This window comes from Psychromonas marina (assembly GCF_030161115.1).
GTDB lineage: Bacteria > Pseudomonadota > Gammaproteobacteria > Enterobacterales > Psychromonadaceae > Psychromonas > Psychromonas marina.
Window position 1 is genome coordinate 115,343 of sequence record NZ_BSPQ01000001.1, and the last position, 57,671, is coordinate 173,013.

Annotated in this window: 50 protein-coding genes, 4 tRNA genes and 1 pseudogene (2 of these 55 running past the window's edge); 27 read left to right on the plus strand and 28 right to left on the minus strand. The window is 38.9% G+C overall.

What is annotated here, in order from left to right:
• A protein-coding gene (locus tag QQK09_RS00590) for an efflux RND transporter permease subunit (protein ID WP_284202168.1) crosses the window boundary here: on the plus strand, window positions 1-2,320 show its 3' portion. Its footprint begins 818 nt before the window's first position; only the last 2,320 of its 3,138 coding nucleotides appear in the window; the start codon falls outside the window, past its left edge; its stop codon occupies window positions 2,318-2,320.
• An 802-nt stretch (window positions 2,321-3,122) separates the two neighbouring features.
• Here the strand turns inward: QQK09_RS00590 and QQK09_RS00595 are convergent.
• The 3 genes from QQK09_RS00595 to apbC all read right to left on the minus strand — a co-directional run bounded on the left by QQK09_RS00595 (window position 3,123) and on the right by apbC (window position 5,781).
• Window positions 3,123-4,253, minus strand: a complete 1,131-nt coding sequence (locus QQK09_RS00595) for a hypothetical protein (protein ID WP_284202169.1) — start codon at window positions 4,251-4,253, stop codon at window positions 3,123-3,125.
• 87 nt (window positions 4,254-4,340) lie between these two features.
• On the minus strand, window positions 4,341-4,592 hold the full coding sequence (locus tag QQK09_RS00600) for a DUF2164 domain-containing protein (protein WP_284202170.1): 252 nt from the start codon (window positions 4,590-4,592) through the stop codon (window positions 4,341-4,343).
• Window positions 4,593-4,695: 103 nt separating this feature from the next.
• The gene (gene apbC, locus QQK09_RS00605) at window positions 4,696-5,781 is read right to left on the minus strand and encodes an iron-sulfur cluster carrier protein ApbC (RefSeq protein ID WP_284202171.1); all 1,086 of its coding nucleotides are present in this window, start codon (window positions 5,779-5,781) and stop codon (window positions 4,696-4,698) included.
• A gap of 712 nt (window positions 5,782-6,493) precedes the next feature.
• Between apbC and metG the strand changes: the two genes are divergently transcribed.
• Window positions 6,494-8,554 carry a methionine--tRNA ligase gene (metG, locus tag QQK09_RS00610; protein ID WP_284202172.1) on the plus strand — a complete coding sequence of 687 codons (2,061 nt, stop codon included), beginning with the start codon at window positions 6,494-6,496 and terminating at the stop codon, window positions 8,552-8,554.
• A 204-nt stretch (window positions 8,555-8,758) separates the two neighbouring features.
• On the opposite strand, the gene galU is transcribed toward metG, so the two are convergent.
• The 14 genes from galU to QQK09_RS00680 form a co-directional block, all read right to left on the minus strand.
• On the minus strand, window positions 8,759-9,586 hold the full coding sequence (gene galU / locus QQK09_RS00615; protein ID WP_284202173.1) for a UTP--glucose-1-phosphate uridylyltransferase GalU: 828 nt from the start codon (window positions 9,584-9,586) through the stop codon (window positions 8,759-8,761).
• A gap of 108 nt (window positions 9,587-9,694) precedes the next feature.
• Window positions 9,695-10,528, minus strand: a complete 834-nt coding sequence (locus QQK09_RS00620; RefSeq protein ID WP_284202174.1) for a CvfB family protein — start codon at window positions 10,526-10,528, stop codon at window positions 9,695-9,697.
• A 17-nt stretch (window positions 10,529-10,545) separates the two neighbouring features.
• Entirely contained in the window at window positions 10,546-10,971 is a 426-nt protein-coding gene (locus QQK09_RS00625) for a hotdog fold thioesterase (RefSeq protein WP_284202175.1), read from the minus strand.
• A 24-nt stretch (window positions 10,972-10,995) separates the two neighbouring features.
• Entirely contained in the window at window positions 10,996-14,040 is a 3,045-nt protein-coding gene (gene ydiJ, locus QQK09_RS00630) for a D-2-hydroxyglutarate dehydrogenase YdiJ (RefSeq protein ID WP_284202176.1), read from the minus strand.
• Between the two features lie 677 nt (window positions 14,041-14,717).
• The gene (locus tag QQK09_RS00635; RefSeq protein ID WP_431312570.1) at window positions 14,718-16,043 is read right to left on the minus strand and encodes a uracil-xanthine permease family protein; all 1,326 of its coding nucleotides are present in this window, start codon (window positions 16,041-16,043) and stop codon (window positions 14,718-14,720) included.
• Window positions 16,043-16,669 carry a uracil phosphoribosyltransferase gene (upp, locus tag QQK09_RS00640; RefSeq protein ID WP_284202177.1) on the minus strand — a complete coding sequence of 209 codons (627 nt, stop codon included), beginning with the start codon at window positions 16,667-16,669 and terminating at the stop codon, window positions 16,043-16,045. Before upp ends, QQK09_RS00635 begins: the two co-directional genes overlap by 1 nt.
• Window positions 16,670-16,864: 195 nt before the next feature.
• A complete protein-coding gene (locus tag QQK09_RS00645) occupies window positions 16,865-18,082 on the minus strand; it encodes an ammonium transporter (RefSeq protein WP_284202178.1) in 1,218 nt (405 codons plus the stop codon).
• A 757-nt stretch (window positions 18,083-18,839) separates the two neighbouring features.
• Window positions 18,840-18,915: transfer RNA gene (locus QQK09_RS00650), tRNA-Asn, on the minus strand.
• 88 nt (window positions 18,916-19,003) lie between these two features.
• Window positions 19,004-19,079: transfer RNA gene (locus tag QQK09_RS00655), tRNA-Asn, on the minus strand.
• Window positions 19,080-19,137: 58 nt separating this feature from the next.
• Window positions 19,138-19,213: transfer RNA gene (locus tag QQK09_RS00660), tRNA-Asn, on the minus strand.
• 88 nt (window positions 19,214-19,301) lie between these two features.
• Window positions 19,302-19,377, minus strand: a tRNA-Asn gene (locus tag QQK09_RS00665).
• 257 nt (window positions 19,378-19,634) lie between these two features.
• A complete protein-coding gene (locus tag QQK09_RS00670) occupies window positions 19,635-20,348 on the minus strand; it encodes a DUF3379 family protein (protein ID WP_284202179.1) in 714 nt (237 codons plus the stop codon).
• Window positions 20,341-20,865: a sigma-70 family RNA polymerase sigma factor gene (locus QQK09_RS00675; RefSeq protein WP_431312573.1), complete on the minus strand. Its 525-nt coding sequence runs from the start codon at window positions 20,863-20,865 to the stop codon at window positions 20,341-20,343. The genes QQK09_RS00670 and QQK09_RS00675 overlap by 8 nt, the downstream gene beginning before the upstream one ends.
• 92 nt (window positions 20,866-20,957) lie before the next feature.
• Window positions 20,958-21,713 carry an HAD-IIB family hydrolase gene (locus QQK09_RS00680; RefSeq protein WP_284202181.1) on the minus strand — a complete coding sequence of 252 codons (756 nt, stop codon included), beginning with the start codon at window positions 21,711-21,713 and terminating at the stop codon, window positions 20,958-20,960.
• A gap of 175 nt (window positions 21,714-21,888) precedes the next feature.
• Here QQK09_RS00680 and QQK09_RS00685 point away from each other — a divergent pair, with 175 nt between their 5' ends.
• The 4 genes from QQK09_RS00685 to QQK09_RS00700 are packed head-to-tail and all read left to right on the plus strand — an operon-like array spanning window position 21,889 to window position 24,265.
• Window positions 21,889-22,149 (plus strand): BufA1 family periplasmic bufferin-type metallophore, encoded by a 261-nt coding sequence (locus tag QQK09_RS00685; RefSeq protein WP_284202182.1) that lies wholly within the window; start codon window positions 21,889-21,891, stop codon window positions 22,147-22,149.
• A 54-nt stretch (window positions 22,150-22,203) separates the two neighbouring features.
• Window positions 22,204-23,070, plus strand: a complete 867-nt coding sequence (bufB, locus tag QQK09_RS00690; protein ID WP_284202183.1) for an MNIO family bufferin maturase — start codon at window positions 22,204-22,206, stop codon at window positions 23,068-23,070.
• Window positions 23,067-23,819 (plus strand): HvfC/BufC N-terminal domain-containing protein, encoded by a 753-nt coding sequence (locus tag QQK09_RS00695; protein WP_284202184.1) that lies wholly within the window; start codon window positions 23,067-23,069, stop codon window positions 23,817-23,819. Before bufB ends, QQK09_RS00695 begins: the two co-directional genes overlap by 4 nt.
• Window positions 23,816-24,265 carry a DoxX family protein gene (locus QQK09_RS00700; protein ID WP_284202185.1) on the plus strand — a complete coding sequence of 150 codons (450 nt, stop codon included), beginning with the start codon at window positions 23,816-23,818 and terminating at the stop codon, window positions 24,263-24,265. The genes QQK09_RS00695 and QQK09_RS00700 overlap by 4 nt, the downstream gene beginning before the upstream one ends.
• Window positions 24,266-24,311: 46 nt before the next feature.
• Here QQK09_RS00700 and QQK09_RS00705 read toward each other — a convergent pair whose 3' ends face one another.
• The gene (locus QQK09_RS00705) at window positions 24,312-24,797 is read right to left on the minus strand and encodes a hypothetical protein (protein ID WP_284202186.1); all 486 of its coding nucleotides are present in this window, start codon (window positions 24,795-24,797) and stop codon (window positions 24,312-24,314) included.
• Window positions 24,798-25,017: 220 nt separating this feature from the next.
• Between QQK09_RS00705 and ccoN the strand changes: the two genes are divergently transcribed.
• The 16 genes and pseudogenes from ccoN (at window position 25,018) to bcp (QQK09_RS00785) (ending at window position 41,572) form a co-directional block, all read left to right on the plus strand.
• A complete protein-coding gene (gene ccoN / locus QQK09_RS00710) occupies window positions 25,018-26,451 on the plus strand; it encodes a cytochrome-c oxidase, cbb3-type subunit I (protein WP_284202187.1) in 1,434 nt (477 codons plus the stop codon).
• 3 nt (window positions 26,452-26,454) lie between these two features.
• On the plus strand, window positions 26,455-27,057 hold the full coding sequence (ccoO, locus tag QQK09_RS00715) for a cytochrome-c oxidase, cbb3-type subunit II (protein WP_284202188.1): 603 nt from the start codon (window positions 26,455-26,457) through the stop codon (window positions 27,055-27,057).
• Window positions 27,058-27,108: 51 nt separating this feature from the next.
• The gene (locus QQK09_RS00720; RefSeq protein WP_284202189.1) at window positions 27,109-27,300 is read left to right on the plus strand and encodes a cbb3-type cytochrome oxidase subunit 3; all 192 of its coding nucleotides are present in this window, start codon (window positions 27,109-27,111) and stop codon (window positions 27,298-27,300) included.
• Entirely contained in the window at window positions 27,300-28,262 is a 963-nt protein-coding gene (gene ccoP, locus QQK09_RS00725; protein ID WP_284202190.1) for a cytochrome-c oxidase, cbb3-type subunit III, read from the plus strand. Before QQK09_RS00720 ends, ccoP begins: the two co-directional genes overlap by 1 nt.
• Window positions 28,263-28,372: 110 nt before the next feature.
• Window positions 28,373-28,846 carry a FixH family protein gene (locus QQK09_RS00730; protein ID WP_284202191.1) on the plus strand — a complete coding sequence of 158 codons (474 nt, stop codon included), beginning with the start codon at window positions 28,373-28,375 and terminating at the stop codon, window positions 28,844-28,846.
• Window positions 28,846-31,251 (plus strand): heavy metal translocating P-type ATPase, encoded by a 2,406-nt coding sequence (locus QQK09_RS00735; protein ID WP_284202192.1) that lies wholly within the window; start codon window positions 28,846-28,848, stop codon window positions 31,249-31,251. Before QQK09_RS00730 ends, QQK09_RS00735 begins: the two co-directional genes overlap by 1 nt.
• A gap of 10 nt (window positions 31,252-31,261) precedes the next feature.
• Entirely contained in the window at window positions 31,262-31,450 is a 189-nt protein-coding gene (ccoS, locus tag QQK09_RS00740; RefSeq protein ID WP_284202193.1) for a cbb3-type cytochrome oxidase assembly protein CcoS, read from the plus strand.
• On the plus strand, window positions 31,440-32,120 hold the full coding sequence (locus tag QQK09_RS00745; protein ID WP_284202194.1) for a sulfite exporter TauE/SafE family protein: 681 nt from the start codon (window positions 31,440-31,442) through the stop codon (window positions 32,118-32,120). Before ccoS ends, QQK09_RS00745 begins: the two co-directional genes overlap by 11 nt.
• Before the next feature lie 139 nt (window positions 32,121-32,259).
• A complete protein-coding gene (locus QQK09_RS00750) occupies window positions 32,260-33,003 on the plus strand; it encodes an FNR family transcription factor (RefSeq protein WP_284202195.1) in 744 nt (247 codons plus the stop codon).
• A gap of 100 nt (window positions 33,004-33,103) precedes the next feature.
• A complete protein-coding gene (gene uspE, locus QQK09_RS00755) occupies window positions 33,104-34,039 on the plus strand; it encodes a universal stress protein UspE (protein ID WP_284202196.1) in 936 nt (311 codons plus the stop codon).
• A 60-nt stretch (window positions 34,040-34,099) separates the two neighbouring features.
• A pseudogene (gene bcp, locus QQK09_RS00760) lies at window positions 34,100-34,432 on the plus strand (thioredoxin-dependent thiol peroxidase); the annotation flags it as partial.
• An 89-nt stretch (window positions 34,433-34,521) separates the two neighbouring features.
• Complete coding sequence (locus QQK09_RS00765; RefSeq protein ID WP_284202197.1) at window positions 34,522-35,916, plus strand: tyrosine-type recombinase/integrase; 1,395 nt, start codon at window positions 34,522-34,524, stop codon at window positions 35,914-35,916.
• Between the two features lies 1 nt (window position 35,917).
• Entirely contained in the window at window positions 35,918-38,239 is a 2,322-nt protein-coding gene (locus tag QQK09_RS00770) for a hypothetical protein (RefSeq protein ID WP_284202198.1), read from the plus strand.
• Between the two features lie 21 nt (window positions 38,240-38,260).
• Window positions 38,261-40,471 (plus strand): site-specific integrase, encoded by a 2,211-nt coding sequence (locus tag QQK09_RS00775; RefSeq protein WP_284202199.1) that lies wholly within the window; start codon window positions 38,261-38,263, stop codon window positions 40,469-40,471.
• Window positions 40,468-40,953 (plus strand): hypothetical protein, encoded by a 486-nt coding sequence (locus tag QQK09_RS00780; RefSeq protein WP_284202200.1) that lies wholly within the window; start codon window positions 40,468-40,470, stop codon window positions 40,951-40,953. Before QQK09_RS00775 ends, QQK09_RS00780 begins: the two co-directional genes overlap by 4 nt.
• Before the next feature lie 151 nt (window positions 40,954-41,104).
• Entirely contained in the window at window positions 41,105-41,572 is a 468-nt protein-coding gene (bcp, locus tag QQK09_RS00785) for a thioredoxin-dependent thiol peroxidase (protein WP_431312571.1), read from the plus strand.
• Window positions 41,573-42,021: 449 nt separating this feature from the next.
• Here bcp (QQK09_RS00785) and QQK09_RS00790 read toward each other — a convergent pair whose 3' ends face one another.
• Both QQK09_RS00790 and QQK09_RS00795 read right to left on the minus strand, forming a co-directional pair.
• A complete protein-coding gene (locus QQK09_RS00790; RefSeq protein ID WP_284202201.1) occupies window positions 42,022-43,419 on the minus strand; it encodes a DEAD/DEAH box helicase in 1,398 nt (465 codons plus the stop codon).
• On the minus strand, window positions 43,413-43,982 hold the full coding sequence (locus QQK09_RS00795) for a hypothetical protein (protein WP_284202202.1): 570 nt from the start codon (window positions 43,980-43,982) through the stop codon (window positions 43,413-43,415). Before QQK09_RS00795 ends, QQK09_RS00790 begins: the two co-directional genes overlap by 7 nt.
• Before the next feature lie 156 nt (window positions 43,983-44,138).
• On the opposite strand from QQK09_RS00795, the gene QQK09_RS00800 reads away from it, so the two are divergent.
• The gene (locus QQK09_RS00800) at window positions 44,139-44,399 is read left to right on the plus strand and encodes a helix-turn-helix domain-containing protein (RefSeq protein ID WP_431312572.1); all 261 of its coding nucleotides are present in this window, start codon (window positions 44,139-44,141) and stop codon (window positions 44,397-44,399) included.
• Window positions 44,400-44,846: 447 nt separating this feature from the next.
• Here the strand turns inward: QQK09_RS00800 and QQK09_RS00805 are convergent, their stop codons facing one another.
• A complete protein-coding gene (locus tag QQK09_RS00805; RefSeq protein ID WP_284202204.1) occupies window positions 44,847-45,149 on the minus strand; it encodes a hypothetical protein in 303 nt (100 codons plus the stop codon).
• Between the two features lie 712 nt (window positions 45,150-45,861).
• Here QQK09_RS00805 and QQK09_RS00810 point away from each other — a divergent pair.
• On the plus strand, window positions 45,862-46,140 hold the full coding sequence (locus QQK09_RS00810) for an addiction module antidote protein (protein ID WP_284202205.1): 279 nt from the start codon (window positions 45,862-45,864) through the stop codon (window positions 46,138-46,140).
• Window positions 46,141-46,490: 350 nt separating this feature from the next.
• Window positions 46,491-47,243, plus strand: a complete 753-nt coding sequence (locus QQK09_RS00815; protein WP_284202206.1) for a DNA/RNA non-specific endonuclease — start codon at window positions 46,491-46,493, stop codon at window positions 47,241-47,243.
• Between the two features lie 142 nt (window positions 47,244-47,385).
• Here QQK09_RS00815 and QQK09_RS00820 read toward each other — a convergent pair whose 3' ends face one another.
• From QQK09_RS00820 to QQK09_RS00830, 3 genes are all read right to left on the minus strand, one after another.
• Entirely contained in the window at window positions 47,386-48,357 is a 972-nt protein-coding gene (locus QQK09_RS00820; protein ID WP_284202207.1) for a hypothetical protein, read from the minus strand.
• A gap of 325 nt (window positions 48,358-48,682) precedes the next feature.
• Entirely contained in the window at window positions 48,683-49,621 is a 939-nt protein-coding gene (locus QQK09_RS00825; RefSeq protein WP_284202208.1) for a hypothetical protein, read from the minus strand.
• Window positions 49,622-49,885: 264 nt separating this feature from the next.
• A complete protein-coding gene (locus tag QQK09_RS00830) occupies window positions 49,886-50,236 on the minus strand; it encodes a helix-turn-helix domain-containing protein (RefSeq protein WP_284202209.1) in 351 nt (116 codons plus the stop codon).
• Between the two features lie 509 nt (window positions 50,237-50,745).
• Here QQK09_RS00830 and QQK09_RS00835 point away from each other — a divergent pair.
• Both QQK09_RS00835 and QQK09_RS00840 read left to right on the plus strand, forming a co-directional pair.
• Window positions 50,746-51,621, plus strand: a complete 876-nt coding sequence (locus QQK09_RS00835; protein ID WP_284202210.1) for a hypothetical protein — start codon at window positions 50,746-50,748, stop codon at window positions 51,619-51,621.
• A 405-nt stretch (window positions 51,622-52,026) separates the two neighbouring features.
• The gene (locus tag QQK09_RS00840; RefSeq protein ID WP_284202211.1) at window positions 52,027-52,230 is read left to right on the plus strand and encodes an antitoxin Xre/MbcA/ParS toxin-binding domain-containing protein; all 204 of its coding nucleotides are present in this window, start codon (window positions 52,027-52,029) and stop codon (window positions 52,228-52,230) included.
• Window positions 52,231-52,314: 84 nt separating this feature from the next.
• On the opposite strand, the gene QQK09_RS00845 is transcribed toward QQK09_RS00840, so the two are convergent.
• From QQK09_RS00845 to QQK09_RS00860, 4 genes are all read right to left on the minus strand, one after another.
• Entirely contained in the window at window positions 52,315-52,716 is a 402-nt protein-coding gene (locus tag QQK09_RS00845; RefSeq protein WP_284202212.1) for a hypothetical protein, read from the minus strand.
• Between the two features lie 91 nt (window positions 52,717-52,807).
• On the minus strand, window positions 52,808-53,710 hold the full coding sequence (locus QQK09_RS00850) for a hypothetical protein (protein ID WP_284202213.1): 903 nt from the start codon (window positions 53,708-53,710) through the stop codon (window positions 52,808-52,810).
• A 105-nt stretch (window positions 53,711-53,815) separates the two neighbouring features.
• Window positions 53,816-54,694, minus strand: coding sequence for a GIY-YIG nuclease family protein (locus QQK09_RS00855; RefSeq protein WP_284202214.1), 879 nt, complete (start codon window positions 54,692-54,694; stop codon window positions 53,816-53,818).
• A 65-nt stretch (window positions 54,695-54,759) separates the two neighbouring features.
• A protein-coding gene (locus tag QQK09_RS00860; protein WP_284202215.1) for a DEAD/DEAH box helicase family protein crosses the window boundary here: on the minus strand, window positions 54,760-57,671 show its 3' portion. The gene runs 625 nt beyond the window's last position; 2,912 of the gene's 3,537 nt are visible here — the last part of the coding sequence; its start codon lies off the right edge, out of view; its stop codon occupies window positions 54,760-54,762.

The window sequence follows — 57,671 nt, forward strand, 5'->3', positions numbered from 1 at the left end:
CTCAAGCAGTTATGATGCTGAGGGTAAATTTAATCAGAAACCTTCCGCTATTATTGCCATTTATCAATCACCTGGTGCAAATGCACTGGATGTTGCTCAGCATATTAGGGATGACCTAGAGCGATTGTCTAGTAGCTTCCCGACGGGTATTGAATCGGTCGTTGCATACGATACAACGGAATCAGTGAGTGCTTCTATATCAGAAGTAATTACAACGTTACTGATCGCAATCACACTGGTGATACTTATCGTCTACCTGTTTTTGCAAGATGTACGCTCAACGCTTATTCCTGCTATTGCGATCCCCGTTTCTTTGATTGGTACTTTTGCATTCATGCTCGCCATTGGGATGAGTATCAATACTATTTCACTGTTTGCTTTGGTGCTCGCCATTGGTATCGTGGTAGATGATGCGATTGTTGTCATCGAGAATGTGACACGCTTGATGGAAGATGAAGGGCTATCACCCGTTGAAGCCACTGAAAAAGCAATGAAAGAGGTAACAGGGCCTATTATTGCAACTACGTTAGTTTTATTGGCTGTTTTTGCTCCTACGGCCGTAATGCCTGGTATTACCGGACAAATGTATGCTCAGTTCTCTATTACAATCTGTATTTCAGTACTTATTTCGTCGGTCAATGCGTTAACATTAAGCCCTGCACTCGCAGCGACAATTTTACGCAAACCCAAAGTACATACGAAAGGTTTCCACTTCCAATTTAATAAGTTTTTCAATAAATTAACCGTGCGTTATACGGCATTAGTCAGTTTCTTAGTACGCCGTTTATTACTTGTTGGTGTCGGATTTGCAGTGATGCTGGGTGTATTATTCGTGCTTGCCAGTAATACCCCTTCTGGCTTTATCCCTCTTGAAGATAAAAAATCATTCTTAGTGGATGTGCAACTTCCCGATGGCGCTTCATTAAATCGTACAGAAATTGTGATGGATGAATTGGTTACCATGGCGCGCAATGAGCCGGGGGTAGCAGATGTTGTTCACGCAAGTGGCTTTAGTGTGATATCCGGCTCTGTTGCTTCAAATGGCGGTTTATTGATTATTACACTTGATAATTGGGATGAACGTACCGATGCCAACATGCATCAAAAGGAGATCATTGCCCGTTTACAAGCTAAGTTTAATACCTTACCTACCGCTAAAGTAATGGCCTTTGCTCTGCCCTCAGTACCTGGGTTAGGTGCGACAAGTGGTCTTTCATTTGTATTACAGGATACGCAAGGGCGGACACCAGAAGAGTTATCACAGGTTATGGGTTCGTTTATTTTAAACCTGAACAACTTACCTGAAGTTGCCTTTTCATTCAGTAATTTCCGCTCTAATGTACCGCAGATGTTTGTTGATATTAATCGTGAAAAAGCGAAAGATTTAGGTATTGAATTGTCTGTCATTTTCAATACATTACAAACCCATCTTGCAGGTTATTACGTTAATGACTTTAACCGTTTTGGTAAAGTATTTAGTGTGATGGTTCAAGCGGATGATGAGTTCAGAAATAGTGAAAAAGATATTAATAGTTACTATGTGCGTACTAAAAATAACGAGATGGTACCACTTGGCACGTTAGTTGAAATAACACCAATATTGGGTCCTGAATCGGTTAAGCAATACAACTTGTACAATTCAAGCGATATTAATATTTTTCCCGCACCGGGTTACAGTACGGGTGAGGCTATTGCGGCGGTTGAACGTGCAGTGAATACCTTACCTTCTGGTTATACCTATGAGTGGACAGGGCAAACCTATCAAGAGCTTAAAGCGGGTAATTTAGCGCCCTTTATTTTTGCGCTTGCCTTTATTTTTACCTATCTATTTTTAGTGGCACAATATGAGAGTTGGACAATTCCATTAGCGGTTATGTTATCAGTCCCTATTGCTATATTGGGAGCCTTTGTCTACCTCAATATTATGGGATATGAGCTCAACCTATATGCTCAAATTGGTTTAGTACTACTAATTGGACTCGCCTGTAAAAGTGCTATTTTAATCGTTGAATTTGCTAAAGAGTTACGCGAAGGTGGGAAATCGACTATTGAGGCCGCAATTGAGGCGGGTCGATTACGTTTCCGCGCTGTATTAATGACAGGTTTGTCCTTTGTACTGGGTGTTATTCCGCTAGTACTTGCAACAGGCGCCGGCGCAGAAAGTCGTAAATCCTTAGGTTATACGGTGTTAGGTGGCATGCTTGCTTCGGTAATTATTGCAACCATACTCGTACCACTCTTTTATGCAATGATGCAGAAGATGCGCGAATCGGCTAAATCATCGAATGATAAACCTAAGTTACTTAAGGATGATGATTAAGGGCAGTTAGTAGCTTTTAGCTGTCAGCGATCAGTCAGGTCAAAATCAAAACAACGCCGTTGGCGTGTCGGGATAAATCGCCGACCTACAGAATGTTTTGTAGGTCGCGGCTTTAGCCCGACAGGTTTTGTAAAGCAGCTGTTAGTTTTCAGTAAGGTCAAAGGCTAAAAGCAGTTATTAGTTGTTAGTCATTAGTCATTAGTAATTAGAAAAACCAAAAACAACGCCGGTGCCGTGTCGGGATAAATCGCCGACCTACAATATGTCACCTGTAGGTCGCGGCTTTAGCCCGACAGGTTTTGTAAAAGCAGCTGCTAGTTTTCAGTAAGCTCAAAGGAAATAGCAGTTGTTAGTTGTTAGGCATTAGTAATTAGTAAAACCAAAACACAAAACAGCGCCGGTGGCGTGTCGGGATAAATCGCCGACCTACAATATGTTTTTTAGGTCCCGGCTTTAGCCCGACAGGTTTTGTAAAAGCAGCTGTTAGTTTTCAATAAGCTCAAAGGAAATAGCAGTTGTTAGTTGTTAGGCATTAGTAATTAGTAAAACCAAAACACAAAACAGCGCCGGTGGCGTGTCGGGATAAATCGCCGACCTACAATATGTTTTTTAGGTCGTGGCTTTAGCCCGACAGGTTTTGTAAAAGCAGCTGTTAGTTTTCAGTAAGGTCAAAGGCAAAAGCAGTTATTAGTTATATGCTGTTGCGCTATGGGTTTTACAGAGCAATTATAAGCAATAAAAAAGCCCCAATAATTAAATTATAGGGGCTTTTTTATAACCATCAATGTTAATACTAACTCTGTTAAAATTCAGGATAACTTTTTTGATTAAAGTAAGCTTCTACTGAGATTAACTCATCACTCAAGACTTCATCATATTTAATATCGATACTATTATTGCCCATTAACAATGTCAGACCACTCATATTGTTAGTTAATTTACCCTCATTCAACTCTACTAAGGTCAGATAAAGTTTCACACCCTCCTGTACATCTCGCATTTTTACAATTTGAATGTCAATTAAACGGCACTCAGTATAGGGCAATTCAATATCCACAAGCTGCAACATATTATCCCCCAAAAGCTCCACCTCAACATTATCGGTACGAATTAAACCGTCTTGGTTGATCCATGAAGTTAAAGTACTTTGTAACGTACAGTCATACAATGCAACGTATGAAGTGTTACAAATTTTTAGTGTACCTTGGTAGTAAGAAAGGTACTCAATACTGCGATTTTCAGGGGCATTTAAGCGTTTTACGTAATGGTAAAATTTTTGTAGCGCTTGATAATTGGTGACGTTTACTTTTGAGATACAAAGAGCTGGATTATCATTTTTAAGCTGTTCAATCGCTAATTTAATTTGAGCATACAAATGTTCTGAGTTTTCACAAAAAGCAAAATCCAGTAGCTCACGTGGACCATTATCGGTTAACCGATAATACCCCTTCTCCTGTTGGTAATTAATTTCCATCAGCGTTTGCCCATCAATCGGACTTCCCTGTTGCTCAACACTGATATTTAAATCGTAAAGGTAATCAAAAAGATGCTTCGTCGTTTTCAGCTCGGTGAGTCTTAATATACAAGCAACGCCTGATTTCTCTTCATTAAACAACACCATCGGATCAAGTCCATCTTCATCGATATGGATAGCAACCCGTTCTTCGATATTGCTCTTTTTACGACGTACTGTTGGCGTTACTGGTCCAGATGCTTGGTAGAAATCAAAGGTGCTACTATTTTTAGTCTTAAAGTGCTGTGCAATTGCATAAATCAAGGTACACGCAGCTAGCCAGACACCATAAGTAAGCGAAGAGGATAGTAATATAAAATTTATCTTCAAAAAAAATAGGCCGATAAGACCTGCACTGGTAGTGACAATAAAAATAGCAGTTAGGTTATCAGTAAGGGTTTCTACGTTTATCGTTTTCATTATAAAATTCAGCCTATTAGAATATTAATAGACTATGCTACTAGGGAATCGTATATTTCCAATCACTTATCTAAATATTTAGTCTATTTAATCAAACTCGGTCACCTTTTCGAGCTCGTAAAAAGATTCTGTAATGGTATCAAGCTTTTCATCTAACAAACGCCTTGCATCATTAAGCCCTTGGTTATAATAAACGCCTCCCACTTTTTCACTGAAAAAATCGAGTAAAAACTCTGCGTCAAAATCCCCAATCTCTTGATCTAACTCTTTATCAAAGTAACGCTGTATCTCAGCCACCAGCCTTACTTTTTGATCACGTGAAAATTTTATCTCTGCCATACTGCCACTCCTTAAAAAGCTTCCTATACATAAACCTGTCGGGCTAAAGCCACGACCTACAAATAGATTGCGGCCTTTGAACTTACTGGTAGCTAACAGCTGCTTATTTAAGTTCCATTATATTAATTTTCTGACTTGCTGGTTTTAAATCTCGATATAGGTTAATTGCCAACGTTTCTGCAAGTTTAAGGTAAGGCTCAACCAGAGTCGGTTGTTCGCCTTTACTGACGGTGGGTGCACCTTGATCGCTATCTTCACGGTAATTGATATGTAACGGTAAACGACCTAAGAAAGGCAGATCAAACTGCTCCGCTAATTTTTCACCGCCGCCAGTACCAAATATCGCTTCGCTATGGCCGCATTGAGAACAGGTATACAGGCTCATATTTTCAATAATGCCAGAGATATGTGTTTCGACTTTATTAAACATAGTCACCCCTTTTTTAGCATCAATTAAAGCCACATCTTGTGGTGTGGTAACAATAACTGCGCTGCTCACGGGCACATTTTGTGACATAGTGAGTTGGATGTCCCCCGTTCCCGGCGGCATATCAACGATAAGATAATCAAGTTCAGGCCAATCGGTTTCATTTAAGACCTGCTGTAATGCTTTGCTGGCCATCGGGCCACGCCAGATCATCGCATCTTCCTCTGCCACTAAAAAACCGATGCTATTACAAACAATACCATGTGCTTCAATAGGCAACATTAGCTTGCCATCGGCACTACTTGGCTTTGCGTCTTTTACACCTAATAGTGTCGGCATTGAGGGGCCATAGATATCCGCATCTAAAATACCCACGTTGGCACCATTTTCAGCCAGCGCTAAAGCAAGGTTGACACTGACTGTCGATTTACCAACACCACCTTTCCCTGATGCTACAACGATAATATTTTTAATCTTTTCAAGAGAAGTGGTTGCGCTTGTACTTTGCAGCGCAATGACATCATGCTGAATATCCCAATTGAGCGTTTTGCCAAGTAGTTTATGAATCTTAGTTGTATTCTTCTGTTGTAATTCTGCCTCCCAAAGTGGTGCATAAAAGGGTAAGTTAATTGTTAATGTTGATGATTTATCATCAAAAGAGAGTCGTTTATCTTGCTTTAGTTTTTTAAGCACAACGTCATTTCCTGCATCGCTAAGCAGAGCAAAAATTTTATCTTGTAAGCTAGTTTTTTTAAATAACATAACAATCCTAAGTGGAAGTAATAGCAGGTAATCAGTTTAGCAAAAAATAATATCTGCGTAATCAATCATTGCATGGGATTTTTGTTGGCTTGCAGAGTAACTTACGAAAATCTAATTCTCCTGTAGGTCGTGGCTTTAGCCCGACAAATTAAAAGCAGCTGTTAGTAGTTAGTAAGTTCAAAATCAAAACTGCGCCGTTGGCGTGTCGGGATAAATCGCCGACCTACAGGCGGAATTTGTATGCCGCGACTTTAGCCCGACAATTATCATGAAACTACTAAAACCATTGCCCTGTAGGTCGTGGCTTTAGCCCGACAAATTAAAAGCAGCTGTTAGTTATTAGCGGTTAGTAAGTTCAAAATCAAAACTGTGCCGTTGGCGTGTCGGGATAAATCGCCGACCTACAGATGGTATTTTTAGGTAGTGACTTTAGCCCGACAATTATCATGAAGCTACTAAAACCATTGGCCTGTAGGTCGTGGATTTAGCCCGACAAATTAAAAGCAGCTGTTAGTTATTAGTAAGTTCAAAATCAAAACTGCGCCGTTGGCGTGTCGGGATAAATCGCCGACCTACAGGCGGAATTTGTATGCCGCAGCTTTAGCCCGTCAAATATAATATCCTCCCCAATTTAACAGTGGGCTTTAAGTGCTGAATTGGGTAGAATTGCCCCCTTAAAATTGTTCACTGCTTAAATAGGAATAACCTCAAAATGGCAAATCAAGATCGTAAAATCCTTGTTACCTGCGCACTGCCTTATGCTAACGGCCCAATCCATTTAGGGCACATGTTAGAGCATGTACAAGCAGATATTTGGGTTCGTTTCCAACGCCTACGTGGCAACAAGGTTCATTTTATCTGTGCAGATGATGCACACGGTACGCCTATCATGCTGAAAGCAAACGAGATGGGTATTACGCCTGAGCAGATGATCAGCGATATTAAAGCCTCACACGAAAGTGATTTTAGTGGTTTTGACATCAGCTTTGATAACTACCATTCAACGCACAGTGAAGAAAACAAAGCACTTTCTTCACAAATTTATATTACCTTACGCGAAAATGGTTTTATCAAAACAAGAACGATTTCTCAGCTATTTGACCCTGAAAAAGAGATGTTTTTACCAGACCGTTTCGTAAAAGGTACTTGCCCTAAGTGTAAGTCAGAAGATCAATACGGCGATAATTGTGATAACTGTGGTGCAACTTATAGCCCAACAGAGATGATTAATCCTAAATCTGCGGTATCTGGCGCGACACCTATCATGAAAGATACTGAACATTTCTTTTTCGATCTTCCACAATTTGAAGATATGTTAAAGGTTTGGACTAAATCTGGTTCACTTCAATCTGAAATGGCGAACAAAGTTGCTGAATGGTTTGAATTTGGTCTTAAACAATGGGATATCACCCGTGATGCACCTTACTTTGGTTTCGAGATTCCAGATGCGCCAGGCAAATACTTCTACGTTTGGCTAGATGCTCCTATCGGTTACATGGGTAGCTTCAAAAACCTATGTGATAGAACTGAAGGTTTAGACTTTGATGAGTACTGGAAATTAAATAGCGAGACTGAGCTATACCATTTCATCGGTAAAGACATCGTTAACTTCCACAGCCTATTCTGGCCTGCAGTATTAGAGGGTGCGGGTTACCGTAAACCAACAGCGGTTAATGTACACGGTTATGTCACCGTAAATGGCGCGAAGATGTCTAAGTCTAAAGGGACGTTCATCAAAGCGAGTACTTACCTTGAGAACTTAGATCCTGAATGTCTACGTTATTATTATGCAGCTAAATTAACTAGCAAGATTGATGACTTAGACCTTAACCTTGAAGACTTTACACAACGTGTAAATACTGACGTGGTTAATAAGCTGGTTAACTTGGCATCTCGTACTGCCGGTTTCATCGCGAAGAAATATGATGGCCAGTTATCAGAAACGGTTGCAGAGCCAGAGTTATACCAACAGTTTGTTGATGGTGGCACTTCAATTGCTGAGCTATTTGAGAAACGTGAGTTTGCACGTGCTATCCGTGAAATCATGGGCCTTGCTGATCTTGCTAACAAATACATCGATGACAAAGCACCGTGGGCACTAGCAAAAGTTGAAGGTAAAGAGTTAGAGGTTCAAGAGATCTGCTCAATGGGTATTAACCTGTTCCGCGTATTGATGACTTACCTGAAACCAATTATGCCAAAACTAGCTGCACGCAGTGAAGAGTTCCTTGCTGAAACATTAGATTGGCAAGTAATTGCAACACCACTTTCTGGTCATAAGATTAATAAGTTTAAAGCTTTATTCCAACGTATCGATACTAAGAAAGTTGATGCGATGGTTGAAAGCTCAAAAGACAGCATTGAAGCTGACAAAGCCGCTAAAGCAGCTGTTATTGCAGCAGAACTTGAAGCGTCAAAATCAGAGCTTGATAAAGAGCCACTAGCGCCTGAAATTGATTTTGATACTTTTGCTAAAACAGACTTACGTGTTGCACTAATCGCAAAAGCAGAGCATGTGCCAAAAGCGAATAAACTACTTAAACTAACCTTAGATTTGGGTGGCGAAACGCGTACGGTATTTGCTGGTATTAAATCCGCATATAACCCTGAAGACTTAGAAGGCAAGCTAACGGTGATGGTAGCAAACCTTGCACCACGTAAGATGAAGTTTGGCATGTCTGAAGGCATGGTACTAGCAGCTGGCCCTGGCGGCGAAGATATCCATATATTAAACCCAGATGATGGTGCTAAACCAGGTCAACGTATTATGTAGGAATTAGCTGTCAGCTAACTTCTTAAATAAGCGCTTATTCCTTTGGGATAGGCGCTTTTTTTATGGCAGAAAAAACACAAGTAATACCAATGTAGGTCCCGCCTTTAGGCCGATGAGACAAACTACGAAAGAGATAAAATAGTCGAAAAAAAACCCGAATAAATCGGGCTTTAAAATATTTTATACGATTCCTACAAAAGAGATTTACTCTTTGTATAGGTTCTCATAAACAAAGTTAGTCGCTTCGATGTAACCTGGTACGCTACCGCAGTCAAAACGTTTACCTTTAAATTTATAAGCTAACACACAACCACGTTTAGCTTGCTCTAGAAGTGCATCAGTGATTTGAATCTCACCACCTTTACCAGGAGGTGTTTGCTCAATAATATCAAAGATATCAGGTGTTAAGATATAACGTCCGATAATTGCAAGGTTACTTGGCGCCGTACCCGGTGCAGGTTTTTCAACCATATCATCTACACGGAAGATATCGTCTCTTATCATAGAGCCTTTGATCACACCGTATTTATGGATTTCATCTTCAGGGACTTCTTCAACCGCGATAATTGAACAACGGAATTGCTCATATAATGCAGTCATCTGTTTTAAGACGCCATCGCCTTCTTGATTGATACATAAGTCATCAGCAAGTACCACAGCAAAAGGTTCATCACCAATCAGCTCTTTACCAATTAAAATGGCATGTCCTAGCCCTTTCATTTGACGCTGACGGATAAAAGAGAAGCGTGCACTCTCCATTATTTTACGAATATCATTTAGCTTTTCTTCTTTTGGTGTACCGCTAATTTCATTCTCTAATTCATAGTTATGGTCAAAATGATCTGATATCGAGTGCTTACCTCGACCAACCACAATTCCCATGCCAGTCATACCCGCTTCTAATGCTTCATCAACTCCAAACTCGATAAGTGGTTTGTTAACGAGAGGCATCATCTCTTTAGGCATCGATTTTGTTGCAGGTAGGAAACGTGTGCCGTAACCCGCAGCAGGAAATAAACATTTTTTTATCATGATACTCTCTTATCCATTATTGTTAGATGATTAGAAAAATTACAAACTCTTACAAATATTATAAAATGACTAAAAACTAAAATATCACTTTTTTATCCACTTCGCACGTTATTCGTTGATTCGAATGCCATTATGCTCAATTGTTATTAACTTTTTACGATATAGTTGACCAATTGATTTCTTAAAATTGGCTTTACTCATTTTCAATATTTTAGCGATTTGATCTGGCGTGCTTTTATCATGCAGAGGTAAGAAACCTTGATTCTGCTTCAAGCTTTGTAGGATACGCTCAGCTAATGCATCAACCTTGGCATACCCTACTTTCGTTAGACCTACGTCCAGTTTGCCATCTTCACGCACTTGCTTGATGAACCCTTTACATTGTTTACCAATGCCCATATCACCAAACACTTCGCTTTCAAACAATACACCCCAGTGTTTATCATTGATAATGGCTTTAAAGCCTAAATCAGTTTTATCTGCGATGAGCAGGTCAACTTTATCACCAACTTGGTAAGTCGCAGGTTCGTTGTCAACAAAACGATCTAGCTTTGAAGAAGCGACTAAACGCTCACTGATATCATCTTGATAAACATAAACAATATAACCGTAACCTTCTTTCATTGGGATTTTTTGCTGATTAAACGGTACCAGTAAATCTTTTGGTAAGCCCCAATCTAAAAATGCACCTGCACGGTTTGTATCAATCACTTTTAGTGAAGCAAACTTATTAACCTCCGCTTTAGCGCGCTGGGTTGTTGCGATTAGGCGATCTTCTGAATCAAAGTATAAAAACACATTAACCGTATCACCAATCTGCATCTCATCGGTTGTATAACGGCGTGGTAATAAGATCTCACCCTCTGCAAAGCCATCTAGGTAAAAACCAAAATCAACCTGTTTGATGATCTTAAGTTCGTTATAAGCACCAATTTTTATCATAATATTTCTCTTTTTATTTATTGAGGAGCAGGTATTACAGCTAACGTTAAACGCGAGGTGCAGATTAATTGCTCTTTTTCATTTTTTATCTCTATCTGCCATACCTGTACGGTACGACCGATTCGAATTGCTTTTGCAGTGCCAATGACAACGCCACTTTTGACGCTACGTAGGTGATTGGCATTAACCTCTAAACCAACACAAACCTTGTTCGCTGACACCGCTAAATTACCTGCGACGCTGCCTAATGTTTCAGCCAATACCACCGATGCACCACCATGTAATAAACCATGGGGCTGGTGAGTACGGCTATCAACAGGCATTGTCGCTTGCAAAAAATCATCGCCAATTTGGGTATATTCAATCCCTAATAGCGAGATAATCGTATTTTCACTTAACTCATTGAGTCGTTCTAATGAGCTATTTTTTTTCCAAATTGACATACATAACCTCGTAAAAAGAGAAAACTATAGTATCTCTAGCAGTGCTTGTACTGGGTGTTTTAACACCTCACCCTCAATACGTTTTACTTGGCTACGACATGAGTAACCCGTTGCTAAACAGCTGCTACGCTCTCGTTTAGCAATCTCTGATTCCCAACTTAAACTATAAATCGCTTTTGATTGCTCAACTTTCCCTGCATCGTGACCAAAGGTGCCGGCCATACCACAACAACCCACAGGCACATCAGTGAAATTAGCACCATAATGGGTAAATATTTTAGCCCAATCTCCAGAAGAGGTTGGCTCAGCGGTTGTTTCTGTACAATGAGCAAATAGGTAGTACTGTTTATCCGTTATCGCTTTAGCGCTGCCTTTTAAGCGTGGTAATAACCACTCTTGGAATAACTGCACATTAAACTCACCACGTGCTTTACCTAATGCTTGTTTATATTCATCACGGTAGCATAGCACCATTGCCGGATCAGTCCCCACCATTGGGATATTCAACTCCGCCATCTGATTTAAGAATTGTGCAGAGTCTTTGGTTGTTTTAGCAAACTTATCTAGGAAACCTTTAATATGTTGTGGTTTACCGTTCGGTTTGAAGGGTAATAAAACCGGCTTATAACCCAGTTTTTTAACCGTTAATATTAAATCTCGCACCACATCAGCATCATAGTAGGTGGTGAACGGGTCCTGTACGATCAGTACATAGCCCTCACGCTCTATCGGCGTTAATGCTTGTAATTTTTCTAAGTTAAACTCAGTGATGGTCTCTTTTTGTAATGACGCTTTTAATGTCGGCGATGAAAGCAGTGGGATATCCACCATACCAACAAATTTTTCGGTTAATGTCGCCGTTATCTTCATTTTCATAAAGAAGTTGAAGAAGCGCGGCATCTTACCCATTAATGGCGCATATTGCTCGACATATGCAACAAAATAATCTTTTAAAGGACGCAGGTAACGACCGTGATATAAGAACATGAAACGTGCACGGAACGTTGGTACGTCGACTTGAATTGGACACTGACTAGAACACGCTTTACACGCTAAACAGCCCTGCATCGCTTCCATTACTTCATGAGAGAAGTCGTATTCACCTTTGTTTTTTCCCAAGCTATTCTTAAACTTGCTGAATACACTGGCATTTTTACCTGCATAGAGATCATCTTCTAGCTGCAATACATCGATATCGTTATTCGCTAGCTGACGTAACCACTCACGCATCAAACCCGCACGCCCTTTTGGCGAATGCACACGGTCACTGGTGACTTTCACCGACGGACACATTGGTGATTTAGTATCGTAGTTAAAGCAGAGTCCGTTACCGTTACAATCCAGTGCTTGAGTATAACTTTCACGTACTTCAATCGGAATTTGACGATCAAAAGTACCACGTTTAACCGCATCAACACTGACTAACTGCTCGCTTGAATCAAGTGGTGTACAGATTTTACCTGGATTGACACGATTGTTTGGATCAAACGCTGCTTTGATTTTGCGTAGTTCAGTAAATAGCTCATCACCAAAGAACTCTGGGCCATATTCACTACGGAACCCTTTACCATGCTCGCCCCACATCAAGCCTTTATATTTAGCCGTTAAAGCGACTACTTTGTCTGATATTTCACGCATCAACACTTCCTGCGACGGGTCACACAGATCCAGTGCAGGACGTACGTGCAATACACCCGTATCAACGTGACCAAACATACCGTAACGCAAACCTTTATCATCAAGCAGTTGGCGAAACTCATTAATGTAATCCGCTAAATTTTCTGGTGGTACACAGGTATCTTCGGCAAAGGGTAATGGTTTCGCACTTGACGTTGTTTTGCCTAATAACCCCACCGCTTTTTTTCGCATGCCATAAATTTTATTGATATCACCAAGTTGATCACAAACTTGATAACCAATAATGCCCGCTTCTTGATCAGCGATCAGTTTATCGAGTTGCTTGGTTAATGCGGCTACTTTATCGACTTGAATCGTTTCATCTTCTTCAACAAATTCAACAATATTGATGCCATCCATCACTTTATTTGGTACGTCTTTAATCAGCTCACTAATACTATGCCAAACGATATCTTGCTTAGCGATATTGAGTACTGTCGAGTCGACCGTTTCAACCGACAACGCTTTTGCATCCACTAGGAATGGTGCATTTTTCAAGGCCGACTGAAAGCTATCGTATTTAATATTAACCAGAGTACGGTAAGTGGGAATTTTTTGAATATGTAACTTAGCTTCAGTAATGAATGCTAATGAACCTTCAGAGCCACATAGGATTCGTGATAGATCAACCGTACCCGTTTGTGCATCGTAGACATGTTTGAGGTCGTAACCGGTTAAAAATCGGTTTAACTTTGGAAAGCCAGCCTCAATTTGCGCCTGTTTAGATTCACTGGTTGCTATCACTTGGCGATAAATAGTACCGATTGCATCTTTACGTTCACTTTGTGCAACTAATTCAGCGCCTGAGATAGGTGTGCTATCTAAAACTTCGCCGTTAATTAATACAGATTTAAGCCCTAACACATGATCGCTGGTTTTACCGTAGGTCAGTGAACCTTGACCTGAAGCATCATTGCTTATCATGCCACCAATGGTTGCACGGTTACTGGTAGATAGCTCTGGAGAGAAAAACAAACCATGTGGTTTTAAGAATGCATTGAGCTGATCTTTTACTACGCCCGTCTGTACACGCACCCAGCATTCATCTTGATTTAATTCTAGAATCTGGTTCATAAACTTAGACAGGTCTAACACAATGCCATCGGTTAATGATTGGCCATTAGTACCTGTACCGCCACCACGAGGTGAAAAACGAATATCAGAAAACGCTTTTGATTGTGCTAATTTACAAATTTCAACGATATCATTGGTCGACTTCGGAAATATAATTGCCTGTGGTAACCACTGATAAACACTATTATCAGTAGCAACCGCTAAACGACTTGCATAACTTTTTGCAATTTCGCCGTTATAATTGGTATTAAGTAACGCTTTTAAGAAGGCAAAATAGTCTTGCTTGATATTTTCATTGTGGCTTAAATTGGGAATCATACTGAATGCACCTAGTCCTTTAATGCTATAAAAGTAGCGGATTAAAATAGGCGCACATAATAGCATATAAAAGCGGTGAATTGACGATAAAAAGAACGGCTTTCAAGGAAGAAAAGAAGCGGTTAGTTTTAAAAAGCAGTTCCCTGTAGGTCGCGGCTTTAGCCCGACGGTTGTGTAATGCAGTTGTTAGCTTTTAGCTGTCAGCGATCAGTAAGGTCAAAGGCTAAAAAAAGTTGTTAGTCATCAGTAATTAGTAAAATCAAAACACAAAACACCGCCGTTGGCGTGTCGGGATAAATCGCCGACCTACGAAAACCCGTTTGCCTGTAGGTCGTGGCTTTAGCCCGACAGGTTTTGTAAAAGCAGTTGTTAGCAATTAGTAAAATCAAAACAGCGCAGTTGGCGTGTCGGGATACATCGCCGACCTACGAAATACAGTTTCTCTGTAGATCGTGGCTTTAGCCCGACAGATTTTGTAAAAGCAGTTGTTAGCAATTAGTAAAATCAAAACATAAAACAGCGCCGTTGGCGTGTCGGGATAAATCGCCGACCTACGAAAACCCGCTTCTCTGTAGGTCGCGGCTTTAGCCCGACGTGTTTCAGTTCCGGTCAGCGGAAAAACAAAAACTGTCAACTGTTTTACTAATAGCTGACAGCTAATAACTAACCGCTATGTTTTACCCCTTCGGTGTATGCTTAACTTCTTTGTTAATTTGCGGCAGTAGCATATTCATTGCGATAGCAACTAATCCACATAAGCTTACGCCTTGTAGGCTAAATGCACCAAAACCAAATGCCATGCCGCCGATACCAAAAATAAGCGTAACAGAAACAATACATAGGTTTTTCGCATTAGAAAGGTCAACTTGATTACGAATTAGTGTATTTAGACCAACCGATGCAATCGTACCAAACAGTAAGATCATAATACCACCCATTACCGCAACCGGAATGGTTTGTAATACAGCGCCAAACTTACCCACAAATGCTAAGCAGATAGCGATAACCGCAGCCCACATCATTATTTTCGGGTTAAAGTTACGTGTCAGCATTACTGCACCCGTTACTTCACTGTAGGTAGTGTTAGGTGGTCCACCAAAAAGCGATGAAGCACTTGTTGCTAAACCATCACCAAACAGAGTACGGTGTAAACCCGGTTTTTTAAGGTAATCTTTACCGGTTACGTTACTGATCGCTAAAACATCACCAACGTGTTCAACTGCAGGTGCAATAGCCACAGGAATCATAAATAGGATCGCATGCCAATTCCATTCTGGTGCAACAAACTCTGGCATACTAAACCAAGGTGCTGCAGCAATTGGGGAAAAATCGACCACCCCAAAGAACAACGACAAGCTATAACCAACAATAACACCTGCAAAAATAGGCACTAATTTAAATACGCCCTTTGCTAAGGTCGATACTAATAGTGTGGTCAACAAAGCAGAGATCGAAATAATTAACGCGGTATTATGCTCAATGAGTACAAAACCACCATCACCCGATTTACCAATAGCCATATTAACAGCCATTGGCGCTAAGCCTAGACCGATCACCATGATTACAGGTCCAACAACGACTGGCGGCAATAAACGATGGATAAAATCAACGCCACGTAGTTTTACTGCGTAGGCCATTAGCATATAAACAACACCAGCGACAAATAGCCCTGACATGGTTCCTGGAATACCCCAGGTTTGTATGCCATAAGCGATCGGTGCAACAAACGCAAAGGATGAGGCTAAGAAGATAGGTACTTGCCCTTTTGTGACCAAATGGAAAAGTAACGTACCAATACCTGCGGTAAATAGCGCAACATTCGGATCTAAACCAGTGATCAGCGGCATTAATACTAATGCACCAAAGGCGACAAATAACATTTGCCCCCCCGCTAATATCTGCTGCGGAGTATTAAGATTCGCAGTGAAATCTTCAATAGGTTGTTCGGTCGTAATATTATCTTCTGCCGTCATACTTTGCTCAGACGTATTTTTAGCGGTCATTATTTAGTTCCAAAAATTTTGTCGCCAGCATCACCTAGACCAGGCACGATATAACCTTTTTCATTTAGGTGAGAATCAATTGAAGCAGTGTAAACTTCAATATCAGGATGTGCTGCTTCTAATGCTTTTAAGCCTTCTGGTGCCGCCACTAAAATAAGCACTTTAATATTGGTGCCGCCGTGCTCTTTAATAAGATCTAACGTAGAAATCATCGAACCACCCGTTGCAAGCATTGGGTCTACCGCTAATACTAAACGTTGATCAATTTGGCTAACTAGTTTTTGAAAGTACGGTACAGGCTCTAACGTTTCTTCATCACGATAAATACCAACAACACTAATTTTAGCGCTTGGCATATGTTCTAAAACGCCATCCATCATACCAAGACCAGCACGTAAAATAGGCACAACCGTCGCTTTTTTACCTTGAATCTGTTCAATCTCAACCTTGCCATCCCAACCATCAATCGTCACGGTTTCTACAGCAAGATCTTTTGTTGCTTCATAGGTTAACAAGCTTGAAACTTCACGCGCAAGTTCGCGAAAATGTTTAGTGCTTATTTCTGCTTTTCTCATTAAACCAATTTTATGTTGGATTAGTGGGTGTTTCACTTCAATAACTTTCATATTATTAACCTTCTGTAAGTGTAAATATTTTTTATAACAGAATATTATCCATAATCACTGCGATAAATCATCTTTTTGTTGATAACAACATCAGTTGTTATTTAGATGCGACTGACTTCGCTATTTGTGTCATAGCGCCCATAAAAAAGGGCGATAAACTTTCATTTACCACCCTATTAAAAAACTTATATGCGATTACTTATTGGTTAAGTTAGTTGCGCCGATTTTATGGATAGAGACATCTGCGCCATTAAACTCATCTTCTTCGCTAAGACGAATTGGCATAAACTGATTCACTCCTTTATAAACAAGGAAACCACCAATTAATGCAACTGCAATACCTGCCAGTGAACCGATTAGCTGACTAATGAAACTAACACCGCCCAAACCACCAAACGTTTCTAAACCGAAGATACCTGCAGCGATACCGCCCCATAAACCACACACGCCGTGCAATGGCCACACACCTAACACATCATCGAAGTGCGAAAATTTCTTTTGTACGTAAATAAATAACCAAACAAATAATCCACCAGCGACTAAACCAGTCACTAAGGCCCCCATAGGATGCATGATGTCAGAACCCGCACATACAGCAACTAAACCTGCTAATGGTCCATTATGGATGAAACCTGGATCTTTTTTACCAATCACTAGCGAGCTGATAATACCGCCAACCATCGCCATCAGAGAGTTCATTGCGACTAGGCCACTGATACCTTCTATCGCCTGTGCAGACATCACGTTAAAACCAAACCAACCGATTGATAATATCCACGCACCTAATGCTAATAATGGGATATTTGATGGTGCAAATGCAACCACTTTACCGCCACGGTAACGTCCGTTTCGGCTTCCTAGTACAATGATAGCGGCAAAAGCAATCCAACCACCGACAGCGTGTACAACGATTGAGCCCGCAAAGTCATGAAATGAAGCACCAAAGCTACTTTCTAACCAAGCTTGAAAACCATAATTGCCATTCCAAATGAGACCTTCAAAGAAGGGGTAAACAACGCCAACACATAATGCAGCAGCAATTAGCATCGGATTAAATTTTGCACGTTCTGCAACACCGCCAGAGATAATCGCAGGGATAGCAGCAGCAAAGGTCATTAAGAAGAAAAATTTAACTAATTCATAACCATTATTTTCAGCAAGCACGGAAGCGCTATCAAAAAAGGTAACACCATACGCAAGCCAGTAGCCAAAAAAGAAATAAACTAATGCGGATACACCAAAATCCGACATGATTTTAACTAAGGCATTTACTTGATTCTTATGGCGGACAGTACCCACCTCTAAAAAAGCAAAACCTGCATGCATGGCAAATACCATGATTGCACCTAAAAGTATAAATAATGTATCTGCACTTGTTACCAATGCAGTGACATGATTTTGAATCAGTTCCATTGAAGCCTCTATTCCGTTATTAAAATGTTGTAATTAAAAAAATCCTTCATGATCCTAACTTATCCCCCCCCCAATTAACAACTGTTCTGGTTATTAATATCTGTAATAAACCTCTCATAAAAGCCAGTTTAAACTAGAGACAACTTAATTTTATTAGCGAATTAATTTAATAAGTCATTAAACCCATCCACTCATCAATATCCTAACTAATTGTTATATTTTAAAAATAAATAATTAGCCTTCTTCATTTGAGTCGCTTCAAACTGCAACTAATTCTGCAAAAACCACGACATTTTGAACAACAAATTATTTATGATTCAAATAAATTACTAGGAAAATATGCAACTCATAAAGTGCACTCTAAATTTTAGACAAAAAAAAGCCCGAACAAATGTTCAGCCTTTTTAATGTGGCTCCTCTTGCTGGGCTTGAACCAGCGACACAATACGCATTGGTCAACAATACTTTGCAAGCTTCTCAGAAAAGGTTATTAACCTTTTCTTGCTGTCTAAAGAGCATATCTACTTAGCCAAACTAAATTTTAGACAAAAAAAGCCTGAATAAAAATTCAGGCTTTTTAATGTGGCTCCTCTTGCTGGGCTTGAACCAGCGACGCAATACGCGTTGGTCAACAATACTTTGCAAGCTTCTCAGAAAAGGTTATTAACCTTTTCTTGCTGTCTAAAGAGCACATCTACTCAGCCAAACTAAATTTTAGACAAAAAAAAGCCTGAATAAAAATTCAGGCTTTTTAATGTGGCTCCTCTTGCTGGGCTTGAACCAGCGACACACGGATTAACAGTCCGTTGCTCTACCAACTGAGCTAAAGAGGAATTGTCTTTTTCTACAACTTCAATTATGAAGTTGTTATTTTAAGTCTTACGACTCGCTACTTTCGAAAATATCAAAAGTGGCTAAATGTGGCTCCTCTTGCTGGGCTTGAACCAGCGACACACGGATTAACAGTCCGTTGCTCTACCAACTGAGCTAAAGAGGAATTGTTCTTTTTAAGTCTTACGACTCGTTACTTTCAAAATTTCAAAAATAACTAAATGTGGCTCCTCTTGCTGGGCTTGAACCAGCGACACACGGATTAACAGTCCGTTGCTCTACCAACTGAGCTAAAGAGGAATTGTCTTTTTCTACAACTTCAATTATGAAGTTGTTATTTTAAGTCTTACGACTCGCTACTTTCGAAAATATCAAAAGTGGCTAAATGTGGCTCCTCTTGCTGGGCTTGAACCAGCGACACACGGATTAACAGTCCGTTGCTCTACCAACTGAGCTAAAGAGGAATTGTCTTTTCTACAAGGTTAATCCGTTGTAATGAATTAACAGTGTTCTCAATGGCTCTACAAACTGAGCTAAAGAGGAATTGTTCTTTAAAGTCTTTTATGGAACTCGTTTTTAAACCGCAGTACCTTGAAGACGTGCGCAGTATATTTTTTGCTTGTGTTTCTGTCAACAAAAAAGGCAGATAAAAAAACTGGTTGCCGACAATTCAAGCAACCAGTCCTAAAATAGCCATTATTTGTCTATTTATAGTTCGATTTTAGATATCCCAATGAATATTGTTTTCCATCGCGCTACGTATCGCCTTTAAAGACTCATCGCGCTCACCAACAATAACCACATTCGCATTACCCATTTTTTCTGTTATGCCTTTCAAATGCTGGTTATTAAAATGTTTGGTCTCAATAAAGTCAGCATCCCCGGGGACAATAAACACGGTAATCTGGCCTTTTTCGCCCTGCACCACCATATGTAAAGCAGGTGTACCGTCTAAGCTGCAATAATTAACATAGGTAACCTCGCCTAATCCACCGTGTGCTTTTGCACCATAACGCGCTAATTTAGCATTCACCATTTTAAGATCCGCACGTTCATTGGACTGTGCGGTAAAATAGTATTCAGCTTGTACATGCTGCATCGCCACTTCACCAATATCTGAAGGGGAATGACTAAAATTATTTAATAGTGGCAAGGTGATGCCAACAATGAATGCAATTGAGGCAGCGATAGCAATATGCCAACGTCCACTCATAATGCGTTCTTTCTCTATCGCAAAACTTTGCTCTAGTAAAATTTTATCCGCTAACCCTTCCGGTACATCGACTTTTAAAATTGCTTTTAAGTTGGCATCAAATTGCTTTGCCTCTTTGACCATCGCTTTATCTTTATCAGAATCGGCTAAACGCTGTAAAAAATCGTCACTTTTATCGTTAGGTGTTGCGGTAGCGGTATGACGAAATAAAATATCATCCATGGGACGCCTCACTTGTAGTTACACTTGTTAATGAACTTTTTAATAGGTTTTTCGCTCTAAATAAGCGTGTTAAAACGGTATTTTTATTCAAATCGAGCTGCTGCCCTATCTCTTCTGCACTAAACCCTGCTATTAATTGCAATAGAAGTGGCTCTTTATACTCATCTGATAATGTTGATATCTTACGAATTAGCAGTTCACTGTCCATCTCTTGATTGAGGTCAGAGTTGTCTGCGACATCATGATCAGCGATATCAACTAATGGATGCTGTTTACGTTCAAACCGGCGTGCATTTTCACGCCTTAAAATAGTAAACAACCACCCCTTAGCTGACTTATCATCTAATAAGCTATCTAAGCTTTTCCATGCTCGTAGGCAAGTCTCTTGTACTAAATCCTGTGCGATATCGGGATCATGACAGATCCAATAAGCATAACGATAGAGATCTGCACTAAAGACATTAACTAATGCCTCGTAGCGTTTCTGTTGTCTGGCCATATCTAGTTTTTTATTCATGTCTATAGAGACAGATGAATCGCCACTTTTATTTCGCTTTCGAGAAAATAAACTCATTTATATACATTCCTATTTCTTAAACGATTGATTTATCAATTTTTAAAGGAAAATTTTTCTGACAGTAAATTGGCTAACTGTAACACCCCTGCGCTATGTGATGCTGTTAATTTGATGGTGTTAGGGTTTTTATCAAGCCAAGGGGTTAGTTCATCGCGGTAATTTGCTACCACAGCTCGGTAACCAAGCTCATCACGTTCTAGCATTGCAATATCATTGCTTGAGTCACCAACCACTGCTATCGATTTTTTTTCAATAGAGAACATTTCGGCCCAATGAAGAATCGCCTCACCCTTGCCTGAATTGGCTGGCAAGATATCAAGAAACCAATCATGGGAGTAAACAACTTTACAGGCAATGCCCTCACGCTTAAATGAGGCGATCAACTCACTCGCCTGTTGATCTTTGTCGTGGCCTAAATAAGTTATCTTAAAAGGCCCCTGCTGTTCATCCGGTGCAAGCTCAAAACCTTTATCTTGCATATGCTGATGAATCGCTTCTTTATCCCAGTTGTTTTCTTGCAGCGTAATCCAACTATCAAGGAGACTATTATCAAAGTAGATTTCAGATCCCACCGCACAGATAGCAAGCTTGGGTTTGGGGAAATGTTTTAGATCATTTAATGCATGGCTTAACTCTCTGCCCGTCGCGATTGCAAAATTCACCGTAGGGTTCTGGTGAAGAAAATCGATCAATGCTTGTTCATGCTCTTTATTACCACCTAATAAGGTGCCATCAATATCGCAAATTAACCATGATGATGGATGCTTATAACTTATTGTATTTACCACGCTTTCAGTTCCTTTATAGGTGGTTATTGTACGTATTACCGCTACAATGTTAAAAAACATTTAAATAAATGTGAAATTTTTTATCTGCTCACACGGTATCTATTAGTGATTGTCACGAAAAAGTATATACCTATATACAACCATATTGTTTAAATAACTTGCAAAGGAATATCTCATGAAAAAATCTAATTTAGCATTAGCAGCAACAGTTTCAACACTTATCGCTGTAGGTAGTTCATTAGTTTCAGCACCTGCGATGGCAGCAGGAAAAGAGAAATGTTACGGCGTTGCTGCCGCTGGTCAAAATGATTGTGCAACCAAAAACAGCTCATGCGCTGGTACTTCTAAAGTTGACAACCAAGGTGATGCATTTATCGCAGTACCAAAGGGATTATGCGGCAAGTTAACAGGCGGTAGCTTAAAACCTAAATCTTAATTAGCTAACGAATATTAGAGGGGGAGAAGTCCCCCTTTTAAAAGGAATATTATTGTGAATAAAATAGAAAAATCAGCCGTTGGTATTGGACTACGTAGTCCGCATTACCAAGCAGTCTTAACTAGCCAACCTAAAGTGGGCTTTTTAGAGATACACAGCGAGAACTATTTTAATGCGCACAGCAAAAACTACTATTACCTTGAGCAGATAGCACCGGATTATCCCATGAGCTTTCATGGTATCGGTTTATCGTTAGGTAGCAGTGAACCGATTAGTAAACAGCACCTTAAAAAGTTAAAAACATTAGTTGATCGGTTTCAGCCGGCATTAATATCTGACCATTTAAGTTGGTGTTCATTACAGGGAAATTTTTTTAACGACTTATTACCCATTCCCTATACCCAAGAAGCACTTAATTGCTTTATCGATAACGTGAATCAAGTACAGGACTATCTTCAACGTCAAATTTTGATCGAAAACCCCTCTTCTTATTTAGAATATAAAAACATCGAGATGAGTGAGCCCGAATTTATTAATAATATAAGTCAACATACTGGCTGTGGTTTGTTATTAGATTTAAATAACATCTATGTGAGTGCGATAAATCAACAATTTTCAGTACAAAAATACTTAGATGCTATTGATCATAGTGCGGTACAGGAGATTCATTTAGCGGGGCATACAGAAAAAAAAATAGACAATAGTCGCCTATTAATAGATACCCACAGTACCCTGGTAAGTCAGCCGGTTTGGGATATTTACCAGCAATATATCCATACTACTCACAGCGATGCGGTTACCCTGATTGAATGGGACGTGGAACTACCAACACTTGATATTTTGCTTGGTGAAGCAGGCAAAGCTACCTCCATACGAGATGAAGCATCAAAAAAATCGCTGATGGCAGAGGTATCGCTATGAAATTAAATCAGTTACAAGCACAGTTTTCAGCGGCACTTTTTTATCAGCATGATAATATAACAGATGCTATTAAAGAGACGCAATCTGTTACCCCTTTACAGCGTTTACAGGTTTACCGTAACAGTTTTATCATGGGCGTAACCGAAGCGTTAGCAATCACTTACCAACATACTAGCGCATTAGTGGGCGAAGAATTTTTTAACAGTGTCAGCCGAGCATTTATATTAAACAACCCGCCCTTAGAGAACAACATAATGACCTACGGCTTAGGTTTTAACGAGTATCTAGCCACATTGCCTCAGCTAACAGAAATGCCTTATATCGCTGAAATGGCGCGCTTTGAATGGTTATTAGAACAAACCAGTAATGCTGAAGTGGAAGATAAACAATTTGATACCACGCAGCTGGCATTGGTGCCAGAAAATCAGTTAAACCAATTACTATTCCAGGTTGCTACACAAATAACACTTTTTGATAGCCAACAAAATATAAGTCAACTTTATCAGATGATCATTGCTGATGCAGTGGTAGAAAGCGACCTGAATAATGCTTGTTATGTGGCTTTAAAGAAACAGCCTGATTTTCGTATTGAACTCATTTCTCTGAACCAACAACAATTTTTACTGCTGCAGCAGATAATTGCAGGAAAGACCTTGGGAGAAGTGTCAGTCGACCTTCACCAGCAACTGCCCATATTATTAGAAAAACAACTAATTAACGGATTCACGATCACTAAGGATAAACGATGAAAAAATTATTTGAGCTTTACCAATCAATCGTCGACAAGATGCTTTGTTACTTTACGCCCCTCTTACTACTCTTTACGCGCCTTTGGGTGGCAAGTATATTTTTAAAATCGGGATATTTAAAAATTACCACCTGGGATAGCACGCTGTACCTTTTTGAGGAAGAGTATCAAGTTCCCATTATTCCTTGGGAGTTGGCTGCTTATCTAGGCACCGCTGCAGAGCTTATTTTACCTATATTCATCATACTAGGGTTATTAACTCGCCCTATGTCGGTAGCTCTGTTTGCCGTTAATGCTACAGCCGTTATCTCCTACCCGGTATTATGGGAAGGCGGATTTTACGACCATCAGTTATGGGGAGCAATGATTCTAATGAATATCGTTTGGGGTGGCGGTGCGATTTCTGCAGATCACCTACTCAAGAAACGCTTTACGAGTGCTAAATAGGTTTACTCAAAACGAGGAGAAATAATTCTCTCCTCGTTACTAAAAACTAACGTTGTACCATAAAATCAAAGCTCACCAACTCTTGCAACTCGCCATTATCAACCGTTATTTCTAACGACCAGATCATCTGTGCTGTTGTACACGATCCGACTAATGTGTTGGCACTAAATAGTTGCTCTTCAGATCGTTTAAATGTCACTGGAATTCTGCCCATAAACATCGTTTTACCGACTATTTGAGCCTTACTGACAACCATATTTTTGGTTGGTAATAACAGTTCAAAATCAATCCATTCTTCAGCCTTAATTGGCAAATTTTTAACCGACAATAAAAACGTTCCTTGCTCAGTTAAAAACTCACAGGCGGTTAGATAGTCACAACGTAAAAGACTAATATTTTGCTTTTCTTCTACTTGTTGCGATACCTCAACAACCTCATTTTGCTCAGAAAAATCAAAGGTTCTCCAAAAAAACAACACTAATAAAACCCCAAGCATGAACAATAATTGAGCCAACCTGCCTTTTGTTAACATTTTAATTCCTTGTGAAAATAGTGGTTAACGCGCATTTCTTAACATAAAAATGTATTTTATTAACAAATTATCAACGCGAATCTATTCATTTTTTTTATTATCGCGTACACTCCCGAACAAGTGAAGCCGTCTTAAATTTTTTATTTAAAATTGCTTTATTTAATTCTTATTATTGCGTCATCACGGACGTACATTATAAAACATGCATGGAATCACAATAATGACAACCGCAACGATAACTCAACCTGACTACAACATGAAAGTTGTTCGTCAGTTTACACTTACCACCATTTTATGGGGTATTATAGGCATGGCTGTTGGGGTGCTAATTGCAGCACAACTCGTCTGGCCCGCTTTAAATTTCGATACGCCTTGGCTAACTTACAGCCGCTTACGTCCGCTACATACCAATGCCGTTATTTTTGCATTTGGTACGTCAGCATTAATGGCAACCTCTTTCTACGTAGTACAACGTACCTGTCAAACAAGGCTGTTTGGTGGACCACTTGCTTCTATCGTATTTTGGGGATGGCAGTTAGTTATTCTTTCTGCCGTTATCACGCTGCCGTTAGGTTACACAACCTCAAAAGAATATGCAGAACTGGAATGGCCAATTGATCTACTGATCACCGCCGTTTGGGTTGTCTATGCAATTGTATTCTTCGGCACCATGGCAATACGTAAAACGTCACATATTTATGTGGCAAACTGGTTCTTCGGTGCATTTATCTTAACCGTTGCGGTTTTACACATTGTTAACAGCATGGCAATCCCAGTTTCATTGGGCAGCATGAAATCTTACTCGATTTATGCAGGCGCAGTAGATGCAATGGTACAGTGGTGGTACGGACACAACGCCGTTGGTTTCTTGCTGACAGCTGGTTTCTTGGGCATGATGTATTACTTTGTCCCTAAACAAGCTAATCGCCCTGTTTACTCTTACCGTTTATCTATCGTGCATTTTTGGGCATTGATTGCCGTTTATATCTGGGCAGGCCCACATCACCTTCACTACACAGCACTACCTGATTGGGCTCAATCGTTAGGTATGGTGATGTCACTGATTCTGTTTGCTCCATCTTGGGGTGGCATGATCAACGGTATCATGACGTTATCTGGTGCTTGGCATAAATTACGTACCGATCCTATCCTACGTTTCCTCGTTGTTTCTCTGTCTTTCTACGGTATGTCTACCTTTGAAGGCCCGATGATGGCGATTAAAACGGTTAATGCATTATCACATTACACTGACTGGACGGTAGGTCACGTTCACTCTGGTGCACTTGGTTGGGTTGCAATGGTATCGATTGGTGCTATTTACCACTTAATCCCACGTTTATTCGGTCAACAAGGTATGTACAGTGTTGCATTGATTAACCTACATTTCTGGATGGCAACGATCGGAACAGTGTTATATATCGTCGCAATGTGGATCTCAGGTGTTATGCAAGGTCTGATGTGGAGAGCGGTGAATGCCGATGGCACATTAACTTATACCTTTGTAGAGTCATTAGAGAAGTCATACCCATTCTACACAATCCGTTTCTTTGGCGGTCTTGTGTTCTTATCAGGCATGCTCATCATGGCTTACAATACATACAAAACGATTACAGCTGAAAAAGGCTCAATCAAACCTCAAGAACTTGGGGAGTAATTTATGAAACATGAATTTATTGAAAAAAATGTTGGTTTATTAGCTATCTTAATCATTGTCGCAATTAGCTTTGGTGGACTAGCACAAATCACGCCTCTTTTATTCCAAAAAGAGACCAACGAGCCGGTAGATACATTACGTCCTTACACAGCACTTGAGATGGAAGGTCGTGATATTTACATTAAAGAAGGTTGTCATACTTGTCATAGCCAGATGATCCGCCCTTTCCGAGCGGAAACAGAGCGTTACGGTCATTACAGTGTTGCTGGTGAGCACGTTTGGGAACATCCATTCCTATGGGGTTCTAAACGTACCGGTCCAGATTTAGCACGTGTAGGCCAACGTTACTCTGATGCTTGGCATGAAGTTCACCTGATTAACCCTCGTGATGTAGTGCCACAATCAAATATGCCCGGCTTCCCATGGTTAATGGAAAACGTATTAACTGGTGAAGACACACAACGTAAACTTGAAATATTCCGTGATAATTTTGGTGTGCCATACACTGATCAAGATATCGCCGGAGCACAAGCGGCCGTTGAAGGGAAAACAGAAATGCAAGCATTGATCGCATACCTGCAATCACTCGGTCACGCATTTCAATAAACAATGATAAAAGTGCCTAGTTACCTAGGCACTAAAGCTGCTGGAGGCTTTATGGATTTCGCAACGTTTAATGGACTATACACTCTGTTCTTAATCGTCATCTTCGTTGCTTTGATTTTTTGGGCATACAGTAAAAAACAAAAAAAACAGTTTGATGATATTGCCAACTCTATTTTTGATGAGTCACAGGACTTAACAAATACAGATGGTGAAAACAGAAAACAGTCAGGAGTTAAAAAATAATGAGCCTATTTTGGACTATATGGATCTCAGTCATTACGCTAATTGTTGTTATTGGTTGTGCGATCCTGCTAAGACTTACCTCTAGAAATGATACTGGTGTGCCAGAGGGTGAACCGATGCCACACACGTTTGATGGCATTCAAGAAATGAATAACCCACTACCTAAATGGTGGGTGGGTCTATTCTGGTTTACCATCGTAATCGCAGTGATTTATAGCTTTGCCTTTCCAACATTTACCGCAAATTATAACGGTTTATTAAATTGGACAAGTTCAGAGCAAAGCGTCATGAACCCAGAAGAATCAGCTGAGCTAGCTAAAACATCACAATCACAATATCAACGTGAGATGAATGCCGCAGATGATAAGTTTGGTGCCGTTTTTAAAGAGCTTGCTTATCAACCATCGGGTGAATACAAAGATTTAACGCTTATCGCTAAAGATCCAGAAGCGGTAAAAGTAGGTCAACGTTTGTATCTACAAAACTGTGCGCAATGTCATGGCTCAGATGCACGTGGTAGTAAAGGTTTCCCGAATTTAACCGATGATGATTGGTTATATGGTGGTGAAGCAGAAACGATTAAAGCCACGATTATGCATGGTCGTAATGGCGTTATGGCTGCTTGGAAAGATGTATTAGGTGGCGATCAAGGTGTCACTGAAGTAGCAAGCTACGTGCTGCAACTTAGTGGTCGTCGCGTTAATGCAATTGAAGCACAAGCCGGTGAAGAGAAATTTGTTATCTGTGCAGCTTGTCATGGCGCTGATGGTAAAGGTAATCATGCACTGGGTGCGCCTAATTTAACCGATAAAATTTGGTTATATGGTGGTTCACGTAAAGCCGTTGAAGATACTATTGCTAACGGTCGTAATGGTGTGATGCCAGCCTGGGCTAAAGTATTAGGCGAAGATAAAGTTCACCTTATTTCTGCATTTGTATACTCTCTCTCACAAGAGAAGTAAGCACTCGCAAACAAACAATAAAAAGCCTCGTTATCGAGGCTTTTTTTATGGAAAAACAATCTTCTAAATGATAAGTTTACCTCTCCTCCTTCTACCTATTTAGGGTCAGTATGAAAGATAATAAAAAAAGTTGGTTTAAACAGTTTTGGCCTTGGTTTTTAATCGGTTTACCGATGGTTGCCGTGATTGGTTCCGTAAACCTACTTTTCACCGCAATGGATAATAAACCACATATGGTTGTTGATGATTATTACGCGGAAGGCAAAGCGATTAATAATGATTTTGCACTGATCAATAAAGCCAAAGAACTTAATATTCATGCTTCTGTAAAACAGACAGAAAAGCAATTGCTTATCAGCTTACAAGGCGTGGCAGATAAAAGCTCAATCTCATTCTCTTTGTACCATTCAACCCTTGCTGAACGCGACATTTCTGCGATGTTAACCGCCGATGCCAATGGTGATTATCAGTTTCAAAGTGATCAAGACTTAACAGGAAAGTGGAAATTACGCATCGAACCCTTCGATAAAAGTTGGCGCTTACAAAAAACGATTACTCTACCGCGTGATACATTCAAACTATAATGGCTACTGAAAAAAGTAACATTAATAGCAGCGCAACGCACTGTTTTCACTGTGGGGAGGCGAATCCAAGCGATACGCTTTTCAGCGTCACGATTAAAGGTGAAGATAAACGTATGTGTTGCCCGGGTTGTGAAGCGGTAGCACAAACGATCGTTGATAGTGGCTTAACGTCCTATTATGATCATCGCAGTGAAACCGCTGAAAAAGGCGCTTCGCTTGTACCGGAACAATTAACTCAACTCGCACATTATGATCTCGAGCAGATTCAAGAGGAGTTTGTTAAAAAGAGTGAACATCTCAGTGAAATAACCCTCACCGTAGAAGGGATCACTTGTGCAGCTTGTGCGTGGTTAATTGAGAAGCAATTACGCCAGTTAGCAGGACTACAGTTTATCAATGTGAACACCACGCTACATCGTGTAGTGATTCGCTGGGACAACGATAAACTTAAACTCAGTGCGATTCTCGCAGAAATGCAAAAGGTAGGTTACAAAGCTTACCCTTTCCAGATCAATCAACAAGAAGCACTTTATACCAAACAAGCAAAATCCTACCTGCGCCGTTTAGGGCTTGCGGGTATTGCGACTATGCAGGTGATGATGTTCGCGATCGCACTTTATGCAGATCTGTTTTTTGGCATGGAGGAGGAGTTTATTCATTACTTCCGCTGGGTGAGCTTTATTCTTGCCACGCCAGTACTACTCTACAGCGCACAGCCCTTTTATATCAATGCATGGCGCAATATTCGCAATCGTACCTTAGGGATGGATATCCCTGTCTCTATCGCATTGCTTGGCGCCTACATCGCATCAGCTTATGCGACTGTTATGGAGACTGGCGAGGTCTATTTTGAAGCGATCTCGATGTTCACATTCTTATTATTGTTGGGTCGTTTATTAGAACTACGTGCACGTCGTAAAGCCTCTGAAACCAGCAGTAATTTACTACGTTTATTACCCTCTATGGCGACACTCATTGAACAAGACACTGAATCACTTATCCCCGCTAAAACATTAACCATTGGTCAAGTTATTCTGGTCAAAGCAGGTGAAACTATCCCTGTTGATGGCACCATATTAACCGGCATCAGTAACATTGAAGAGTCGATGTTAACCGGAGAACACTTACCGGTTCATAAAGGTGAAGATAGCCCGGTTTTTGCAGGTACGGTGAATGTCACTAGCCCATTAACCATTCGTGTTGAAAAGCTTGCTCAAAATAGCTTAATTGCCGATATTATCCACCTACAGGATAGTGCACAGCAGAATAAACCCCATATCGAAGTCGTCGCGGATCTTGTTTCACGGTATTTTGTCGGCGCACTGCTTATTACCGCCCTATGCACCTACATCGGTTGGCGCTTTATCGATCCCGACCAAGCGTTTTGGATAACACTGTCTGTATTAGTCGCAACCTGCCCCTGTGCACTCTCACTCGCGACACCCACCGCGCTTACCTGTGCAACCGCGAATCTTAACAAGCAAGGTATTCTGATTAAGCAACATCATGTATTAGAGACGGTGAACAAAATAGAGCATATGGTGTTTGATAAAACAGGGACTCTTACGCACGGTGATTTTGTGCTGCTTAACACCACTTTACACGCAGACTTTAGCAAGCAGTTGTGTATCGACCTTGCGTCACAATTAGAAAGAGTTTCTGAACACCCTATTTCGCTGGCATTTAATTTATTACAAAGAGATAGTATTAGCTTATCTGAGGTCATTAATATACCAGGTCAAGGGTTACAGGCGACTTACCAAGATAAACAGTTAAAACTAGGCCATGCCCAGTTTTGTGCAATCAACTATCCTTTGAATAGCAAGGAATTGGTTATCTACCTAACATTAGGAGATCAACTAATAGCAAGCTTCGAATTGGGTGATACACTGCGTAAAAGCGCTCAAAAAATCAGTCAATATTGCCAACAGAGCAATATTGAAACAACCCTGCTTACTGGTGATATCTCCGCCAAGAGTGAAGAGGTCGCAACACTGCTAAACCTTGATCATGTAACCAAAGGTGTGACACCAGAAGGAAAGCTCGACCATTTAAAAGCCCTACAAGCAACACAGCAGGTATTAATGGTCGGTGATGGTATCAACGATGCGCCGGTTTTAGCTGGTGCGCACGTATCAGTTGCTCTTGCTAGTGGTACCGATGTCGCTAAGAATAGTGCTGATGTCATTTTGCTCGGTGAAGACCTAACTAAAATAGTCACGCTCCGTAAAACAGCGCAAAAGACCACGACGATTATTAAAGAAAACCTTGGCTGGGCAATCGGTTATAATTTAATTATTGTTCCGCTTGCGATAACAGGACATGTTCCTCCCTATATTGCGGTTATTGGTATGTCCTTTAGCTCCTTAATTGTGGTTAGTAACTCATTACGTTTACTTAAATAAAGGTTTTATTATGAGCATCATCTATGTATTGATCCCGATCGCAATGATATTTGTAGCGATCGCTGTGTGCGTATTTTTTTGGGCAGTAAAATCAGACCAGTATGAAGACTTAGATCGCGAAGGAATTAATATTCTCTTTGATGAAGATTTAGAGTCAGAGCAACCAGCAAAGAAACATGAGCCTGATAATGATAAATGACTTTATCGCTGCACTAGTGATAGGTTTATTAGGTGCAGGACATTGCCTTGGTATGTGTTCAGGGATAGCCAGTGCAATCACTTTTTCTGCTAATAGCACACAAAGCAAAGCCACCTCTTTTATATCTCTTATACTGTATAACTTAGGAAGGGTAAGTAGTTACTCACTTGCAGGTGCAATTTTTGCCGGTAGCAGTAGTGCACTGATTATCTTCTTTGGCGGGAAAGAGGCCTTAATCTACCTGCGCATTGTAGCCGCGATATTAATGCTGTTGTTGGCACTATATATCTCACGCTTATGGTTTGGTTTATTAGTGTTAGAAAAAGCAGGCCAAACTATTTGGCAATATATTAAACCGATTGCACAATATTTTTTACCCCTCAAACACCCCGTATTTGCATTACCACTGGGCTTTCTATGGGGGTGGTTACCCTGCGGCCTTGTTTACTCGACGCTTTCTTGGGCGGCAAGTAGCGGCAGTGCAGAAAATGGCGCGCTCATTATGTTAGGTTTTGGTATTGGTACACTACCTGCAATGCTTACCGTAGGCTCACTCACCCAACAATTGAAGTTAACCCTTAACCACCGCTATTTCCGTACAGTAAGTGCCTTATTATTAACCATTTTTGCCCTACACACCTTTTATGTTGCAATACAACAACTCAATTAACAAAGGGGTAACAAGCAAATCTAGCACACACTTTTAATCTTAACATAGCACTGTTTGACACTAAGTTTTGTGAAATAGTGCAAAGCATTTATGTTTAGTGTTAAACTTGACCTATATCAAGAATCGGAAATAGGAAACTATGGAAAAAAGTAATACAGGGCGCTTACAAGCTGGTAGCTGTGCAATTCGCTGTCAAGATTGTAGTATCAGCCAATTATGTATCCCTTACTCACTCAATGAAACTGAGCTCGAACGCTTAGATAGCATTATTGATCGTAAGAAACCGATTCAAAAAGGACAAGAAATATTTAAAGCTGGACAAGACATGAAATGCTTATATGCAATTCGTTCTGGTACGCTAAAATCTTATACTATTACAGAGCAAGGTGATGAGCAGATAACAGCATTCCACCTAGCAGGTGATCTGATTGGTTTTGATGCTATTAGTGATGGCACGCATCCAAGTTTTGCTCAAGCACTAGAAACAGCTATGATTTGTGAAATTCCTTACGATACATTAGATAATCTTTCTACTAGTATGCCAAAGTTAAGACAGCAAATTTTACGCTTGATGAGTTCTGAAATCGTTGGTGATCAAAACATGATTTTACTGCTTTCTAAAAAGAATGCAGAAGAGCGTCTCGCCTCATTTATTCATAACTTATCAACGCGTTTTTCAGCACGCGGCTTTTCTCCTCGAGAATTTAGATTATCAATGACACGTGGTGATATTGGTAACTACTTAGGGCTAACAGTTGAAACCATCAGTCGTTTATTAGGACGTTTTCAAAAAAGCGATATGATTGCAGTTAAAGGTAAATACATCAGCATCTTAGATGAAGATAAGCTAGCAGAACTTGCAGGCGCAAAGAAAAAAGATTAAGCAGTTAACAAATTAGCCTTTTCTATCATGAAAAGGCTACCTATTTCCCCCCTTCTGATCTAAATTATAGGTATACGATTCTCTTTAATAGGGGCAGGTTATGCTTAGATATCAAAATATTTTAGTTTTTATCGATCCAACCCAAGACTTACAACCCGCATTAGCCAGAGCCACAGAGATAGCTAAAAAGCAGAAAGGCACCACGCTGACGCTATTTTTATGTTGCTATGACCTGAGCTATGAGATGACTTCATTAAGCTCTGCTGATGAGCGACAAGCGATGCAACACTTGGTGATTAAAGACAACCAAGCGTGGTTAGATGCTATTGCAGTACCTTACCAAAATGAAGGAATAACCATTAACAGTGTGGTCGTTTGGCACAGTCGCCCTTTCCAAGCAGCAATACTCGAAGTCTTGAAAAATGGCCATGATTTAGTGGTTAAAGCCACCCACCCACACTCAAAGTTAAGTGCTATTTTATTTACGCCTACGGACTGGAATCTGTTACGTAAATGCCCAGTGCCACTGTTACTCGTTAAACACCAAGAGTGGCCAGAAAAAGGCAACATTCTGTGTGCGATTGATTGTAAAAGTATGCAAGATGACGAACATCATATCCTTAATAAACAGATCATTGATGAGGGTAAAGCGATGGCAGATATTATTAATGCCAAAACTCACCTTGTGACGGCTTACCCGAGCCCACCAATGAATATTATGTTAGAGCTGCCTGAGTTTGACCCTATTAATTACGAAGATGGACTAAAGAAATTCCACAAAGAGGCATTACTCGAATACGCAGAGGCAAATCAAATAGCAGATGCGCAAACACATTTAGTACAGGGGTTACCTGAAGATGTGATCAGTAATGTTGCTACCGAAATAGAGGCTGAGTTAGTTATTTTAGGTACCGTTGGCCGTTCAGGTTTAAGTGCAACTTTACTTGGACATACAGCAGAACAGGTTATTGACCAATTAGACTGTGATCTATTAGCATTAAAACCAGAAGGTTACGTAAGCCCAATTACACTATGACACTATGACACTGTCATTAAAACGACGAAAATTAAATTAAAACTACAATAAGAAGATAAAATGAACAGATTAGTTGCTGGTGATAAAGCACCACTTTTTACGCTACAAGATGATCAAGATAAGCCTGTTTCTCTCGCCGATTTAGCAGGTAAAAAAGTATTAGTCTACTTTTACCCCCGTGCAATGACCCCTGGCTGTATTACTCAAGCTTGCGGTTTACGCGATAGTAAAAGTGAATTGGAAGCACACAATACAGTGGTCTTTGGCATCAGCCCTGATCCGGTAAAAAAGTTGGCTAACTTTGTATTAAAAAAAGAACTTAATTTTCCGCTGTTATCCGATGAGGACCATGCTGTTGCAGATGCGTTTGGCGTATGGGGAGAAAAGAAGTTTAACCTTGATAATTTTATATGATCGATAACCTTGATGATTTTCTATGACAAATTATACTTAATTTTAGTAGAAGATATTAAGGATATGCTGTGCTATATAATCAAACTGAAAATATTGAATATGATTTTAGGTTACTAGAAATAGAGGTTGATACCCTAGCTAAAGTTAAGTTTACAGAACAACTACACGAAGGTACCTGTGATATTTCTTTATCCGTGTCTCTAACCTCCTCAAACCTAAGAAACCAGAACAAAAAAACAAACATAATTCTATCCTCTAATGGATCTATTGTTTACCCTCAATCACTCTACCTTGTATCGAGGCTAAGAGGAGAAGATAAAGTAAAGGATACAAGTAGTATTGCCAAAGCACTTCTTGCTTTCACACGCTTTCTAGATAGCACACATTGCGAACAACTCGATGAAAATGGTAATCTTATTTCGCCTGAATACCTCACATACAAAAGCCTTACAAAATATGAAGAAAGTGGCGCTCCTTGGCGCTTTGCTGAGTTCCTACTTGCAAATTGTCGTCATAGAAACTCACAGGGCAATGAAGCCTTTGCATTAAGCACAGCTAAAAGCTACATGAACTCAGTCCTTGGCTTTTATAAGTGGTTACAAAAGTGCCATTACATAAAAAATGATCAAAACCATGTGGTTACACATTATTCAAAAGTCACTTCAGGAAGTAATGAAGGCAGTAGTCAACACGACATATTGGCTCATGCTAAATCGAAAACTACTCGTGAAATTGATATGTCTAACATAATGAAAATGTTCCCTCGCACAGACTCAACACCAGCCCATAAAAAACTAAAGCCCATGACTGTTAAGCACTGTTCCTTATTCTATGAACATATTTCCTATTTGCCTCTTCCATTCTCATTAATGTTTAGGCTTGCCAATGAAACAGGCCTTCGTATTGATGAACTCCGACACTTTCCCGCAAATAAAATAGGGGAGATAGATACATCAGGTTTAGACGTTGTCCCAGTGAGAATCACTGAAACTAAATTTAATAAGCCCCGAACAATAGAGGTACCGGTTGCAATTTATGAAGAGCTGGAAATTTATAAGTTTAGCAAGCAACAAATAAAAAACGCATCAAAGCGTAATCAGCTTATCGATTCAGGAAACGCTTTAGATTGTACTCACAGCCTATTCCTCTCAAATAAAGGCATCCCGTATTCAGACAATACACTTGAAAAATATTTCAATGAATTACGCCAACATTTGAAAAGCATTGAGCCAACATGGTATTACCGCCCCCATGATTTACGGTCTACGTTTGCAACCAACTGGTTACGTACTGTAGCGGCAGAGCGCGAAGTCGGGTATGACTTTTTGATGGGTGAGTTAGCAACGTTAATGGGCCATTCAAATACTTCAATCACTGAAAAATATGTGAAATTAATGAATGAAAAGGCTTCGCAGCGTTCTGCAGCTAAGCGTAAAAATAGCAAATTAAAGGGTAGGTGGTAACATGGCTAAAAGTCCGTTAGCAAAAAGCTCAAAAAAGACAAAGGCAACTCGAGTCAAAAGTAATGTAATACCGTTAACACTAGTAATACCAGTTAAATACTCTATTAACCGTACAAATCATAACTTGGATATTACACACCTTTCTCACCGCTCTTGTGACTCAAATAATGAACTTATCAAGGCACGACTTCCCTTTATTCGAAAGTTCGCTAAAAATGCTAGAAAGTACATGGAAGTAGGGAAATCTGTTTTATCAATAACTTTTTACTACGAAAAGTTGCGCGCTTATATCATATTCTGTAGCTATCATGAAGTAAACCCATTCTCACAAGAAGGGTATCTCAAGTATTGCGGTAATGATGGTGAACTTCGTCACCAAGTGAAAATGTATAGTCCCTCTTTACGTCTTTGGCAACGTAATCATGGTGATAGTATCGGCCTTAAAGAGTCAAGTTGTGTAAGTATTCAATCAGGGATAATAACTGCACTAACATGGTGTGGTGCATACAATGAAAGCTGGAGACATCAACATCGCCCATTCAATTCACGAAAAGTTCCTTTCAAACCTTATTCGGATAGTGATGAGCAAATAATTGTTTCTCGATTAAGCGACTTGTTTTTTGGTTTAGCTTCGCAGCTAGTTGCAATCAAAAAAGAAAACACAGCAATGCCTGATAAGATTTTTCTGCCCATCAACATTGATTCTCACATTGAGGAGTTACAAATATCAACTTCTCTTAAACCAGTAAACGGAAAAGTGAATAAATACAGTGCTTTTAACATGGCAATGGGGGCTGCATACCACCTATTTTGCTATTTTACCTCCTTAAATAAATCGACTGTACTAGAAGTGTGTCACCCTATAAAGATTGAGCAAGACAGTCGAGATAAGACACTTCGGACTGTCAGTGTTAAAGCTTTTAAGGCAAGGGCAAACAAAGATGTCACTGCCACACTCACGAACGAAACGGACGATTTGACTGCCTTTGATGTTGAAAAAAGATCTGGAGTCACATTTATTAAGCTGTTATCTGAGCTATCTTTACTTTATGGGAACAGCCAACACTTACTATATGTACTTGGCTCAGCAAGCTTAGTATCAAATGTCTTTAATATAAAGGAGATCAACAAGCACCTTGTTAAACAATTAAACCTTGTATCTTCAGATCGAATATTAAATATGCAATGGTTTCGTGACCTTTTCTATTCATTTTTAGAAGGTAATGCTATTAAGGTAAAGGTTAGAGTTAATGATATGGGTCGCTCTTATATTGATAAAAGCACCTATCCATTGAGCAAGGGAAAAAACACAAAAAACATCTTAGATATCAGTTATTGTATCTTATCTTGCTTTACCAACATACCACTCAAGGGGGCATTGTTACCCCTAACTTACTCTGAAACAGATCAAGATGGTAATATCCGTGTTTCATTCTCATATTCAGATGGTAGTAAAGGATTTTTTAATGTACCAAAACAGTATTTATCCCTAATAAAAGATATTGAAAAGTGGGCAAACGATAGAGCAGACTTAGCACCAAAAACTCAGCAATGTTTATTATTGAGATATGGTACTCTCAATGGTGCCCCCAAGCAGTGGGAAGGATTCAGCCCAATAAGTTCAGGGTTTATGACATACATGTCCGTCAAAGCAAATGATTATTTTCTTACTTTGCAATCAAGTCGATTTAGAGAAACAACAAGCTATCAAGAGTATGGTGAACATTATTTACCCCATTTAGTAAACTTACTACAAAACAGCTTAACAACACTTGAAAGACACTACATTAACGGACACTCTGGAACTAACAAAAACATTATCTCTCAAGCAATACAAGTGCTTGAACGCATCGCGACAGGGAATAGCCTTGAGCAAGCAAAACAGAACATAAAAGAAAAACTAGGCATTGACATGCTGACACATGATGAATGGTTAAAGACAAAATCCCCAACCAACCCCAACGGGCTAATGTGCAACGGATTACAAAATTTGAAAGAAGGAAATAATACGCAACGCGCAACAAACAAGGCCATGGGTAGAACATTACCTTGTTCTGAGTTTGACATTTGCTATAAGTGCAAATCAGCTAAAGCTGTGGATGAACCTAATTCAATTTACAAACTCATCTCCTTCATAGATGTCTTAAAAGAAGCATTAGAGCATTACCCAGCAGCCAAACCAGAGGTTCAAGCTAAGATTGAGGCTTTTGAGTACACCCTCGAAGGGGCAAGCATTGATGTTTTAGAAGAAGCTTGGAAACGGTTCAATCAAAGTGGGCGCCACCCTCGTATTACACAGAATTATGCACTTGTGTCCATTTAACGCTAACTTCAGGTTGTTACTATGATTAAAATTACGAATATAGATCACTTTGAAGCAATTAATAGAGCGCAGATGAGTGTTGGTGCACAGTCAAATTACCTTATTGATATATTAAAACCCGCGATTAAACTTGGAAATTGGGATCAATTTGAAGAGCTTGATATCGGGTTTGATCAAACAGGTCAATCTCTGGGTAAGATTGGAGATAATGAAGCTTGGAAAAAACTTCAACCTTTCTTTGAACCAGAGGCAACAAAAAATAATGCTTTAGACTTTTCACTAGATGGAAAGATCATTGAGCGAAACCTTCAAAATGAGTTAAAGTCACTTATTTTAAAAATGATGTGGATTTCCCCTAAATATCATTCATACGATTCAATCTACAAAACTTTGACTGTCTTAAAAAAACTAGTCAACCCACTTATATCAGAAGGTGTAAACAGCTTATCTCATGTTAATTTTGACAACTTGGAAAGGTGGATAATAGAAGGAGCAACCGACATCGACTTTAGAAGAGGAGGTTCCTATGGTCCTATCAACAAATTATTTATTGAAAAGAATGGCTTACCATTTTCAGTAAAGCTAACTAGTACACTTAATCATTCTGACTTTAAGCTTACTCTAAAAGAACAAAACCAATACCCAGTCATACCTCTACGCCTTTATTATCGAGCATTGTGTGAAGCTGAATCACTAATCAATTATCTTTTTTCTATTCGTGATAAAATTGAGGCTATTTCTACATATTTAGTGAACTTTCAAGATAACATTTACAAAGGGTACGCAAAGTATTTACATCAAGGGATTAGAAAACGTAAAAATGGTGAGTATATTTGGCGGTTATCTAACGCTAACAGATTAGATAAAGTTAGAAATCAAGTGTTTAAAGAGAAATTTTTGGGGTTAACATCTCCAACAGAGAAGCAAATCATAGCGCTAATTCAAGAGTACCAAATAAGCGTAAACCCAAGTTTTTATGACGTTTGCTACCCTAATAGAGAAATCACTTTGGCTAGCAATAAAATAAATACAGCCCAACAAGCTCAAACCGTTCTTAGTAAATACTCCGGTGGTTGCATATGGACACTACTAGCAAAATCGGGAATGAGGGGGGATGAAATAGCCCAACTACACACAACTGATGGCTGTATACTAGAAGTTATATCAAATCAAAAAATTTATATACTGAATGCTGATTTATCAAAGACGGTAAAAGGATCCCAATCAACACAAGATGAGTTTGTCACGACAGAGCTTGGTATGAAAGCATATGAAATACTACAATCGATATACAGACCTCTGCGTAATAACTACCCGGAAAGCAAAAAGTTTTTTCGTATGCTTGAAAATGGTTTTGGGGAAATAAGTAAAAAATCCATCGCTAGGCAAGCAAAAAAGTGGTTTTATAACACTCTTGCTTCAGAGCTTACACTCACTAATCAAGATATTAAAGACTTAAAAATTTCTGAACCAGAGAAAACTTTTAAGTTAGGAGAGAAATACGAATTCTCTTGTCATCAGTTACGCCGCTCTTTTGCTTACTACTTAATTGGCTACGAATTGCTCTCTTTCCCTCAGCTAAAACAACAATTCAGTCATATATCTCTTGCTATGACTCGACATTACGCTAAAAATGCGAGCAAATTCCAGAAGCTTCGTAAAAAGAAGGGGAAGAATAAGAACTTATGTACTGCTATTGATGATGAGAGGGTCCAACAAAAAGCACAGATATATTTAAATATCTATCATCGACTTGCTAATAAAGAACGTGTGGCAGGTGGCAAGGGTAAGGCATTTGCTAAAAGAAGAACAGAGCGGAATGATAACAATCTTTTTACTGACAAAACCAATAACGACACCTTAACATTAGAGTATTGGGAGAACATCGTTAGAAACGGCCAGAGGCATATCCATGTGGTTGCCCCAGGCATCTTCTGCACATCGGCAAATTGCAGTCTAAGAACTCAGGTAAATTTAATTGAGTGTGTGGATTGTAACAATGATTACATAGTGGATGCGGTATACGCAGAAGCGATGAGAAAAGAAGCAGAAGAGCATATGTACTATGACATTACTTATAACGAGCTAACCCCGCAAACGGCATCCGAGTTATACATAAAAATTACAGCTGCAGAAAGAATCATGGATGATTTGGGGGTTGACTATGAATCTGTTGAGCTTCCACAAGAGGTTCAAGATATGCTTATTCCCCAAGCAGGAGTTACGTTATGAAACAAGTAACAAGAAAGGCTCTAATAGGCGCTCTAGAGAGGCTAATTCAAGGTGAGCCAACCAACATTGAACTAAAGAAAAAAGCAAAGCAAGGTAAGCTTAAAGTTAATAATAATACTGTAGAAAAAGAAGCGGAGTTATCCGTTGGCTCATTGCGTAATCATCAAGATATCAAGAGGATGATAAAATCTCGTTCACTGAAAGCAAAGGCTGAAAGTAGCGACACTGCAACGTCTGAAGTCGATCTATTGCAACAGGAAAATAAACAGCTTAAAAGAGATAAAACAAAATTAAACAAATTAAAGGATAAACACCTTGCTAACTCACGAAAGAGTGAAGATGCATTAGCAATACAGGCGGCACTTCACATCAAAATTGTTCAGGAACTAATGGAAATATTACCAGAGAGCGAGCGTGAGAAGGCAATGGACAAGATAGTGAATACTGGACCTGATAATATAATTAAAGGCAACTTTAGGTAATCGATTTTACCATGTTTAGGGTAACTAGTAGACAAGACTGTTAGACATAGGTAAAAATGCCCCCCTGACAATAGAAAAATGTACTAAAGAGGACGTTGTTAATCACACTACCCCATACATAACTTAAAATCAGAAAGTAAGGATAAAAATAATGGCAATAGAAGCAGGTAAAATCGCTCCAAGTTTCACACTAAATGACCAAGATAATAACCCCGTTACGCTCTCAGAGCTAAAAGGAAAGAAAGTCTTACTTTACTTCTACCCAAGAGCTTCAACACCTGGTTGTACTACGCAGGCTCAAGGGTTACGTGATACAAAGGCAGAGTTGGATGCACATAATGTGGTTGTTTTGGGTATCAGTCCTGATACACCTAAAAAGCTAACTAATTTTATCAACAAGCAAGATCTTAACTTCACTTTACTAGCAGATGAAGAGCACGCGGTATGTGAACAGTACGGTGTTTGGCAGCTCAAGAAGTTCATGGGCCGTGAAAATATGGGCGTAGTTAGAACAAGCTTCTTAATCAATGAGACTGGTGAGCTTGAGCATGTATTTAACAAGTTCAAAACCAAAGATCATCACCAAGTAGTATTAGATTACTTAAATTCTAGTAGCTAGTGACATCTTATACACGAGCAGACTATTTTTTATTTAAGATAAAGAAGTAAACCAGTCATCTCGATGACTCAAAGAGTATTACTTTTTATCAGCAATACTCTTTTCAATTTCACCATAATACTGCGTATCATTAATGGGAATTAGTTAGTTTATGGTTGTTAGAATAATTACACTGTAACTAAATAAAAGCGCATATGTTAATAACAAGCGAAATTTTAAAGACGGTTGGCGATGTTCCGCTTCGCTACACTATTTTTGTCCGATTAAGTGGGCGTGAGATGAGAGTGGATAAATTATCAGTTATTTAACATAAAGAAATTATTACTTGGGCTTAAAATAAATTCTCTTTTTGTAGCTAAGTAATATTGTCTAATAGACTTTAGGTTCCTGAGGCTTAGAGCGAAAGGACTTAGCCCTTTTAGGAATATTGAGAAACGTTTAATAATCAGCTATAAGGAAGTAAAAGTCTCTATTAACTTTTCCCTAAATCCTCCAAAGCCTTTTAGGTAAGCTGGTTCTAGTATATTTTTGTTTTGAGACTGCAGACTATTTAATTTATCAGGTACAGAAAGCTCTCCGAGTAACCTAATAACTTGTTTGGATTTAACTTCAATTAAAGTAGAAGTTACTTTTTTGATTTCCCCTCCTCTAGAAAATTCGTTAGCAACAGCATTACTCCTCACTAATACGAATAAATCAGGTAGTTCTTGGTCAATTCTATTCGCGAAAATACTTAATTTTTCTTCGGCCAAGGTAAATAACCAAGCTTCTTGATTCAGTGAATCATTAACCCTCAAAATACGGCCTAAAACCTGTCTGAAATAAAGCTCTGTTTTTACTCTACTCAAGTGACAACAGACTTGTAACCTAGGGATATCAGTCCCTTCTGATACCATACCAACACTCACAATCCATTGGGTATGGCTAAAACGAAAATGATTGATCTTATCGGAAGCATGCGCCTCTTTGTAAGTCACAATCGTAGCAGATTGCTGAAAGTTTTCAGTAAGCATTGTTATTATCTGTTCTGCATGTTCAACAGAGGCAGCGACGATTAACCCTGCGGCCTCTGAATTATCCTGTCTTAACTCTGCTAATTTATTTACTCCTTGGGCAACAATATAATTAATTACCACCTCATTTTTAATTAGATCTTGATATGAGATCGATGGATCTTTTAGCAACTGCTGTAAAGAGTTGTAAATTTTAGTTTCTTGTTTATTGACTGTTACAGAGATCTCTTCATTATCAATCAATACAATCTTTGGGTTGCGGCATACACCATCATTTACAGCCTGTTGCAGAGAGTAGGTGTAGTCACATTGGATTTTCTTATCAGGATCGCTATATGTTGCTAATGCGATAGGAAGCAGGTCAGAACGCCACGGAGTACCAGTTAGAGCTAATGTGTAAGAAGCTTGCTCTTGAATGTTCTTAACAATATCTTGTCCCCATACATTAGCATCATCAATGGATGAACCTGCGCAATGATGAATTTCATCAAAGACAACTAACACTCGATTATTTTTGAGTAGCTTCCAGTAATCATCGTTGAAAAAACGCATGTTTTGATAGGTATAAGAACAGCCAATTGAGCCAATCACACCATCAAAGTTACAATTCAAACGCCTAGAGAAAGCTCTTTTAATCCCTGATGCAACTTCCGTCGATGGGGAAAAACATAAGACAAAATCTATTTGATTCGTTTCAAATAAATAGGCTGCAACCTCAGCAGCTAGAACAGTTTTACCCGCCCCAGGTGTAGCTAAGCATAAAAAGTGTCTATGTGATTCTGAATAATGTTCTTTAACTATGGACAAGCACTCTTTTTGCCAAATTCTTAACATGTTTGATGCCCTGTTACAGTGTAACCAAGCAAGTTTTGTAAAGCGTGAATTTTACCTAAGAGCTTTATCGACTTATCTTTCGCTTGGGATTGGTGCTGTTGTAATTTATCTTTTAAATCGGGGAAGCGAGCTGATAGGCGCTTGTATTCTTTAGCTTCTTCTAAGGTTGTATTTAAATCCATTTCATAAGCCATCAGCTCTTTATGGAGCTCTGTCCTATATCTAGCAGTTTCAGGAACTTTTACTGCTTCTTTTTTGTGTGTTACTTTTGGGGCCTTAGACCCACGTTTAATTGGAACAACACTTGACGCTAAGAGCTTATCAGTCTTTGAGTATATAACTTGCTTAGATCCACTATCAAAACAGTCTGTGCGCTTGATAAGGCCTTTTTCAATATTTCGACTTAATTGACGGTAAATGAACTTCCTAGTTTCAACTTCATCAGTAAATTCTGCATGTTCTCTTAATAAAGCATCCCTAGCTTCCGCTACTGTGAAATCATTCATCTGCTTGATTACTAAAAGAGAATGCAGAAATACATTCATATCCACTTTGTTACTCATTGCTATACCTCGAAAATAACCATAAACTTAGGATTCCTAAGTATACATGTCGATATAAAAACTAGACAATCATTTTTATGTGAGAGTTATTGAGATGAAATACCAGTGCAGGTTAAATCCTTTTTTACAGAGCGTCTTAAAGAGGCTCGAAATAGAATGAAAATAAGCCAGAAAGATCTAGGCATTAAAATTGGGATAGATCCAAGTTCCGCAAGTGGTCGCATGAACCATTATGAAACTGGTCGCCACATGCCTGATATAGAAATTTTAAAGAAGATGGCAAAAGAACTAGGCGTTCCAGTTAACTACTTTTTTTGTGAATCAGAGCAGAGTGCGACGTTAGCATGTTTGATTGACAAGCTTGATGACAAAGCAAAATGCAAACTCATTAAGTTATTAGAAGAAAATAATAATTAATTTATTCTCGGCATTATATTAATACAAGGGGATGTTTCAACCTCTTTAATAGCAGTGATTTTTGGTATTTATATTCCCATATTAATAATTTCCGTCAGCAATCTGGATAATTACATGAGTTTAGCCACTCAATTACATAGGAAATACCAGTCATTATCACCTAAGGTTGCCACCAAATAACATTAACTGTGACCACTGAATTACATTCAGTTTGCCGCTAATAAATTAAGTCCACTTAGTGTTAGAATTGGTGCAACTAAAGCCATCAGTTCCGATAAAGCAGACATTACTGGTAAGTCGCTTTCGCCCCCATAGCGAGCTACAGAGGCAAGTAGCTTTCGCCCGCAAAAAGCGAGCGAGAAAGATGGAGAGAACAAGTTTTTATTTTAAATTAGAATATTAACCAGACAGACTTCAGTAAGCTCATACTAGCCGGTAACGGGCAATTTATATGGCAGAGCGTTTGGGGTCTAGTCCGAATTTTTCATCTGGTAAATCTTTTTCTTCATCAAACATTAATGTTGCTCTGCGCTTGTCTCTCAGTGCATATATAGCTGTTTTAAAACATTCCTCACACAAATCTAGATGATAAACATTTCCGTCTTCTTGTGAGCCATAGCCAAAAGTTGCACTTAACTCACCGGATTCTTCGTGTTTTTCGCCATTCAACTCAATCATGACGCTCTCTTCACAAACATCACAAATCTTATCTACTACAGTTTCAACAAGTTTTTCTGCATAAACTTTCATTAATATTTCCCATGAAAAAATAATTACAATAAGTCATTATTCACTAGGATGATGAGTTGTCAATGAAACTTAGTTGTATGGCTGCTGTGGTGGCTTTTGCGACTGTCAGAAAGGATTTCCCTATCTCGCAAAGTGCCCCATTGCGTCTCAGAAAGCCAATTCGCTAAAGCCCTCTTAGAGATAGAAGACCCGCTCACTTACATAAAAATTATGAGTGACTTGAATATTAATAAATTTGCTTTAAAATAATTGGTCTGAGCTTCGGGTATCTCTACCTATTTATCAATTTGCTTTAGACATTTCGGCCGAAATATCTAGCATTGACATAGATTTATGGTTTGAAAAAACTAGGTAGCCCACCGGGGACACAACAAAGCCGCTGATATCAGCGGCTTTGTTGTTTTATAGCTAGAAAGAATCACGCAAACTAACTACTTTCACCTGATCAAAACTAGTCTCAACAGTTAAAAGAACATTAGCCCCTTTGCGCCTCAGAAACTTATAAAATTGCGACCATAATCCCCCCATGACCATTAGGTTTAACGGAAAAAATCTGTTTCAAACAAATGATTGGATACAAACCATTTCTAATGCTCTCCCCTAAATTACGATTAAAGGTACTTCACACCCTGTATCCTATAGGCTACAATTGACAAAATGAAGTATTCTATTGAAAAAGCGCATAAGTTACTAAAAGAATTGGAAGTTTAAAATGCCAAATAAAACAAGCCCATTTAATCCTTTTGAATACATGGAGACGCAAGATGAAATTAATACTTTCTTGCGCGAATGTTTGGAAAATGACGATCCAAATGTTTTTGTTTCAGCTTTGGGCCATTTAGTTAAAGCTCATGGAGTTACAGATGTAGCAGAAGTGACAGGGCTAAGTCGTGAAAGTTTGTATAAAACTTTCAACGGGAAAACTCAGCCGAAATGGGACACCATATTTAAAGTAAGTCATGCGATAGGGATTCAATTAGCAGTAGCATAATTTATCATCTTTCTGTGCAGGGAGTTATATGGAGAAACGCACATAATTTACCTTCGTTTTTTGTCGCCCCTCCCAAATATAATTTCTGTTAAAATAATTGGTAGCCCATGAATTCATGGAATTTATAAAGCCATATTAATAAGAATGTAGAGATTTCTATCTCGCAATGTGCCCCAAAGTGAGTTAGGAACGTATAGTTTTGTGGCCAGGTTTACTTGACCACTAAATAGTACAATCGAGTATTTGGGTGTTGAAATTGAAGGTGCATTAAGTATTTCAGAAGCTACTGAGACCTAAGTTTAATAAACATTATTATTTAGTAGCTATAATTATTTTTTACAGGCTAAAGGATGAAAAAATTGATTAACGCACTCAAAAAAATTGCCATTGTAGTAACTTTGTTCTCTACATCTGCATTTTCCGATATTTTATCTGTTCATTGCCCTTTAGCTTGCCCCGAAAGCCCACCAAAAAATGATTTAATCTTTGCTCATATATACGCTTTATCTAATAACCCAATAACCAAATTCGCAGACTGGGTCGCTTATGAAGTTAATCCAATCAACTTCGGGCCATCTACAGGGCGAATATGGAAGACAGATCCACTTCTTAGCGATAATGAAACACTAGAGGCCAATGATTATAAAGGGGCTAATAGCAGTGTTCTAGAAGCGGATAGAGGCCATCAAGCCCCATTAGCATCTTTTGCAGGTTCTCAATATTGGTATGAAGTAAACTATTTGAGCAACATCACTCCACAAGATAAAGATTTGAATCAGGGTGCATGGAAGAATCTTGAAGATGCGATCCGTGATTCGTCTTCCTATAAAAAACCACTATACGTAATTACCGGGCCATTATTCACTAAAAAAATGCCTGACTTACCCAAAGCAGATGAATCACACGTAATACCGTCGGGCTACTTCAAGATAGTTTATGATCAGTCAGGAGCCACTGCATTTGTAATGCAACAAAACAGTAACCGTAAAGATAATTATTGTTTGAAGAAGTTACCAGTGTCTTCGATCCAAGCACTAGTTAACTTTCAATTACCCAATTTACAACCGAGTAAAGAAGTTTCTAACAGGCTCGGTTGCAACTAATTATAGCTTTTTACCCACTAGAAACGTAACTAGCTAAAAGGCTAAGACGCAATAGCCCTCTTTACGTATGACAATTGAGGCGTAAACGCCCCCTTAGTGCCTTAGTGGCCAATATAACTTAGCCACAACAGTTATATGTTCTTTATCCTACATGGACGTATAACCCTGTATTTGGTTTTGCATTTCGTTCAATCCTTAGTCCGAAAGCCGAATACATTTCAGCAATAGCGCTTGTAGCTGAATTGAAGTCATTGTAATGATCGAGGCCATGTTCCTCAAATTTTGCTTTGATAGAATCAATTGCCTCACCTAAATCTGATAATGGAGATGCTAATTTGGATGATGATTGTAAATGTTGGAGTTTTGGAAAATGAGCTTCCATATCGATATCAAGTGCTTGAATGTAGCCTTGAGCATAACCATACATATTTGCAATCAGCTTTATTCTTTCTGTAACTTTATAGTGCATTTCAGCTAATGGTAAAAGCTTGATTTGGTACCTATAGACTAAATCTTCAATTTCTATTGGAACTTCACTTAAAACAGTTTCTAAAGTATTAAGTACATCATGTATACAATCATCTGTTGCTGTGGATGAAGACATATAATTGGCTAAGTATTCAGACCATGCTCTTTTTCCTGTCATCAACAATGCATCGTCGTAATCATCTATTATCTTAGAGTTATCGAGAGAGTTTTCATTATGTTCATGGACATGGATAAGCTCATGATGAATTCTATGTATGATAGGAGCTATATTGTCGAATGATATAGCACCATCAGTAGTTATAATTTCAGAGAAAAAACTAATACTAAGAACCAATGCATATTCGGATAACCTACCATTATCCGCAGGTTTTGATAATAGCTGTGCGATTGCAATCGCTTGTTTGCTGTCTGTAAATGTAGGTAAGGATTGATGGTTAAACTCTTCCGCTATTTGAGCTAGAGCAGAAGGAAAGTCAAAAGATACGACAACCTTTTTAAGTTTGACAATATTTAGTTGGTGTTCGGTCTCTAATGCTTTTATTACTTCAAGAGCTAGATTACCTATTTTTTGGGCGTCGTCTTCATTATTAAAGCCTTGTAAAGATATGTTTAAATCATTTTCCATAGCCAACCCTTTTAGTAAATAAATCTATTATAAAAAATCTTATTTGAGTATACCCTTGTGACAAACAGAAACTCCATTTCAAAGCATGCTTTTAGGGTGGGGTTATCGTTTTAACAAGTTATTTTCATTGGGTAGAGTCTATTGCCGTTTGTAACAAAGACATCCATTCCGGTAATGAGATAAGCCACTCTCTTGAATCTGTTGTGGTTAAGTTATTTTGGCCATAATCTAGAGTCAAAGTAGTCATTTGTCTAAGTCGCTTTGTTCCCCTTAGAGGCAAAACGCGACCCCATTGCCATTTTATTAGAGCCAATTACATTATGAATTATTCTTCGTTTTTAACTTCTGATAATTGTATTAATGGTAAATCTAACAGAACGGAGGCTTTAGTTAACTGGACGCTCTGTAAAACTTCATCCTTTCCCTCTGAGGAGGTGTTCGGATACATATATATGAATCCAGTCAACAACGTTCCAAGAAATCCAATGAATATTCCTAGACACGCAACTAACCACATTTTTTTATTATTTTTAGTGGCATCTATAGCTGCTTCCAATGCGTTTTTTTGAATAACTGCAACTAATTTATCTGATTTTTTATTTGCTTCGTCTAATTTTCTATTTGTCTCATTAATTGGATTTTGAAAGACGAGAGGGGGTGAATCAATGATTGGTTTAGAATATAAAAAAGAATCCAAAGTATTCGGCTTCATCATTTCATCTAACTGAGCTATAGCAGGATTTGGCTTCGTCATTTCATCTAAGTGAGCAAACGATTTCGAAATTTCATCTAGATGAGCTAAAGCAGGGTTCGACTTCGTCATTTCATCTAAGTGCGCAAACGATTTCGAAATTTCATCTAGATGAGCTAGAGCAGGATTCGGCTTCGTCATTTCATTTAAGTGAGCAAACGATTTCGAAATTTCATATAGGTGAGCTAAAGCAGGGTTCGACTTCGTCATTTCATCTAAGTGCGCAAACGATTTCGAAATTTCATCTAGATGAGCTAAAGCAGGATTCGGCTTCGTCATTTCATTTAAGTGAGCAAACGATTTCGAAATTTCATCTAGGTGAGCTAAAGCAGGGTTTGGCTTCATTGATTGTTCTAGCACAGCATCAAAAGCACTTGGCTTCATTAATTTATCTAAGGGTGACTCAAAAGTTTTTAGTTTTAAGTCTCTATTTTGCGTAGATTTTAGACTTTTTAAATTGGAATTATTTATACTTTTATCCGAACTAAATTTTAAATCGATTAAATCAGTCACAAATACCGCCTATTACATTAACTTGAGGTTTGATTGTAAATTAATGACATCGTGCTCACAAATGCAAGGCATTAATGTTGTGAATTTTAAAAAGCCCAAAAGAGAGCCGAGAGTTCTTAGGGTCTGATCTTGCCTTTTGTCATTACGCTCACTATTGAGAGAAGATGAACACAAATGGGACACCTAAAGAGATAAATAGAGCAAAAGTTCTAAGTCGCTATGTGCCCCTTTGCGAGCTAAAAGCTTTACAAATGAGTGACCATCTTACTTAGAACACTTTTTTTGTTGCTCCATACGAAATCTAATTGCTTCAATTGGATCAGGCGTAGCAATTGGATAGTTTTCTTCTTCAAATGCATGAATCAATGCCACTAAAATATCTAACTCGTCAGCCTCTGGTGAGTTAGGTAGAGCTTCCCAAAGTACTTCAACACGAGCTAAAGCTCGTTCATTATCTTCCACTGTTTTTATTGATTTTGTAACTCTCTTTTTCTCACTACCATATTCTTTTCCAACTGGCTGCATTTTATCCCATTCCTTATCTTCTTTACTCATAGGAATACTTTCATCGCATTTATTAAGCAAATTTTGTAATGTAAGTTTAGATTTAGTCATTAGAAGCCTCGTAGTTTTTAGATCTATAATAGGATAGATAATAAGGCATAAAATTGAATCAATCATCAGGTAATGTTCAATTTTTTATAAGGCGGTTTGTGCCTCTTAGCGTGCCAAAACATTAATTTAATCCATTCTATATTCGTGTTCATGAAATCGACAAAATGTCGTTTCTACGAACAAATATATGATGCCATATCGAACTACATACTCTGAAAGTAATGATGATTCCCCAACCAGTGCTTATTTAATTGCACTGAGTCACTATTACTCTTCATCAGTTCACTTCACAAAATAGTCACTATTTTCATGTGCTAGATAGACATCGCTGAATTTCTAAGGCAGAATTTAACTAGGGATTCATGCTCCCTGTTAGCCGCCCTTGGTAAAGATCGCCTCAGATCAGCTTGTTATTAGTAATACAGTTTTACCCACACCCTTTTATTCACACAATTTTATTCAGGTGTGTGCCGGCGGCTACATGTAATAACCTGATTAGGATTTGTAGAATGTCTAACAAAAAAAATCAGTACGACCACCTTCTTTTCCCATCAAACCGCACTGTAAAAGCGTGCCGTGCAGATGCTAAATCTATTACCACTAAAGAATTTAAGCGCTTTCAAGCACTCGATTTAATTGCATCTGAAAATGGCTTAGATACCGGCTGGGAGAATGCAATTAAAGAGCTAAAATCACAGTCTGAACATCCAACGGAATTTGATCGAATCATATCGCTGACGGGGGGGATAACTTCCACAAATATCGCAAGCAGGAAAAAAGGAGACTTTGATGATGAATTGGTTTCTTATATCGAGTCTTTGCCTGAGATAAGCTTGCCAGATATTATGCTAACTGCTTTAGGAAATGCTATAAACGAGCCGATAAAATACGTCTATGGCATCAGAAATGAGCAAGGTTATTTGTATAGAACGATTGTCATTACCGATTTTGCACAAAACATTGCTTTCTCTGCAAAGATGAACGAATTAAATTTGCAGGCTCTTTTGCCAACACATCACCGTATCGATGAAAAAAATTGTATTAGAGTCTATGCACCAGTTACAAAAATAAAAATACTTAATCAAAATGCTACCAAGCCAATTACTACAATTTCATCCATTCTATTGACAGAAATTGTCCTTTGGATTGAAACACTTGAATGTGATCCTCCTCTTGATAATAACGAAAATTTTTCGGAACTACGAAGAAACCGACCTGACTGGAACTATAAGATGTATGCTATCTATTGGAAGTTTTCTGATGAATTAACTGGAAGGCCTTTAGAAGAAACCCCTTCATTGAGTGTTGAAAATATCATTCGTGGTGTGACTACTTATGCGCTTAAGCAATATGATTCATATTATAAATACTTGTACCAGGCTTAAATAAAAGCCATACGCAAGGATTTATCTTTTTTTTCATTGTATGGTTGTATATCTACTGTTGTGACTAAGTGAATTTGGCCACTAATTTAGAGTGAACCAACAACATTTTCTATCTCGCAATGTGCCCCATTAGCGAGATAGGAAACGACTTATTTAATGTCTGAAAAAAGCTCTGAGCTGCCATCAACAATAGTGATATCAATGACTGTTTTTGGCTTATTGTAGCTTCCGAAGTGGCAAAGTTGTATGTAATTAAATGGCGGCGCAGACTGCAATTAGGTGGCTGACCTACGTGTTATTTTCCAAGCAATCAGCAGGAAGTCATACAGTTATTAACCTAGGTTTATTGTTTGAGACACACTCATGGTTTTTCTTAATATATTTTCAAACAGAGGAAGCGAGTAAATGGATAAAAATGATAGGTTACATAAAATTCAGCTAGCAAGTTTAGAATTCTTTGAAGGAAATAATGAATCTGCTCAGGAGTGGATGAAACAACCTGTTAAAGGACTTGGTAATAAACGGCCTATTGATATGGTTTGTACTGATGCAGATACGAAAACCGTATTAGACTTGATTGGTTGCTTAGATCATGGTGTTTTTAGCTAATCGAAGAATTTCCTTAATGATCGATAAACTAACTGATGCACCAAATAGTAAACTACAATAGCGACCTAAATAGTTACACTGTAACTATTTTATCACCTCAAACTCCTCCAAATCCACACTTTCGATCAACTGGTTAATAATCTCTATTTTTGTTTTCCCTGACAATTTCACAATCCTATCAAGACGAGTTTTATTGCTTCTCGTTATTTCAACTTGTAACCTTTCAGAGCCATTGCGTTTTATATAAACCCGCAATGTGGTTACTAACTTCTTTAGGCCTACACCTGAAAGATAGGTACTGACAAAATGCTCTATTTCATTTTCACTGGTGATTAAACTCTCGCTGAGCATTTGGTTATAGGCTCGCTCAGCAACATCAGCATTTAAAAACGATTTAGCACCATCATTTGCTATTTTATCCATCTGATTATCTAACCACTTCAATTGCACTTGATGTTCTGTTTTTAATAACTCTGTTTTTTTCATAGTTTCACCCGCCAAATAGTTACAGTGTAACTATAGCCGTAAAACCAAATAAGTCATTGCAGACTTAAAAACATTGGTTAAGCGTAATAAATTACACTTTAGTGACCATATCAAACCACATTTTACCTTGAGCATCTTGAATGCAAAAGTCATCAAAAACTGTTTTTATTGGGAAGGAAATCAATGTATTTGTGATGTCTAATTCACTAGAAGCACTAAAGTAAATTGCGTAATCAGAAGATGTTGCATAAGCCTTTAACTTATTAAATTTTTTAATGCCTATTTTACTCTTTTTACCCGTAAGAGTTACTTGCACATAGATTCCATTGCCTGAACCAGAGCGACCAACAATATCAACATCCTTCAAAGTTCTTCCGACCGGCATCAAAGTATGGGTTAACTTAGGAAGACCTCTTGCAGAGGCTTTATCTGTGCGTAAGTACTCCATACACATAACTTCTTGTTGATCGGGTGTTAAGCTTTTAACTTCTCTAGGTATTGGTAATTTATCAACCCGAGTTTGAACTTGAATCCCTGCTTTTGGCCAATGGCAGATCGTGCCTTGTCTTGGCTGTGTACTTTTCAATACAATGCTCTCTGTTGCAGTTAGAACCTGAACATTAGTGAGTTTGATACCTTTTAATTTAGCATCACGCCCTTCACGGTGAGATTTCTTTCCCCACTTACCGTTTATAACTTCAATAGTAGAGCCCTTAGGAACAAACCCAACCTTAGCACCAGACTTGTTTTTGTATACAGCACAAACATAACCGCCTTCAGTGCAAATTTGAGTTAATTTCTTTAAGGCTGTTTTACCTGTGCCCGAATAATCATTTAAATTAGTACTTTCATTATCATCGGCTTCTAGCTTTCCATGTACATTACTTGGGTAATGAACTCCGATATAATTATCATCCCAAAGCATATTCAGTGTTGTTGAATCGATATCTAGTTTGGAACTGTGCCTTACAAAAAAAGTTTTAAACCCAGACATTTGGACTCCATTATTTATAACCTACTACGTAAGGTTGCGGGCACTACTCTTCGATAACCTAACACTCCAAAAAGGAGGGATACTCGAAAAGTAAAAGATCGTAATTTAGAGGTGAAGAGATTCTTTTTGCTTCAAGCTAATGCCGTCTTTATCAAGCCAATACTCAGGCCCACTACAAGGGTACCCTAGTAATACAGCAGCTGCTTGTGATGGACTTGCAAATAAAACATCTTCTTGCAGTATTAATTTTTTACCCACAAGAACAAGCTTTCCTTTATCAATTAAATTATTTCTCACCTTGGTATAGCCCTTAGATAGGCTGGAATTCGCAGTCTCAGATCCTTCAGAGCCAGCCAAAACAACGACACCTTCATCTGTTTGTTGTGCTTTAGCTTGGTATTTTTTAGCTTTTAAATTGTAAATATCAACAGAATTAGCTATGTCTTCAACAGCTACAGTAGTAGTTATTTTTTTATTAACTAATGGCTCAAGAAAACGATAGCCCAGTGCACCAATGAGTAATCTAATATTTCCAATAAACTCTTCCATTGAATCTCTGTCACCTCGAGGTAACACCGCTTGTGGAGGTTGATTGCCATTGATTAGCTCAAATCGTTTGGCTTGATTCGTTAAAGTCACCAATCTTGATTCAAGGTATTTAACATGAGCCTTAGTGATATTCTCATCTTTGTTAGTAAAGCAGACAACTTCATTCCAAAAATCTTTTCCAGAAAGGTGCTGCTGGATGCGATTTGATACATGTTCAGCCTCACCAATATAGACCGCATCGTTACCAGTTTCGGCATCCACACCAAACAAGAAGTACACGCCTGGCTTTTGGCTTTCATCCCATTCAGACAGATCTTTAACACGGTTTCTAGGTACCGCTAATGCTTGCCCAGTCCAGCCCATTATTTCAGCATGACGAATACCTGTTACCGTACCATCCGCTAAGTAAATTTTTATCTGACGTCCTTTTACCATAGTGTCCTCATCTTTAATATTTTACCGCTGTAAATACTCGTCTATTTCTCAGGCAATACAGAAAACTAAAAACCACTCACAACCGCATTATCATTCACGCCATCAATCAACCTAATCACATTCATCGCTTGTGCATCATCATCAAATACGCCAAATAATCCTTGGTCATGGATATTGGTAAATGGCGGCTCAAAGAGCATTTTCTTCTCGATAGTCCCGTTTTTAGTCAAATAGCTAATGATATTATTGATGAATGTCATCTGGTTGGCTTTCAAATTACCCGCTTGAATAAAATCAGCAAATACGCTTTGCACAGCACTTACTTCTAAACCAACAATGCTCCGTATAAACTCACCAAGAGGCTTTTCACCGTAGGTATCTACGTAATCCTGCTTAGTACCTATCCTACGACCATCAAACAGTATCTTCTCTAACTCATTTAGCTCTGTCTCAGTAATCGATTTATTGGTTTTTAGTTTTCGAATAACTAGGTGGTCGTTATGCTCACGCACATAAGATTCAACGCGATCTTTATAACTTTTAAGCGCAGTATAAGCAGGAATTAAATCGTGTTGAGTAGTTCCATCTACATTCAAGTCATCAACAAATGTCGTGATAACCTGCGCCTGGCTTTCTCTGTTTAAATATTTAAGCAGATCACGCACTGATACCCTGACGTTATCTAACGCATTTACATTTATTACTTTCCAGAAGTCAGTTGTTTGAAGCTCATTAAGCAACTCAACTTGCAGGCCAATGGCAGGAATATTTTGGTTTTTAAGTAAGTCGCGTGCAATACCACTTATTTTATTGATGTAACCATCAGTGCTATGCGCTGCAGTTAATAATGCTAATTGAAAATTAAGTATCAAAATATCAAAGCGTCTTGCAAACTCATCATCATCTTTTACAGGTAAAATCAGCTCAGAAATATTGGTATTAATATCTAACATGTCGTTTTTACTGAGGCTTTCCCAGCGTTTTTTGTTACTAAACTCAGTGACTGCGCGAAGTTTAGCTTTAACAACAAATCGCTTCGTATCTAGCGAGGCAACAACCAAATTAAGCTCTGTAATATAAGCTTCAGCAAGCTCTCTTTGCTTATCCGTACTATCAGCACATTCTCTAATAATCAGAGCGACTTCTAATTTAGCCTCAAATATTTGCTGTGTTAGGCTTCTCGCTACGTTACCTGTTGCACCATCTGGGTTTGCATCAAAGAATTCAAAATTTTCACAATAATCAAATATCACAAACTCTTTTTTATCATTGCTTGAGCCATCTTCATTCAACCCAAACAAACCTTCACACAAACGCGTACCACGGCCAATCATTTGCCAAAACTTAGTTGATGACTTAACTGGTTTAAAGAAGATTAAATTAACCACCCTTGGCGCATCTACACCAGTATCCATCATATCGACAGACACTGCTATTTGCGGGTCATTCTCTTCATACTCATCAACAAACACATCAAGTAAATCTTGGGCTTTGCTTTCGTAATTATCGATAACACGTAAAAACTTACCCGCATATTCTGGGTAGTTCTTGTTAAATCGCTCTTCAATAAAGATGGCATGAGGATGACTTTTAGCGAAGATAATCGTTTTACCCACTTTATCGCCACCTTCAACTTTAATACCGTTAGTCATTAGGTGATCAAGTACTTGGTCTACGGTATGCGTATTAAAGAGCCAAGTATTAATGGCTGAGCTTGATATTTCATCAGGTGCTTCCTCTTGCGTCGGGTCACCAAACTTTTCTTCATACTGCTTTTGTTCTTCACTGCTTAGGTCGTTATAACGTATCCCCTCGCGTACAAACTTAAGTGGGACAGATATTGCCTTAGGTGGAACCAAAAACCCCTGTGCAACGGCTTTATCGAGCTCGTAGGCAAAGGTAGGGTTATCATCTTCGATACCAAATAAGCCGTAAGTATCATGTCCGACTTCGCTTTTCGGGGTCGCTGTTAAACCAATCAGCATTGCATCGAAGTAACTAAAAATAGCTTTATATTTTTGATAAACACTACGATGCGCTTCATCAATAATAATGAGGTCAAAGTGCCCCACGCCATAAAAACGCTCATCACTGTTACCCAAACCATCAATGCGGTTCATAATCGTAGGGTAAGTAGAAAAGACAATACGTGTGCCGTCATCCTCTTTCTCTTTGGTTAAATCGATGGCAGAAAGATGCGGTAGATACTCATTAAAGTTATTCTTAGCTTGTGTCACTAATGCATTACGATCGGCTAGAAATAGAATGCGTTTAGCCCAATTACACTTGGTCATCATGTCAGAAATCGCAGCTGAAACACGCGTCTTACCACTACCTGTTGCCATTACTAGCAAGCTTTGTCTTGAGCCACTACGGAGCGTCTCAATACGTTCACCATTAGCATCCTGCTGAATAACAGTTTTAACGCTGTTTTCAGCTACACGTGCAATCGCTTCAAGTTGATAAGGACGGCCTTTACCCGCTATCGCTTGGTTTACTTTGAATTGGCGTAAATCTTGGCGGCCATCAGCGGGGTCTCTACGAGCGATTAAACGAGTAAGTTCATCTTTAGTGAAGAAGCCTTGCACCTCTCGTTCAGGGCTAAACTGGTCGTCCCATAGATAGGTTTCAAAACCGTTGGTATAAAAAATGATAGGACGCTGGCCTTTCATTTTTTCTAAACAATCCGCGTAAAGCTCAGCTTGATGTTTACCTTTTTTCGGGTTTGCCATGGTCTTTTTAGCTTCAACAACCGCTAAAGGTAAACCATCATCTCCCCACAACACATAATCAACATAGCCATTACCCTTTGGATTAGTACTGAGAGGCATGCCAACCACATGAAATTCTAACTCATAACCTTCTCTTAAGTTTGTCCAGCCAGCCTCTTTCAGTGATAAGTCGATATAGCGCAAACGAGTTTCAGCTTCACTCACCAATAGGGGAATAGAGGTATCCACATCGACTGTTTTTTCAC

What these genes read in the sequence shown, in the direction of transcription:
- QQK09_RS00595 (WP_284202169.1), bottom strand. Translation starts at nt 4,253, where the DNA reads ATGAAAACGATAAACGTAGAAACCCTTACTGATAACCTAACTGCTATT.
- QQK09_RS00600 (WP_284202170.1), bottom strand. Translation starts at nt 4,592, where the DNA reads ATGGCAGAGATAAAATTTTCACGTGATCAAAAAGTAAGGCTGGTGGCT.
- apbC (WP_284202171.1), bottom strand. Translation starts at nt 5,781, where the DNA reads ATGTTATTTAAAAAAACTAGCTTACAAGATAAAATTTTTGCTCTGCTT.
- metG (WP_284202172.1), top strand. Translation starts at nt 6,494, where the DNA reads ATGGCAAATCAAGATCGTAAAATCCTTGTTACCTGCGCACTGCCTTAT.
- galU (WP_284202173.1), bottom strand. Translation starts at nt 9,586, where the DNA reads ATGATAAAAAAATGTTTATTTCCTGCTGCGGGTTACGGCACACGTTTC.
- QQK09_RS00620 (WP_284202174.1), bottom strand. Translation starts at nt 10,528, where the DNA reads ATGATAAAAATTGGTGCTTATAACGAACTTAAGATCATCAAACAGGTT.
- QQK09_RS00625 (WP_284202175.1), bottom strand. Translation starts at nt 10,971, where the DNA reads ATGTCAATTTGGAAAAAAAATAGCTCATTAGAACGACTCAATGAGTTA.
- ydiJ (WP_284202176.1), bottom strand. Translation starts at nt 14,040, where the DNA reads ATGATTCCCAATTTAAGCCACAATGAAAATATCAAGCAAGACTATTTT.
- QQK09_RS00635 (WP_431312570.1), bottom strand. Translation starts at nt 16,043, where the DNA reads ATGACCGCTAAAAATACGTCTGAGCAAAGTATGACGGCAGAAGATAAT.
- upp (WP_284202177.1), bottom strand. Translation starts at nt 16,669, where the DNA reads ATGAAAGTTATTGAAGTGAAACACCCACTAATCCAACATAAAATTGGT.
- QQK09_RS00645 (WP_284202178.1), bottom strand. Translation starts at nt 18,082, where the DNA reads ATGGAACTGATTCAAAATCATGTCACTGCATTGGTAACAAGTGCAGAT.
- QQK09_RS00670 (WP_284202179.1), bottom strand. Translation starts at nt 20,348, where the DNA reads ATGGATGATATTTTATTTCGTCATACCGCTACCGCAACACCTAACGAT.
- QQK09_RS00675 (WP_431312573.1), bottom strand. Translation starts at nt 20,865, where the DNA reads ATGAATAAAAAACTAGATATGGCCAGACAACAGAAACGCTACGAGGCA.
- QQK09_RS00685 (WP_284202182.1), top strand. Translation starts at nt 21,889, where the DNA reads ATGAAAAAATCTAATTTAGCATTAGCAGCAACAGTTTCAACACTTATC.
- QQK09_RS00695 (WP_284202184.1), top strand. Translation starts at nt 23,067, where the DNA reads ATGAAATTAAATCAGTTACAAGCACAGTTTTCAGCGGCACTTTTTTAT.
- QQK09_RS00700 (WP_284202185.1), top strand. Translation starts at nt 23,816, where the DNA reads ATGAAAAAATTATTTGAGCTTTACCAATCAATCGTCGACAAGATGCTT.
- QQK09_RS00705 (WP_284202186.1), bottom strand. Translation starts at nt 24,797, where the DNA reads ATGTTAACAAAAGGCAGGTTGGCTCAATTATTGTTCATGCTTGGGGTT.
- ccoN (WP_284202187.1), top strand. Translation starts at nt 25,018, where the DNA reads ATGACAACCGCAACGATAACTCAACCTGACTACAACATGAAAGTTGTT.
- ccoO (WP_284202188.1), top strand. Translation starts at nt 26,455, where the DNA reads ATGAAACATGAATTTATTGAAAAAAATGTTGGTTTATTAGCTATCTTA.
- QQK09_RS00720 (WP_284202189.1), top strand. Translation starts at nt 27,109, where the DNA reads ATGGATTTCGCAACGTTTAATGGACTATACACTCTGTTCTTAATCGTC.
- ccoP (WP_284202190.1), top strand. Translation starts at nt 27,300, where the DNA reads ATGAGCCTATTTTGGACTATATGGATCTCAGTCATTACGCTAATTGTT.
- QQK09_RS00730 (WP_284202191.1), top strand. Translation starts at nt 28,373, where the DNA reads ATGAAAGATAATAAAAAAAGTTGGTTTAAACAGTTTTGGCCTTGGTTT.
- QQK09_RS00735 (WP_284202192.1), top strand. Translation starts at nt 28,846, where the DNA reads ATGGCTACTGAAAAAAGTAACATTAATAGCAGCGCAACGCACTGTTTT.
- ccoS (WP_284202193.1), top strand. Translation starts at nt 31,262, where the DNA reads ATGAGCATCATCTATGTATTGATCCCGATCGCAATGATATTTGTAGCG.
- QQK09_RS00745 (WP_284202194.1), top strand. Translation starts at nt 31,440, where the DNA reads ATGATAAATGACTTTATCGCTGCACTAGTGATAGGTTTATTAGGTGCA.
- QQK09_RS00750 (WP_284202195.1), top strand. Translation starts at nt 32,260, where the DNA reads ATGGAAAAAAGTAATACAGGGCGCTTACAAGCTGGTAGCTGTGCAATT.
- uspE (WP_284202196.1), top strand. Translation starts at nt 33,104, where the DNA reads ATGCTTAGATATCAAAATATTTTAGTTTTTATCGATCCAACCCAAGAC.
- QQK09_RS00770 (WP_284202198.1), top strand. Translation starts at nt 35,918, where the DNA reads ATGGCTAAAAGTCCGTTAGCAAAAAGCTCAAAAAAGACAAAGGCAACT.
- QQK09_RS00775 (WP_284202199.1), top strand. Translation starts at nt 38,261, where the DNA reads ATGATTAAAATTACGAATATAGATCACTTTGAAGCAATTAATAGAGCG.
- QQK09_RS00780 (WP_284202200.1), top strand. Translation starts at nt 40,468, where the DNA reads ATGAAACAAGTAACAAGAAAGGCTCTAATAGGCGCTCTAGAGAGGCTA.
- bcp (WP_431312571.1), top strand. Translation starts at nt 41,105, where the DNA reads ATGGCAATAGAAGCAGGTAAAATCGCTCCAAGTTTCACACTAAATGAC.
- QQK09_RS00790 (WP_284202201.1), bottom strand. Translation starts at nt 43,419, where the DNA reads ATGTTAAGAATTTGGCAAAAAGAGTGCTTGTCCATAGTTAAAGAACAT.
- QQK09_RS00795 (WP_284202202.1), bottom strand. Translation starts at nt 43,982, where the DNA reads ATGAGTAACAAAGTGGATATGAATGTATTTCTGCATTCTCTTTTAGTA.
- QQK09_RS00800 (WP_431312572.1), top strand. Translation starts at nt 44,139, where the DNA reads ATGAAAATAAGCCAGAAAGATCTAGGCATTAAAATTGGGATAGATCCA.
- QQK09_RS00805 (WP_284202204.1), bottom strand. Translation starts at nt 45,149, where the DNA reads ATGAAAGTTTATGCAGAAAAACTTGTTGAAACTGTAGTAGATAAGATT.
- QQK09_RS00810 (WP_284202205.1), top strand. Translation starts at nt 45,862, where the DNA reads ATGCCAAATAAAACAAGCCCATTTAATCCTTTTGAATACATGGAGACG.
- QQK09_RS00815 (WP_284202206.1), top strand. Translation starts at nt 46,491, where the DNA reads ATGAAAAAATTGATTAACGCACTCAAAAAAATTGCCATTGTAGTAACT.
- QQK09_RS00820 (WP_284202207.1), bottom strand. Translation starts at nt 48,357, where the DNA reads ATGGAAAATGATTTAAACATATCTTTACAAGGCTTTAATAATGAAGAC.
- QQK09_RS00830 (WP_284202209.1), bottom strand. Translation starts at nt 50,236, where the DNA reads ATGACTAAATCTAAACTTACATTACAAAATTTGCTTAATAAATGCGAT.
- QQK09_RS00835 (WP_284202210.1), top strand. Translation starts at nt 50,746, where the DNA reads ATGTCTAACAAAAAAAATCAGTACGACCACCTTCTTTTCCCATCAAAC.
- QQK09_RS00840 (WP_284202211.1), top strand. Translation starts at nt 52,027, where the DNA reads ATGGATAAAAATGATAGGTTACATAAAATTCAGCTAGCAAGTTTAGAA.
- QQK09_RS00845 (WP_284202212.1), bottom strand. Translation starts at nt 52,716, where the DNA reads ATGAAAAAAACAGAGTTATTAAAAACAGAACATCAAGTGCAATTGAAG.
- QQK09_RS00850 (WP_284202213.1), bottom strand. Translation starts at nt 53,710, where the DNA reads ATGTCTGGGTTTAAAACTTTTTTTGTAAGGCACAGTTCCAAACTAGAT.
- QQK09_RS00855 (WP_284202214.1), bottom strand. Translation starts at nt 54,694, where the DNA reads ATGGTAAAAGGACGTCAGATAAAAATTTACTTAGCGGATGGTACGGTA.